The following is a 57,671-nucleotide window of genomic DNA, read 5'->3' on the forward strand; positions in this document are numbered from 1 at the left end:
GAAGCCCCCCTTGAGATGAGATTTCCCTTTGCTTTAAGCAAATAAGATCCCTCAGAGACGATGAGGTTGATAGGTCCGAGGTGGAAGCGTGGTGACACGTGGAGCTGACGGATACTAATGGATCGATGACTTATCTATCCTATAGATAGCTTTCGTGAAAAGATAGTTACTTTTTCATCATAGAATGTTTCCTTATCCAGTTTTGAGGGTTCACCTCAAACTTTATAATGATGTGGTGGTGAAGGCGAAGAGGTCACACCTGTTCCCATGCCGAACACAGCAGTTAAGCTCTTCAGCGCCGATGGTAGTCGGGTTTACCCCCGTGAGAGTAGGACGCCGCCACATTGTTTCTCTTTCCTTATTAATGCTTTAGGAGACTAATATTATTCCAACGTAGCTCAGTGGTAGAGCAATCGGCTGTTAACCGATCGGTCGTAGGTTCGAATCCTACCGTTGGAGCCACTTGCTTCCATAGCTCAGTGGTAGAGCACTTCCATGGTAAGGAAGGGGTCGCCGGTTCAAATCCGGCTGGAAGCTCTGAGAAAACCGATATACCCAAGGCCCGTTGGTCAAGTGGTTAAGACACCGCCCTTTCACGGCGGTAACACGGGTTCGAATCCCGTACGGGTCACCACTTTTCGGAGGATTAGCTCAGCTGGGAGAGCACTTGCCTTACAAGCAAGGGGTCGCAGGTTCGAACCCTGCATCCTCCACCATTAAATCTTATAAATTGCCGGCCTAGCTCAACTGGTAGAGCAACTGATTTGTAATCAGTAGGTTGGGGGTTCAAGTCCTCTGGCCGGCACCACTTGTTTAATTCAGTGGAGGGATAGCGAAGTTGGCCAAACGCGGCGGACTGTAAATCCGCTCCCATCGGGTTCGTAGGTTCGAGTCCTACTCCCTCCACCATTTTAAATGATTATAATGGCTGACATTATCGATCAGCTATTTTTTATGAAATTAAACAAGGTTATTGTATAATAATCTTTATATGGTAAATACTATTTTTGTAATTGTTGGGCCATAGCCAAGCGGTAAGGCAACGGTTTTTGGTACCGTCATGCGCTGGTTCGAATCCAGCTGGCCCAGCCATTTTTTATAAAGATGTTATACTGGGAAGATAAAATTATGAGCCATTAGCTCAGCTGGTAGAGCATCTGACTTTTAATCAGAGGGTCGAAGGTTCGAATCCTTCATGGCTCATCTTTCATAATTTTATATGCGGGAGTAGTTCAGTGGTAGAACACCACCTTGCCAAGGTGGGGGTCGCGGGTTCGAATCCCGTCTCCCGCTCCATATGGGGCCTTAGCTCAGCTGGGAGAGCGCCTGCTTTGCACGCAGGAGGTCAGCGGTTCGATCCCGCTAGGCTCCACTACTCAACCTGACATCTGATTGATGTCAGGTTTTTTGTATTAAATTATTCTTCACTTATATGGCAGTATTCTGGAAGACTCGATTTCGAGATAATGGAAGTGCTTTAGGGGCTGCAGGAAAGCGAGTTGCTTCCAAGACCCCATTCGCACTCTTCATATGTCTCGAAACTGAGTCTTCAAGATAAAGGAGCTTTTATTGAATAAGGAATCAACTGGTGGGGAAGGATAAAACCCTATGATTTTCGATAGAGAAAGTATGACGGAAAACTATATCCATTATATGTAAAAAGAGCGAAGTAACTTGTAAAAATGCATGATTACATACGTTTTCATACTGCTAGTCGTATATATATACACAAAGGTGTCCAGTTGAGTCATCTTCCCAAAAACGGATACAATTATAGTAGAAGATAAAGGAGGAACTTTAATGAATAAACAGCTTTCAGTAATCGGTGTACCTATGGACCTTGGGCAAATGCGCCGTGGTGTAGATATGGGGCCGAGCGCAATCCGTTATGCGGGGATGGTTGAACGTCTGGAACAGTTGAAATATGAGATTGAAGATCTAGGAGACATTGATATTCCTCGTCCGGAACCTAATGCAGATAATAGACAGGATAACTTACGAAATTTAAATGAAATAGCAGAAGGAAGCAGTCGTCTTGCAAAGTCGGTAGATCAAGTAATAGAAAATAAACGTTTCCCTTTAGTTCTGGGGGGAGATCACAGTATCGCTATGGGAACTCTAGCTGGGGTAGCGAAACATTATGATAACCTTGGAGTCATTTGGTACGATGCTCATGGAGATCTTAATACCGCAGACAGTTCTCCATCTGGTAACATCCATGGCATGCCACTAGCAGTAAGTTTGGGTATTGGCCATGAAAAACTGACTGGTATTCATGATTACGAACCGAAAATAAAACCGGAAAATGTGGTGATTATCGGAGCTCGTTCCTTGGATGAGGGAGAGCGGGTCCTTATTAAAGAAAGAGGAATCAAAGTCTATACGATGCACGAAGTGGATCGTATGGGTATGACACAAGTGATAGAGGAAGCGATAGATTATTTGAAGGAACGTACAGATGGGGTACACTTGAGCCTTGATCTTGATGGTTTGGACCCTAGTGATGCACCGGGAGTAGGTACACCGGTCATTGGAGGATTAAGTTACCGTGAAAGTCACTTGGCTATGGAAATGCTTCACCAGTCAGGTATGATCACTTCTGCTGAGTTTGTCGAAGTGAATCCGATTTTAGATGAAAAAAATAAAACCGCTAGCGTAGCGGTAGGGTTGATGGGCTCTCTATTTGGGGAAAGTTTGAAATAAAATGGCGAAGTATTAACAGTAACTTGCCTTTTGAAGGGCAGGTTGCTGTTTTTTATATTTTAAGGTCTCGTATTCATTCAATAAACGATCTAGTTTGACACTGATCCGCACAACTTCTGGTGAACTCAGCTTATGGATGCTGGCTAAACGTGTCATTTCTACACGACAAGCTTCGATTTCTTCCGTCAAAGCAGTGACTCGCTTCATAATAATACTTCCTCCTATGAAATTTTTTACATTTACAGCTTTATAACCGATACTAAAAAAAGTTAAACTTATATTAGTGAAAAAAAGATATTTTTTTGAAACTTTCGGGCGAGGTCATCCGTAAAGGATATCGACCGCACGTATAGCGGAGGTATAGCGAATGGAAACCATGATTAAACAAAAAATTAAAGAGGTCAAAAAGGGAGATCAATCGGCATTTGAGGACATTGTATCTTTTTATCAAAACAAAGTCTATCATATTTGCCTCCGTATGGTCGGTAACTCCTATGAAGCCGAGGATTTGGCTCAAGAGGCTTTTATCCGGGCATATACGAACCTCCATACTTTTGACGAAAAGCGTAAGTTCTCGACATGGCTTTACCGCATTGCTACCAACTTGTCCATTGACCGTATACGAAAGAAGAAGCCTGATTACCATTTGGATGCTGAGGTGAGAGGGACGGAAGGTCTGGATATGTATTCGCAGCTGGCTGCTGATCAAGCTTTGCCTGAGGAGGAAGTGGAAAGCCTTGAGCTTCAAACGTATATTCATAAAGAAATCTTGGCTCTTCCCCCTAAGTATCGCAGTGTTATTGTTCTTCGCTACTTAGACGAGTTAGCTCTTCAGGAGATTGCAGAAGTTCTGGATATTCCTGTAGGGACAGTTAAGACGAGGGTTCACCGGGGGAGAGAGGCATTACGTAAGAGGCTTCGACATGTGTGAAGGAGTTGAGAGGGAATGAATTGCAATAAAGAGGCAATTGCACTCATGCATCAATATTTGGATGGGGAATTATATAAAGATGACGAGAGACGACTGAGAGACCATTTGCAAACGTGTCCATCCTGTCAGGAACATTTTCATGAATTGAAGAGAACAACCACTTTGATTAAAAATACAACATCAGTATCAGCACCACCGAGATTTACAGCGAATGTAATGGCGAATTTACCAAAAGAGAAGAAACGGAAAAACTATTTGCGGCAACTCCAGCGGCATCCGATTTTAACGGCAGCTGCCATCTTCTTCATTTTGATGTTCAGCGGTATATTCACAGCATGGAACCAAGATCAACAGGTAACTGTTTCAAAACAAGAAAACTTGGAGATAAGGGATCATACGGTCATCGTACCTGAAGGGGTTACGGTTCAGGGAGATCTTGTCGTAAGGAATGGTGACTTGAGGATCCATGGGAAAGTGGACGGGGATATTACCATCATCAATGGTGATATTATTGGTGAAAATCCTCAAGGGGGTACAAATGATCAATTAGATCGTAACAACCTCCGTGCCTATTCAGGAGAATTGACAGAAGTGAACCAAGTTTATGAGTGGATATGGTATCACACTAAAAACACCGTGAAAGAAATATTCTCTTTCGAATCTGACGAATAACAGGCAGGGGAACATTCCAGTTCCTCTGCTTTTTTTACTTGTTCCATAAGATATTCACCTAAGAATATGGCAGTTACCCTGAAGATTCCATTCCGATATGTGATGGAGATTTAGGGCGGGGGGATGAGGTGTTTTCCTGACTACCATCTTCCCAAGCAAATGTCTCGAAACTGATTTCTAGAGATTACATTGTTTGTCTGACTAAATGTTCTCATATATTAGGAAACGGTTATGTGATATAATGGTAAATGTGAATTTTTTTAATTGCCCCTCTTTAATTTTATCGTTTGTAGTACTGAAAAATGCCAATAGACTACATAGTTGTGTAAAAACGATTATAAGCGGGAACAATGTCTGAGATTTATTTTATATTAAAAGGAAGTGTAGGCATGCTTGATGGGGGATTGGATGTTTTAGATTACTTTTTGATTACTGTGGATATCGCCCTTGTCTGGTTTGTTGTATATAAATTAATCATGCTGATCCAGGGGACGAAGGCCGTTCAACTTCTGAAAGGGATTTTTGTCATTCTGGGTATATGGTTATTGAGTAATTTATTTGGACTGACCACATTAAGGTGGCTGATGTCACAAGCGATTACGTGGGGTTTTCTCGCCATTATCATTTTGTTCCAGCCGGAGCTGAGAAGAGCTTTGGAACAGCTTGGTCGTGGAAGCTTCTTCGGCAGGAACACCTCAGAGGAAGAAGATACCGAGAAGACTTTGCAAGCCATTATTAAGTCTTGTAACTATATGGCGAAACGTAGGATCGGAGCTTTGATCACGATTGAACGCGATACTGGTATGGGTGACTATGTGGAAACGGGCATTCGAGTCGGAGGACATTTGTCCAGCGAACTTCTCACGAACATATTTATACCTAATACACCACTCCATGATGGGGCGGTTATACTTAAAAATGATGAAATTGTAGCTGCAGCCTGTTATTTACCTTTGTCTGAGAGTCCTTTCATTTCTAAGGAACTTGGTACTAGACACCGGGCGGCGATGGGCATCAGTGAAGTAACAGATGCTTTAACCATTGTAGTATCGGAAGAGACTGGAGCAATTTCCTGTACTAAAAACGGCGAACTCCATCGTGATCTTGACCAAGTGAAACTGGAAGAGATCTTACGTACGGAGTTGGATTACTCCGCCCCTGCGGTAAAAAGCTGGAACTGGAGGGGGAAAAAGAATGGATAATTGGTTCAAAAGTGTCTGGTTTATCCGGATTATTTCTCTCATGCTTGCGGGGTTGCTCTGGGTAACCGTCAATGTTGATGACAATATGGATTCTGATTCCATTTTCTTCAATCAATCTTCGTCCGATATGGAAAGGATGGAGAATATTCCGCTTGAAATCCGATTTGATAGTGAAGAATATGTGGTAAGTGGGATTCCTCAAGAGGTTTCCGTATCTGTTGAGGGGCCGGCTGGCGCTGTTGCTCCTGTAGCAAGGCAGAAGAACTTTACCGTTTTTGTCGATCTGAACGGTTTAGGCCCGGGGACACATGAAGTTTCTTTACAACACTCAGGGATTTCTAATCAGCTTTCCGTTACGCTTGATCCTAAGATTATTGAAGTGACGATTGAGGAAAAAGTCACTCAAGATTATGAAGTGAGTATTGATTATATTAATGAACGCAACCTTGATAGTACGTTAGAGCTTGGAGATCCTGAAGTCAGCCCTTCTGAAGTATCCATAACAGGCGCTTCCTCCGTCGTACAGAAAGTCGCCTCTGTTAGGGCCATCATTGATGTTGGGGGGACGACAGAAACCATTGAGGAACAAGAAGCTCCTGTGAAGGTATATGATAATCAGGGGAACGAACTGAATGTCCTTGTCGATCCGACGGCAGTCGAAGTGACGGTTCCGGTTTCTAGAAGAACCAAAGATGTCCCTATTAGTGTTGTGCCCCGCGGAGGGAATACAGAAGGGGCACTCATCGACTCTGTCTCCACAGAAACAGAAGAAGTAACACTTAGCGGACCTCAAGATGTCCTCGATAATATCGATGAAATTTCGGAAGTACCGGTGGATGTGACAGAAGTGACAGAAGATGAGACCCTGGAAGTGGAAATCCCGCTCCCTGAAGGCGTAACGTCCGCCGACCCAGAAACGATTGATGTGCAAGTAGATGTCGTGGATGAGGAATCAGAAGACGGAGAAGGGCCATAAGCGAGCCAACCGTAATAAAACATCGTAATTAATAAATAACGGAAAGAATAGAAAGAGAGGTAGAATGATTATGGGTAAATATTTCGGTACAGATGGTGTACGTGGTGTTGCCAATAAAGAACTAACACCAGAACTTGCATTCAAATTAGGGCGTTACGGAGGCTATGTGGTCACTAAAGGTGTAGAACGACCGAAAGTATTGATAGGCCGGGACACTAGAATCTCTGGTGAAATGTTAGAAGGAGCTCTAGCTGCTGGTTTGCTATCTATCGGTGCAGAAGTTATGCGTCTCGGAGTTATTTCAACACCAGGCGTCGCCTTTTTGACCAAAGCGATGCAGGCAGAAGCGGGCATTATGATTTCTGCTTCTCATAACCCTGTCGAAGATAACGGTATAAAGTTTTTCGGCCCCGATGGTTTTAAATTATCAGACTCTCAAGAAGAGGAAATTGAAGCTTTGATTGATGCAGAACAGGACGACCTACCGCGTCCTTCAGGTTCTGACCTTGGTCAAATTAATGATTATTTCGAAGGCGGACAAAAGTACTTGCAACACTTGAAGCAAACGGTCGATTATGACTTTGATGGCCTTCACATTGCTCTCGATTGTGCACATGGGGCAACCTCTTCCTTGGCTTCCCATTTGTTTGCAGACCTTGAAGCAGATATTTCTTCCATCGGTTCATCACCGGATGGGTTGAATATTAACGATGGCGTGGGTTCGACACATCCTGAATCTTTACAAGACCTTGTAAAAGAAAAGAGAGCGGATGTCGGCCTGGCGTTTGATGGAGATGGTGATCGCTTAATTGCTGTAGATGAAAAAGGGAAGATCGTAGATGGAGATAAAATCATGTACATATGTGCAAAGCATATGAATGAGAATGGTACATTGAATCACTCTACAGTTGTATCTACAGTCATGAGTAACCTTGGTTTCTACAAAGCTGTCGAAGCGAATGGGATGAAAAGTGATAAGACAGCTGTTGGGGATCGTTATGTCATGGAAGAAATGCGCCGTGGTGGTTTTAACCTTGGCGGGGAACAGTCTGGTCACATCATTTTCCTTGATCATAATACGACAGGGGATGGCATGTTATCAGCACTGCAACTCGTAAATGTCATGAAAGAGACAGGAAAGCCGTTATCAGAACTGGCGGGAGAAATGGAGAAATTCCCACAAGTACTGAAGAATGTCCGTGTCATTGATAAAAATAGAGTGCAGACTCACCCACGTATTCAGGAAGCAATTCAAGCGGTCGAAGAAGAAATGGGTGACCGTGGACGTGTTCTAGTTCGTCCATCAGGTACGGAACCGTTAGTCCGAATTATGGTTGAAGCACCTACGGAGGAACAGTGTGAAGAATATTGCGATAAAGTCGTCCAAGTCGTTGAAGAAGAGCTTGGTTTAGAAGAATAAAAGAAGGAACGGGGCGCAGGTCGCACAGGGTGCAGACCTGCGCATATCCTATTACAGAGTCCTTACATTTATATAACAGTTATAATTTTCATTGACCCCGTAATGAGGGGTAGGTAAAATAATAATGTCCTTGAAAAATTTGTCGAAATGATGTTTAGCAAAACAGGCATCAGGAAATGAGAGAAAAAGGACTTGATTCAGAGATAGCTAAGGAGGGTGGAGGTCACTTGTAATTATAAAGCGCCAGGACTGTGTGAAACGGACATATTCAGCACAGTTGACGAGGTGGAGGTTCATCGAGGTTTCGGCGGATGCCTCCCGGTTGCAACACTTCAACCGTACGTCCAGATGTAAACCGAAGAGGCGACTCTTTGAACAATACATCCTGGACAAAGTGATCAAAGAAAAAGAACGGGAGAGGGGCGACGATTAGCCCCATTAGATTATTCGTTGCCCTTCTCTTCATTTTTTAGGAGGCCAACAAATATGTGTGGAATTGTAGGATATATTGGACAGGATGATACGAAGGATATTTTATTGGATGGCTTACAAAAGCTTGAGTATCGTGGATATGACTCAGCAGGTATTGCCACCCTCAATAATGCAGGCGTCGAAGTGACAAAAGTAAAGGGACGCATAGCAACGTTAAGAAAAGCTGTCGATGAAAACGTAAAAGCGACATTGGGTATTGGACATACGCGCTGGGCTACTCACGGGGCGCCTAGTGAAGAGAATGCGCACCCTCACCAAAGTACTTCCGGTCGCTTTACGATTGTTCATAACGGTGTCATCGAGAACTATGTGGATGTTCGTGATGAATACTTGAACGGTGTGGAATTCAAGAGTGAGACAGATACAGAAATCATCGTTCAACTTATGGAAGTATTGAACAACGAAATGAATGATGTGGCAGCTGCTTTTCGGAAGGCTGTCGAGCTTCTGACTGGTTCTTATGCCATTGCGTTGATCGACAAGGAAAATGAAGATACAATCTATGTTGCAAAAAACAAAAGCCCTCTACTTGTAGGGCTTGGCGATGATTTTAATGTTGTGGCAAGTGATTCAATGGCTGCTCTTCACGTAACGGATCAGTTTCTTGAGCTGATGGATAAGGAAACAGTGATCGTACGTCGTGATGGCGTTGAAATTCAGAAGTTAGACGGTACCACTGTTGAACGTGAGCCATTCAAAGCAGAACTGGACACAACAGACATTGAAAAGGGCACATACCCACATTTCATGTTGAAAGAAATCGATGAGCAACCGTTTGTTATTCGTAAAATTATTCAAGAGTATCAAAATGAGAATGATGATATTAAATTAGAGCCTGAAATCCGTGAAGCAATGAAAGTCTGTGACCGTATTTATATCATTGCGGCGGGAACAAGCTACCACGCAGGATTGCTTGGGAAGCAATTTATCGAAAAATTGGCGAACATCCCTGTTGAAGTTCATGTTGCTAGTGAGTTTTCTTACAATATGCCATTGCTTTCTGAGAAGCCGTTGTTCGTCTATCTTTCTCAAAGTGGTGAAACAGCAGACAGCCGATCTGTTCTTGTTCAAACAAAAGAACTTGGTCACCCAGCATTGACGATTACAAACGTACCTGGTTCCACCCTCTCCCGGGAAGCTGACTATACGATGCACTTGCATGCGGGACCAGAGATTGCGGTAGCATCCACAAAAGCTTATACAGCTCAAATGGCGGTTCTTGCGATTCTTGCTGTAGATACGGCGCGTGCTAAAGGAATCGAGCTTGATTTTGACCCTATGCAAGAATTAGGGATCGTTGCGACAGCGATGGAAGCTCTAACAGATCAGAAAGAACAATTGGAAGAACTCGCTCGTGAGTATCTGCCTACAACACGGAACTGTTTCTTCATCGGCCGTGGCATTGACTTTTATGTTGGATTAGAAGGTGCTCTCAAGTTGAAAGAGATCTCCTACATCCAGGCAGAAGGCTTCGCCGGCGGAGAATTGAAGCATGGTACTATTGCATTGATCGAAGATGGAACTCCTGTTATTGCGCTAGCGACACAGGAGAACGTCAACTATTCTATCCGTGGTAATGTACAGGAAGTAGAAGCGCGTGGAGCGAACAGTATGATCATCAGTATGAAGGGCTTAGATAAAGATGGCGATGCATTCGTCATTCCTCACGTACACGAACTTATGACACCACTTGTGTCTGTGATTCCATTGCAGCTGATTTCTTACTATGCCGCTCTACATCGCGATTGTGATGTAGATAAACCACGAAACTTGGCTAAAAGTGTAACTGTAGAATAAACAAAGAAAGGCTGACACCTAATAGCGGGTGTCAGCCTTTTAATTAGTAACCATAGTCTATTCATATAGAAAATATCAACATACCTTTTTTCAACTAACAGGCACGATCGTTTAAAAGGGGGTTTTCTATTATTTTCTTTCTAAGAAAGACATGTGGTTTCTTATGATCATATGGGGAACTATTTTAATTACTATTTTTATACCTATATGGCTATGGGACCTTTAGATAAACAAGTAAGGATAGCTGATATCAAAAAATTAATAAAAGGAAGAATCTATTGGCCACTCCTGTCTCAGATGGCAGATTGGAGATTATTTATAGAATCTACGATATTCTTTTGATTTCTCCTGAAAATGAACGCGTTTTTTACTAAAAAGCTCTTGAAAGAAATGCTCAAATAAATTATAGATGAAAGAATATCCTCCGGTTAATAGTTTCTCCCTTAACCTTTGGGGGCTGCAGGATAGTATCGAATACCGGATCATTAATTAAAAGAATGTAAAAAGGAACGCCACCATGGACGTCCCTCTTTTGCATTCTTTTTCTATTCGCCGAACATATATGTCTTATGATGATAGGAGATGGAAAAGGCTATTCCTAAAGCCATGAGGTTTCCGATTAATGCACTTCCTCCATAACTGATGAAGGGAAGCGGAATTCCTGTGATTGGAAGTAGCTGCACAGACATTCCGATATTTTGAAAGACGTGGAAGGCAATCATACTGATGATCCCTACCATTACATAAGAACTGTAATTACTATTGGCTTTGAAAGCAATAGTCGTAAAGCGATAGATCAAAAAGAAGAATAGGAAAATGACAACACAAGAACCAAGGAATCCATATTCCTCAGCAATAATACTGAAGATGAAGTCTGTCTGGGCTTCGGGTAAGTACACCTCTCGTTCTCCGAATCCTTTCCCGTAGAGTTGGCCTGATCCAATCGCCCTCATCGCTTTAACGAGGTGATATCCAGACGAATCTTCATACTTCGTCGGCTGGAACCAGGAGTAGATTCGACCAAGTTGATATTCTTTTACTCCTAAGTACCGATCCAGTAGTTCTGGGGCACGAATGGCCAACCAGATTACAGCTGTTCCTAAAGCGGAAATGATTCCGATAATCGGCAAAATGATTCGCCATTGAATGCCTGAAACGAGAATAAACCCACCAAGAATGGCGATAAATACAAGTCCAGTTCCGAGGTCTGGTTGTTGCATGATCAAAAGCAGTGGTACACCTGTGGCCGCCCCTAGTTTCAGAAGCAGTAGCAAGTCCATCTTGAAGGATGATCTATGTTTATCGTTGTGATTCACTGCAATCCTTCCGAGTACGAGGATTGTAAATATCTTTACTAATTCCGATGGTTGAAGGGATAAGCCAGGAAGGGCGAACCAACTTTTTTGCCCTTTGATGACAGGAGCAATAGATGACGGAGCAATTATAAGCCCTACCAATAGAAGGATCCCGAATCCATAAAGATACCAGCTGATTTTTTTGAAATCTTCTGGATCCACAAACATCATGAATCCTATGACTACGCCTCCCACCCCATACCAGACGAGTTGCTTAAGTACAAAGTTATCGTTATATTGAGTGCTTTGCTGTGCACTGTAAAGAGCGACCGAACTGACGGCTATGAAACAACAAATAATAAAAAAGAGCTGCCAATCGAACCTTTCTTCAAATTTCATTTTATAGTTATACATCCTCTCATGTTGGCAAAGCATGCAAAAAAAAGCGTGCTGTTGACTATTATAAGCACATGTACCTCATTTGAAAAGTGCCTCTTTTCCTTATTATTCAATTATAGAACATTCATGTATGTAATCGGGGAAAATAAGTGAAAAAGAAGGTCTATCATTACATGACCTTCTTGTTAGAATGAGCAGGTGAAAAAACGTTGGAATTTCATATATTTGTACAACATCCTTGCATGGCGCCCTTCCATTGTATAGGGGTTTTGCAATCTCTCCAGCTTATTGATGAAGGCGTGGTCACAAGCACAATAGTCTCTGTAATAGCGATAACACTCATCGTGAGCTTTACAAGCGGCATCTACAGCATTGACAGGCTCACCGGGACCACTGCATCCAGGACCGCAATATTTATAACCGGGGAAGATACAAAATCCCGGTCTACGTGCAGGATTGTTTCTATACATTTTGATTCCTCCAAGTATCAAACTTGTTCTTAGTCATTATATGATTAGCAAAACTACCCGTATAGATATTCGCCCCGGGATTTTGACATTCGCCAATTGCAGATAAATATTATTAAAGGAAATGGATTCAAAAGTGGAGATGGAGAGGTTTTTGTGGGAATTATGGTGGAAGGAAGATAGGCTCAATTTCTAGGGAGGCTGCCTCTTAAGAAAGAAGGGTCCGTTTATATTCTTTATTCAAGGGAAGAATTGTAAAAAACGAAAAAGGAGAGGAATAAAGGATGGGGTCTAACTCTAACCATGCATCTTCTGCCCTTGTAAAAAGAAATAAGTGGTCCGGGCTTTTGTTTGGAATCGGTCTTGCAGCTTTTATTGATGAGACAGTGTTTCACCAATTGCTAAGGTGGCATCATTTTTATGATCAATCTACTACAGATGTCGGTCTGATTTCTGATGGTTTTTTCCATGCCTTCAGCTGGTTCGCAACCATAGGGGGGTTATTTTTATTCGCAGACTTACGCAGGAAAAGGGGGTTGTCGTTAAAGAAATGGTGGGGAGGAGTTCTGTTAGGGGCAGGTTTTTTTCAATTATATGATGGAATCATTCAACATAAGTTATTGAGAATACACCAAATCCGCTATGTTGAAAATGTCATTGTTTATGATTTGGTTTGGAATATTGCTGCGGTTGTAATGATTGCGATAGGTCTATTACTGCTTTGGCGCAGAGGGAAAGAAGCATGAAGTTTTTGAGTGTACACAACCATGAGACTGTAATGGATGGCGGATATTTACAACTATTATTAGCTGCCCCTTTCGTGCTTGGCCTTATTATATACCTTCTTATCCTTACAAAAAGAAAGGACCAACAAACTTGGCCTCTCTTTAGAACAGTGTCATGGATCGGTGGTTGTATTCTAGCGATCGGATCGGTAGCGGGGCCTGTAGCGGAGCTAGCTCATCATGATTTTAGAATGCATATGGTCAGCCATTTGCTACTAGGGATGCTTGCTCCATTGCTGTTAGTGCTAGCAGCTCCTATGACATTAGTATTAAGTACGTGGAAGGTGGAGCATGCACGGACCCTATCACGACTGTTAAGAAGCCGGTATTCTCAGTTTGTGACACATCCCGTAGTTGCTACAGCCCTTAACATAGGGGGGCTTGCTATTTTATACCGGACAAATCTTTACTCTTTGATGCATGAACATATGATTCTGTATGTAGTTGTTCATGCTCATGTTTTTTTAGCTGGTTATTTCTTTACTGTCTCCATGATTTACGTCGACCCAACTCCACATCGTGAATCCTATTTATTTCGGGCGATCGTATTAATATGCGCTCTCGCTGGTCATGGGATTCTTTCTAAACACATTTATGCCTACCCGCCTGCAGGGATTCCAGTTCCGCAAGCAGAGCAAGGAGCTATGTTGATGTATTATGGGGGCGATGCAATCGATGCCTTGATTATCTTTTTCTTATGTCTCCAATGGTTTAAAGCTACGAGACCGAAGAGCACTTGTAAGGAAAAGAAATATAGTTTCGTTTAAGAGGTTTAACTTATCGGTATAAGAGATAAACAACTAAAAAAGGAGGAGTTTTGATGGCACACGAAAAATATCAAGACCTTATTGAGAAGCTTCATGAATGTATGGAAGCGTGTAACCATTGTTATGATGCCTGCTTAAAAGAAGATGACATTCAAAAGATGGCAGAATGTATTCGCTTGGATCGTGAATGTGCAGATATTTGCGGATACTTAGAACAAGCGATCTCCAGAAACTCCCCATTCATTTCTGAGTTGGCTGCTGCTTGTGCTAAGATTTGTCAGGCTTGTGGAGATGAGTGCAATAAGCATGATCATCAGCATTGCCAGGATTGCGCGAAAGCTTGTTACGAATGTGCAGAAGCCTGTAAACAAGTTTCTTAAAAATGAAGGAAAAATGACTCTTTCACAAGGAAGAGTCATTTTTTTTCTTGCATATATAAGTATATGCTTATATTATGATGAAGAGGTGGGTGATTCCTATGGAAGAGACAAAAGTGGATTTGGAAAAAGCCGCTCAGACGTTGAAGCTTTTAGGTGATAAAACGCGGCTTACCATTCTTGGATTGGTGAAAAATCATGAGTGTTGTGTTTGTGAGTTTGTAGAGGTCCTGCAAATGAGCCAGCCCTCCATTAGTCAGCATTTGAGGAAACTTAGGGATGCTGGTCTTGTAAAAGAACAAAGAAAGGGGCAATGGATTTTTTACTCTTTGAACACATCTCATGACACGTACCCAATCATACAGCAGGTTTTGGAGCAGATTCCAAACCAGAAAGAGAAACTGAAAGCATTGGAAGAAGCGGGATTACGCATCCAATGCGATAGGTAGGGGGATTGTTTTGAGTTTAGCTATCATTGCTACGATTATTTTTGTACTTACTTTAGTTTTCGTCATATGGCAACCGAAAAATTTAGGGATTGGCTGGTCTGCTTGTGGCGGGGCGATTCTTGCTCTATTATTCGGTGTTGTTGACTTCCAGGACGTGCTTGCGGTTACAGATATTGTTTGGAATGCGACATTGGCATTTGTGGCGATCATCATCATTTCACTGATACTCGATGAAATCGGGTTCTTCGAATGGGCAGCCCTGCATATGGCTCGTGTAGCGAAGGGTGATGGGAAGCGGATGTTTATTTATGTGACCTTGCTCGGGGCTGTGGTTGCTGCCTTATTTGCAAATGACGGGGCAGCATTGATACTGACACCCATTGTCCTTGCGATGGTTCGTAATTTGAACTTTAAAGAGGCGATGATTCTTCCGTTCATCATGGCCAGTGGATTCATTGCAGACACGACCTCATTGCCGCTTATCGTCAGTAACCTTGTGAACATTGTGTCTGCAGACTTTTTTGACATAGGGTTTGTCGAATATGCCACACGGATGATTGTGCCGAACTTATTCTCATTAGCGGCAAGTATTCTTGTACTGTTCCTGTTTTTCCGGAAGAGCATTCCTGAAAATTATGACTTAGCTCAATTGAAAAAGCCTAAAGAAGCGATTCAGGATCGTAAAATGTTCCGTATGTCGTGGGGCGTCCTTGCTGTTCTTTTAGTCGGGTATTTCGCAAGTGAGCCTCTGGATATTCCGGTGTCGATCATCGCAGGAATTATTGCTATCTTCTTTTTATTAATGGCGCGAAGAAGTCCCGCGGTCAAGACGGCAGACGTGATCAAAGGTGCACCATGGGCCATTGTCTTCTTCTCTGTCGGTATGTATGTCGTTGTTTATGGGCTGAGAAATGTAGGTCTGACTGACATACTTGCAAACGTCATACAGTACACGGCTGATCAAGGCTTGTTCGTTGCCACCGTTTCTATGGGATTCATTGCTGCGATTCTTTCCTCCATCATGAACAATATGCCAACCGTGATGATTGACGCGCTTGCGATTGCTGATACGAATACAACTGGAACGATGAGAGAAGCGCTCATTTATGCGAACGTCATCGGCTCTGACCTTGGGCCGAAGATCACACCGATTGGTTCATTGGCGACCTTGCTGTGGCTTCATGTACTATCGATGAAAGGTTTCCGTATCTCATGGGGGTATTACTTTAAAGTAGGGGTTATCTTAACAGTACCGACCCTATTCATTACACTTGTCGGACTATATATATGGTTATTAATTATCTAATTTTACTAGCTAAAGGAGAAATGAAACATGTCTAACAAACCAGTTATTTACTTTCTATGTACAGGAAACTCATGTCGCAGCCAGATGGCAGAAGGATTCGGTAAGAAATATTTAAGTGACAAATATGAGGTTAAATCAGCAGGAATTGAAGCGCACGGCTTGAACCCGAATGCGGTAAAAGCGATGAAGGAAGTGGATGTAGATATCACGGATCAAACATCTGACATCATTGATCCTGCTATTCTTAACAACGCTGAATTCGCCATTACTCTATGTGGGGATGCAAATGATAAATGCCCGATGACCCCTCCGCAAGTGACTCGTTTTCACTGGGGGTTCGATGATCCTGCAAAAGCAGAAGGTACAGAAGAAGAAAAATGGGCTTTCTTCCAGCGTGTACGGGATGAAATTGAAGCACGCATCCAAACGTTTGCTGAAGAAGGTAAGTGAAAACAAAAGGAACAGGACCGAATATAGTGATATAAGCATGACTTTGGCCATATAAGGTTATACCTTTAATGAGGATGCTTTTACAAAGGAGGAGTATTTATGGCTTACAAATCCATTATTTTAGGCACAGGTCCTGCAGGTTTGACTGCAGCTGTCTACTTAGCAAGAGCTGACATGGAACCGCTTGTTATTGAGGGTCCAGAACCAGGCGGGCAGCTGACCCTTACGACGGACGTTGAAAATTTCCCAGGGTTCCCAGACGGTATTATGGGGCCAGAGCTTATGGATAATATGAAAAAACAAGCGGAGCGTTTCGGCGCCACCTTCAAACGCGGTTGGGTAACAGATGTAGAAGTGGAAGATCGTCCATTCAAACTTCACGTGGATGGGTTAGGTGAATTGGAAACAGAAGCGTTGATTATTTCCACAGGGGCGTCTGCCAAATTGCTGGGCATCCCTGGTGAAAAAGAAAACATCGGTAAGGGAGTCAGTACTTGTGCGACATGTGACGGATTCTTTTTCCGTAACAAAAAGGTCGTAATAATCGGAGGGGGAGACTCTGCGATGGAAGAAGCGACATTTCTGACGAAGTTCGCAAGTGAAGTACAGATCATCCACCGCCGTCATGAACTCCGTGCTTCTAAAATCATGCAATCCCGAGCAAAAGATAACGATAAAGTGACATGGGCGCTTAATAAAACTCCTGTAGAAATGGTTTCCGATGGCATGAAAATCAGTGGGATCAAAGTACGTGATAATGATTCTGGTGAGGAAGAAATCATTGAAACCGACGGGATCTTTGTTGCCATCGGGCATAACCCGAACACAGACTTTGTTAATGGGAAGCTCGATATGGATGACAAAGGGTATATACTCGTTGAGCCTGGTACAACAAACACTAACATTCCAGGTATCTTCGCTTGTGGGGATGTCCAGGATCAGAAATATCGTCAAGCCATTACAGCAGCAGGGACAGGATGTATGGCAGCCATGGATACGGAACGTTTTCTTGAAGGAGAAGCGACCATTGATTGGAGCGAGAACTTGTCTTGAATTAGCTAGAGCATCGACACCTGTTTACTGTCGGTGCTTTTTTTTATGTGCAGGGAGTTAATACTGATGCGGTAGGGCACTTTCCATCTTAGTTAAGTCTCTTTCCTCTCCTGGAATGAGAAAAAAGGATGGTACAATGAACTGAAAGGTATCACTTCTGGAAGATTTGATCAGCGGGGGAAATGAGGAGAAAGGGAGGTCGGGGAATGAATAGTGAGCTATTAAAAAAAGTACCATGAGGATCTTAGGGTCAACGCTGTAACGACAGGTTTCCGAAGGGAGGAGACTCCTTATGTCGTCCGCCATGTCTCAGAATACAATGATGGAGGTTTTATTCTCGCATCAAATTTGAATGAGGCAAATGCTCAAGCGGTCATACAGGAGGAGAAGGAGTATTTCAAACAGTTGAAGCAACCATTTGAATGGAAATTGTTCAGCTATGACTCACCAAGTAATCTAAAGTCCATTCTTCTCGATGAAGGATTTGAGGAAGAAGAGGAGGAAGCGTTGCTCGTTTTGGATGTCCGAAATGCTGCATCCTTATTATATATGGAGGAACAGGAACAGTTAGTTGAAGTAGATGATGAACATGGCGTTTCCGATATTATCAGTCTCATGGATGATATTTGGGGAGAAGACCATTCTGCACTTGGAAAAAGGCTCTGGAGAGATAAACAGGCACATCCAGATCACCTTTATCTATATGGAATCTATGATGGAGAAGAATTGATCAGTGGTGCATGGATGTATCTCGAAGAAGGCACATCTTTTGCCTCCTTATGGGGTGGGGCCACAAGACCATCGTACCGCGGGAGAGGGCTTTATAAGGATCTAATAGCAGCCAGAGCAAAGAAAGCAGCAGAGAAAGGGTACATTTTTCTCACCGTCGATGCTCGGCCCATGAGCCGCCCGATCTTAGAAAAGAACGGTTTCCAATGTCTTGCTTACACCTATGCCATGCAATCTCCTAAATAATACCGTACCAGGTCATACAGAAATTGGAAAAAGGGGTGGGAGAATGAAAGAAATGATGATGACGGCAGGAAGAGTCATTCAGCAATACTATTCTTCTTGTGATGCTGCGCTATTAGCGGGAAGTGGTGTCAGAGAAGAAGCAACCACTACATCAGACTTGGACATAGTCATTTTCGACGAAAAAGTGTCCTCCTCCTATCGGGAATCATTTTTCGCGAGTGGTTGGCCGGTCGAAGTTTTTGTACATAATTGGACTTCTTATCTGGAGTTCTTCCGAAGAGACTGTCTGCGCGGAATACCATCAATGCCACGCATGGTGGTGGAAGGGAAGATAGTGAAAAATGACTCCAGGCTGCGGACAATAAAAGAGGAAGCGGAATATTTACTGGATGAGGGGCCATTACCATGGTCAAAATCAACGATTGATGAGAAACGTTATTTTTTAACCGACGCTATCGAAGACTTGATTGGATGCACGGACAGAGGAGAAGAGATTTTCATTGCTGGAAAACTAGCAGAACAAGTGAGCGAGTTTTATTTGCGGGTAAACCGTCAGTGGATCGGCTCATCCAAATGGGCTGCTCGTGCTTTAAGGAACTATGACAGGGTATTGGCGGATCAGTTGATTGGAAGTTTCGATGAGTTATATAAACAGGGAGAGAAGGGAAATGTCATCAGGGTCATTGATGAGGTGCTTGCTCCCTATGGCGGTCGTTTGTTTGAAGGTTTTTCCATAGGGAAATCGTGAGGAGAGATGGGATGAAGAGGGTTATGGTACTCGGCGTGTCATCGGGCGTAGGTAAATCGACGTTTGCCCATCAACTAGGAAGGAAACTGGGGATAGACGTCTATCATCTGGATCGCTTTTATTGGGAGCCTGGTTGGAATGAAGCGACCATTGAGGACTTCAGGTCACGGCAAGAGGAGGTTGTCGGAAATGACGCATGGATTATCGAGGGGAATTATAGTAATACTTATGATATACGAGCGGCTGCAGCGGACACTATCATATATTTAGAACTTCCTCTCCTTGTTTGTCTCTTCCGGGTGATAAAGCGCAGGTGGGAATATCGAGGGGAAAAGAGCCGCCCTGATATGGGAAAAGGGTGCGAAGAGAAGTTGGATTGGGATTTTATCAAATTTATTCTCACAACATATAAGAAACGGAAAAAGAAAATGCAGGAACGGTTCCGCAATTTTCAAAAGGTCGGGCAAGAAAAACGAGTCATTCAATTAAAATCGAAGCAAGATATTCAAAGATTTCTAGATGATTTGTAGGAGGTCTTAGTAGGATATTCCTTATCAATAATTTTGAAAACATGGTGGGGGGTTATACAAATTTTCAGACGTGCCGACCTAAAAACGGACGTCTTTTTTCTTTAAATCATCCACATATTGCAAGTAGTGCGTGGGGTATGAGGTAGACTAGAAAGGGAGACGATGGTATAGAATTGTCATAGAATCATCAGTTTTATTTTTAGAAATTATCAAGATTATGAATTATAATAAAGGTAATGTGAATGTTTTCACAAAAATGATGAATAAGGAGTTTTCCATAGATGAAGCACCTCAGCAGACTAGCTTTCTCCCACCGAAAAATGATTATGCTGTTGATCTTCACGTCTGTGTTGATTGGTGCCACGATTATCGGTCAGTCTTATTTTTTCGTAGCAATTGTCGATCGGATTTTCCTTGATGAACAAAGCTTCCGTGAAATCTTACCACTGCTTGTGGGGTTGTTACTCGTGCTTGCCGGAAGGACGTTGTTCACATGGCTGAATGGACGAACAGGCGTGAAGCTAGCATCAAAAGCTAAGCGTCATTATCGCCAATCCATCATTAAGAAATTTTCTCGCAACCCTGTACAAACTTCTTTGCAGGGACAGTCAGGAAGGAAAGTAAGTGTGCTGATGGATGCGGTAGACGAAGTTGATGGTTATTTCAGCAGCTATGTACCACAAATGATACAAACAATGATCATTCCGGTGATGATTCTCATTGTCGTTTTTACTCAGCATATTTATTCGGGACTGATTATGATCATTACAGCACCTTTTATTCCATTGTTCATGGCGATCATTGGTGTGATGACAAAGAAGAAGTCGGAAGACCAAATGGAGAAGATGAACGCTTTCTCGGGAAAATTTTTAGATACCCTTCAAGGTCTGACGACATTAAAATTATTCGGTCGTTCTAAACAACAACAGAAGGAAATCGAGACAAGCAGTCTGGGGTTCAGAGACGCAACAATGGAAGTGCTGAAGGTCGCTTTTGTATCTTCCTTGATGCTTGAGTTTATCTCGATGCTAAGTATCGGCATCATTGCACTTGAAATTGCCATAAGGCTTGTCGTATTTGAGAGTGTTTCCTTTTTTACTGCCTTCTTTATTCTGATTCTCGCGCCAGAGTTTTATTTGACGTTGAAAGATTTCGGCAGTGCCTTCCACACAGGACGTGGTTCCTCGGGTGCAGCCAATCAATTATCGGGTGAATTGGAAAAAGAAGAGGAAGGATTCGGATGGGGAGAAGCGAAGCTGGGGAGGGAGAAGCCTCCTCTGATACAGCTTAAAGATATGAGCTTTCGTTATGAAAAAGGCTTTTCAATGGAAAACCTTCAAGCTACCATCCTACCACGTTCGCAAGTTGCGATTGTCGGAAAAAGTGGTGCTGGAAAGTCGACGCTTCTTCATCTGTTTGCCGGGCTGATGAAACCTGACTCCGGTGAGATTTTTATCAATGACCGGCCGCTATTTGATTATCAACAGCGGGAATGGTTTTCTCAATTGAGTTATATTTCTCAGAATCCGTATATATTTTCCGGAACGATTGCGGACAACATTGCCATTGGCGATGAGAAGCCATATACAAGAAATGACATTAAGAAGGCTGCGGAAAAAGCGGGGATTGCAGCATTAATGGAGTCTTTGGAGCAAGGTTACGATACGCCAGTCGGAGAGGGTGGTCGTGGGTTGTCAGGGGGAGAGAAACAGCGCCTGGCAATCGCCCGGACTTTTTTGAAACGACCATCCGTTATTCTTTTTGATGAACCGACGACAGGGTTAGATTTGAAAACAGAACATATTTTGCAACGTTCCATTGAGGAGCTCTCCCGATTCGCCACGATCATCACAGTGGCTCACCGTTTGCATACAATCAAAAATGCTGATCAAATTTTATTTTTGGACAATGGAGAATTAAAAGGGCAAGGAACGCATGAAGATTTATTAGAGACCGTAGAAGATTACCGGGCGATGGTATCGGCGCAACAAGGAGGGGACACCACATGAAAGAATTGAATGAAGTCATACGGCTTGTCGTCTTAGAAAAAAGAGATATCGTTCTTTCGGTGGTTTTCGGTTTTCTGGCGGGGATGTCTGCCGTCGGCCTTTTTGCTTCAAGTGGGTATTTGATTTCGAAGGCCGCCTTGATGCCGCCTTTGTATGCCCTTACGGTTCTTATCGCGTTTTTGAAGCTGTTCGGTTTCGCTCGTGCGCTCGGTCGTTATGCTGAGCGATATTTTTCCCACCGTGCAACCTTTACTATTTTGAGCAATTTACGTCTGTCTTTTTATAAAAAGCTGGAACCTCATGCACCAAGGGTTTTTCAAAAGTACCGGAGTGGTGACTTGCTTTCACGTATTGTAGGAGACGTCGAAAGCTTACAAAATTTCTTTTTACGTGTGTACTATCCACCTGTAGTGCTTGTGATTATCTTCCTTGGAACCATCGTGTTCACATCCATTTTCTCCATAGGGGTTGCGACCGTCCTGCTAGTTGGGTTAGTTTTAACAGGTTTGCTTATTCCTGCCTGGTATACAGTGAAACAACGAAAGCTTGGCAATAAAGTAAGACATGCCCGTGGAAATCTCTCTACAGAGGCGACGGAGTTTTTATATGGTTTTCGCGATTTGAAAATTTACCAGCAGTTGGATGCGAAACAAGAAAATCTTCAACATGCAGCAGACGCTTATTTAGAGGAACAAGAAAAAGACAGTATGCAGATGCTTTCCAGTCATTCTTGGAATACCTTCGTCACTCTTTTGGTCTCCTGGGTCGTCACAGGTGTTGGAGCATTGCTCGTTGCTGAAGGAGATCTGAATGGGTTGTTCCTCGCTATGCTTGTCATGGTTTCACTGACAGTATTTGAAAATGCTGTTCCTATGGCTGTTCTACCAAGTCATCTGCAGGATAGTAAGCTAGCCTCAGAGCGACTTTTTTCCATCGTTGATGGGGAAGGCGAAGATAAAGGGACATTATTGCTTGAGCGAGGAAATGCTCCTGAAATAGTATTGTCTCAAGTCCATTATCGATTCCCGGGTGAAACGAGAGATGTTCTAAAAGATGTGACGATTACGATCCCTTCCGGAAGTAAGACAGCAATTGTCGGTGCTAGTGGTTCTGGTAAATCAACGTTACTTCAACTGCTAATGAAATTCCAGACGCCGGTAATGGGGGAAGTAACGGTAAACGGCTATGATATCCAACATGTAACAGAGGAAAGCGTCTGGCAGCACAGCAATGTCGTACTTCAGGAAAACCACTATTTTTATGGCACCATCCGGGAAAATCTTCAACTAGCTAGTGATGATTCTTCTGAAGAAGAAATGATAAGTGCCCTAGAAGAAGTAGGGCTTAGTTTTAAACTGGATCAACCTGTTCTTGAAAAGGGAGAAAACCTTTCAGGTGGGGAGAAACAGCGGCTTTCCATTGCGCGAGCATTTCTGAAGGGAGAACGCTTGTGGTTGCTTGATGAACCGGCATCTTCCGTCGATGCACTGAATGAAAAAGAGATATATAAGCATCTTTATGAACGAGCGAAAGACGATACGCTTGTCCTCATCAGCCATCGCCTGTCCGGACTGGAAAGAATGGACCAAATCGTTGTGATGGATGATGGTTCGGTTGTAGAGCAGGGTTCCTATGATGAACTAATGAAGAGGCAAGGTTACTTTTATGAAATGAAGCAAATCGAAAACAACATATTCAGTTGATTGCGTGCATAAATGGTAATAAAATCCACACCAGGTCACCCATATATTGGAAGTCCTGGTGTGGTTATTTGTTCCATGTAAATTGAGATAAGGGACATGGAATGGGAGACTAGTGCTTAATAGTAGTAAGGATACGGGTACGGATAGGCGTATGGTGGGTAGTACGGATATGGTCGAGCAAAGTACGGGAACAAGGCCAGTGAAGCCAACCCTGCAAGCGGGAACACCTCTCTACGGAAGCGACGGGCACGACGACGTCCGTAACCATATTGGCGGTCCTCTGAGTTATTACCATTTTCATCGACCATGACATCTTCACTTACTAAAATCGTCATATTGTTGTGGTCGACTTCTGTGATGATGCCATCGAAAGTGCGGCCGTCTTTCGTTTGGACCATCACATGGTAATTTTTCATTTTGTTGCACTGGTTGTAGGAAGGATTCATATGACCTTGGTGGTGCATATTTCGTTCTTCTGTCATTTTAATCAACTCCTCAGAATTCATGATATTCACCCAGCCCAAATGTGTGACAGCTCCTCCATACGAAAATCCATCTTCGATTAAAGTTGAACACTCAGTTTCGAGACATCTAGTGAAGTGCGAATGGGGGATGGGAAGCTTCTCGCTTTCCGCGGGGAAGACGGCAAGCCTCCTCGAGCTAAAGCTCTGCGGGGTCTCGCCAGTCTATCCTTTCCCGCAGGAGTCTCGTAGCTTCCCATCCCCCATTACCTTAATGAGTATCTCGAAACTGCTGGACGAACAGGACAGGAAGCTATAATAAAAGGCTGTCCAGCAAGTGTTCTCATCTCTTTTCCCCATTCATCAATAGATAGAATGGAGCGCGATTCCGACAGCTTAATCCGGCAAAGGGGCGGAAGGAAACGGTGAGACTCCTGTGGGATTAGCGTGACAGGTGAGCCCCCGCCCCACGGAAAGCGAGCTATTTCCTGTAGCCCCTAAATACACACAATATCTCGGAATCGAGTCTTCAAGAATACCGCCAGTTTATTGAAGAACTTTTGGGGGATGAACTTAAGAGAGAAAACGTTATCATTATGGTGGGGATTCTAGTAAACTAGAAGTAATTCATAAGGTGAGGTGAGAGGGATGGAGAAAAGAGCGCCGATGGATTTAGGAAATGACGTGTATTTGATTGATGGGTACGATTTAGGATTGGAAGGTCGAACAGGTACATATGTATTGATGGGAGATAAGGTCACCCTGGTGGAAACGGGGCCGAGCCCTTCTGTTCCAAGAGTACTAGCCGGTTTGGAAGAATTGGAAATTCCGAAAGAAAAAATTGAATATATTATTTTGACACATATTCATCTGGATCATGCTGGAGGAGCAGGTTTGCTTTTACAAGATTGTCCGAATGCAGAAGTTATCGTTCATGAAAAAGGCAAACGGCACTTGGCGAATCCATCTCGCTTGATAAAAGGGGCGCGTGCTGTTTATGGGGATGCGTTCGATGGACTTTTTGACCCTATTTTACCTATTCCAGAAGAAAAGTTGCATACAAAGGCAGATGGCGATACACTCCTGATTTCTGAAAATCGAACATTGACGTTCTATGATACGCCAGGTCACGCTAAACATCATCTGGGTATCCATGATTCATGGAGCAACGGCTTATTCACAGGAGATACATCTGGTATCCGCTATCACCAAACAGAAGATGTCGGGCTTACGTTTTATTTGCCGACGACTTCACCGAATCAGTTTGACCCAGAAGCGATGCTCCATTGTCTCGATCGTTTTCAAAATATGAACCCTTCTTGTTTGTATTTTGGGCACTTTGGCAAGGCAGAAAAGCCTAATCAAACGTTTGACCAAGTAAGAAAGCGGATTCCGATTTTCGTCAGTGAGGCAAAAGATGCTCTAGAGGAAAGGGCAGGGTTGCAAGGAATCCAAGACCGTCTTCATGATAGGGTCTCTTCTTATTTGAAAGAAAAGGGTGTCCCGGATGATCATCATGTCTATGAAGTATTGAAGCTCGACTTTGAAGTGTGTGCCATGGGGTTAGCCGATTATTTACAAAAGCAAAGCAGGACATGATTGGTCTGCATATTTCCACTGTTTCAGATTTTTACAAGATTCAATAAGCGAATTCTTGAAGTAGGTTGGGGCTAATCCAGGCATCTACCCCTTCGGATTCTTACGTCAATCCTCGCTGTGGAAAAAATAGTGAGGATTGAGTTGGTTTTTCACATATTAATGAAACAAAAGCACTGTGAGCTTCGTAAAGTATAGAGGAAAAAGGAGGAGGATACATAAATGATTGGTATTTTACTGACGACGGTCTTATCTTTTCTATTATTTTTGACCTTGTCGATCATCGTATATGTAAAGAACACAATGAGAAGAAAGAAAATCATGAAAACAACAATAGGGATATTGATTTTTGGTATTATTCTGATGTTCTTTGTGGTTTATGCCTTTATGCCAACGATTACCGTCCCGAACATGTTAATTCTGAATATAATTGTTGCTGTACTTTTTATCCCTTTAGTGTACGGGGGAGCAAAAGTTCCGGTGCAATATCAGACGATGCACCGCTCGCTTTCGGGTGTGATTGTTCTCGGTGTCGCTATTGCAGTAATAGGAGTTTTCATCTACAGCATTTTGGCGTTGCAAGATTCTTATGACAGCATTTCTAAGACAGAGGAAGAAGAAGCACGCCCTCTGAATGAGGACAATACACCGATTGCAGTTGCCCCAGAATCAGCAAGGAATAAAGTCCAAAAAGCGATGAGTGTCGTGCCGAACACTCAGTTTTATGATTTAGGGAAATTACAGGCCCAGCAGGTGGATGGAGAAATCGTCTATGTTGCTCCTGTTGAATTTTCCAGTTTTTGGAGGTACCTAAGGGGAAAAGAAACGGAAGGGTATTTCACGATTCCGGCGACCAACATCAATGCTCAACCAGAATTTATTGAAAGTAAAATGAGATATACGAATTCAAGCTTTTTCCATCACAATATTCAACGTGTCGTTTATGGAAAACATCCAGGTCATATCCAGAGCGGGGATGCGCAAATTGAAGTGGATGATGAAGGGAAACCCTGGTATGTGCAAACCATTTACAAACCGCTTCTCTTCTCAAACCGACCAGATATGGATGAAATCAAAGTCGCTATCGTCGATCCTGTTTCCGGTGCCATAGAAACTTATGACGCTGCAAAGGCTCCGGAATTCGTAGAAGGTGCTGTGAGTTCAGAGCTAGCCTCTATGGAAAATGAATATTTCGGAAAATATGTAAACGGATGGTTGAACTCAATTTTCGGTAAAAAAGACGTGAAGATTCCGAATGAAGCTGGGACCGAAAGTAGTGTCACACCAATTTTTAATGAAGACGGCGAGATGTTCTACTTTACCGATATGGCTTCACCGAAGGAAAATATTGATTCAGCTCTAGGGTATACGTTGGTTCATGCGAGAACTGGAGCGCTTACGTATTATAATGGCCAACAAAACCAGGGGATCATGGATAGTAAAGGGGCGAATCAAATAGTAAACAAGCAATACCCTGAAAAAAATTGGACAGGGACAATGCCCGTTCTTTACAACGTGGATGGACACCCGACTTGGGTTGTCAATGTACTAGATCCTAATGGTTTATTTAAGCAGTATGCATATATCAAAGCGAATGATTCCGACTTTGCTGTCTTTGGAGACACGGCCAAACAGACGCTGAATGCCTATCGTTTACAAATAGCCCAGGACCCGAGCGGTGTGGAAGGAAGTCAGGGAGTGGATTTAACAGAGAAATCTGGAACTGTTAACCGTGTCCTCGTTACTTCTACCGATTCCAGGCAATCCGTCCAGTTTTTATTGGAGGGGGAGACGACAATCTATACCGTCACTACAAGTAAGGCACCTCACGCAATATTTCTACAAGAGGGAGATCGGATAGAGATCCAGGCCCGCATTCGTGACAATGGAACTGCCACTGTTGAAGAAATGCAAATAGAAGGAATCAATTAAAGGGTAGAAGGTGAACTTCGGGTAGTCACCACTAGAGCCAACCCACTGTGATCATAAGCATGCTGGGGGTAGGCAGAGCGTTTAAGCTTTTGTTGTGATAGAATAAAAGTGAATTTTGTTGGGAGGGATTTATTATGGCTGAAAAGAATTTTGCAACAGCGATCAACTGTATGGATGGACGTGTACAGCTTCCAGTTATTCACTGGATGCAGGAACGTTATGGCACAGAGTACATTGATATGATTACAGAAGCAGGACCGACGAAATTTCTGTTAGAAGGATCAGAAGAACAGCTTAGATCTGTGAAAAAGAAAATTGATATTTCCGTAGATAAGCACGGATCTGGCGTGGTAGCTATTGTCGGTCACTATAACTGTGCAGGAAACCCGGTGGAACGAGAAGAAAAGGAAGGCCAAATCAAACAGTCTGTGGAACTTTTGAAATCCTGGGGCTTCCATGTTGATGTGGTTGGTTTATATGTGAACGACCAATGGGAAGTGGAAGTTGTGACAGGATAAAGGATTTTCCTTTCTTTTAGCGAATCATTCTTTATAGAAGATTCGTAAAGGGGTGGCGGTATGGAACAAGCAAGTTGGTTCGATTTCGTGGAAAAGGAACGGGATCCCGTTTACGTGGAATTAGAAAAATTGACAGAGAAGAACTGTCCAATCAAAATTGCTTCCTATACCGTCACGCTTAACTCTTTTAACTTGATTGAAATTGAAGGGGACGGTGTTCATGACTGTGTCAGTGACATCGATGCCTGTTACGCATACTTTTGTAAATGGAATAAATGATAAAAAGGCTCAGAGCTACCTACAGCGCTGAGTCTTTTTTTCCGCCCACATCCACCTCTACCTTTATCCGAAGTACTTTTTGAGTGGCACTCTCTTGGCGGGAGGGGGTTGAATCTCCTGCGGGATTGGATGGGCACGTAAGACTCCGTAGAGCTTTAGCTGTTTTGCCGCAAGCACCTAGAAGAGTGGCTGGTTCCCTGCAGCCCTAAATCTATTAATGCCTCGGGATCGAGTATTTTATTATCATGCTATTCAGCTGAGGGGAGTTTGTGTGGTGGAGGGGTTTTTATATACAATGAAAGTGCATGAATAAATAATTGATGAAAAGGTGTTTACCTATGAAAAAATATATCGTCGTAGGTGGTGGAGTTCTCGGAGCCTCTACTGCCTACCATTTGTCTAAAGAAGGTGTGGATGTGAAAATCATTGACCGGAAAGATGACGGTCAAGCGACGGAAGCAGCTGCCGGAATTGTATGCCCATGGTTAGCGCAAAGGCGTAATAAGCGCTGGTACCGGCTTGTAAAAGGAGGGGCACGATACTATCCTGAATTGATCCGCCAACTAGAAGAAGCGGGAGAGCATGAAACAGGATATCGCCGCGTCGGAGCGATCAGTTTACAAAGGGATGAAGAGAAACTGGAAAAAACGATGGAACGAGCAAAGAAGCGTCGGGAAGATGGAGCCCCTGAAATTGGTGAATTAACGAGGCTTTCATCAGAAGAAGCGAAAAAGCTTTTTCCACCACTTGCTGATGGATATGAAGCGATTCATGTGAGTGGGGCGGCCCGTGTAAATGGTAGAGAATTAAGAGATGCATTACTCCGTGTCGCTGAAAAAAATGGTGTGGAACGGATTCATGGCGATGCTTCTCTAACTTTTGAAGAAAATAAAGTGACAGGAGTAGAAGTAGATGGTATACACTATACAGCAGATGAAGTAATCGTTACTGCGGGGGCATGGGCAAAGCCGTTTTTGAAGCCATTGGGTATCCATTTTCTTGTTCATCCACAAAAAGCACAAATCGTCCATTTAGATATGGAACGGACAGAGACGAAGGACTGGCCGGTTATAATGCCACCGAACAACCAATATATGCTTTCTTTTGGCGGTGGACGTGTTGTCATAGGAGCTACTCATGAAACCGATGCTGGTTTTGATGGGCGTTCCACTGTTGGTGGTCTTCATTATGTTTTTGATAATGCTTTGGAAGTTGCGCCAGGGTTGTATGACAGTACCTTCGCGGAAACGCGTGTCGGTTTCAGACCTTTTACACCAGGATCCCTCCCGGTTTTCGGGGGGATACCTGAATGGAGCAATCTTTATGTGGCAAATGGCTTGGGCGCATCAGGGCTTACTTCCGGGCCGTTTTTGGGGCTGGAACTTGCCCGTCTAGTGCTTGGTAAAAAAACAGAACTTGATCCTGCTGATTATGATGTAGCGGAAGCGCTGGGATCAGAGTGAAATACTAAAAGAGACTGACTCAAAACCTTTTTAAAATAAATAAAACGCATGAAATCTGATTTGAAAATCTTGATTTCATGCGTTTTTATTGCTAATTGGCTATTTCCACTTATGTCCCTGCGTCTATTTATTTTTCTGGATAATCACAATATTCGATGATGGTCCCTTCCGTATCTGCAGGATTCAAGTAAATAAGACGACGGCCGTGCTTGTTAGTCCGTAAAGACCATTCAAGTGTACGAATACCATGTGCCTCCAGTTCTTCTAAAGCTTCATCGAGGTTCCCGACATCATAAGCGATATGATGAACGCCTTTTCCTTTTTGTTTGATGAAACGGGCAATAGGGGAAGTGGTATTGTTTGTCGGCATTAATAATTCTGTACGGTCTCCTTGTATATCAATGATGGCGATTTCGCTTTCGACGCCTTTTGCCTCACTTCTATAACGATCGATCAAAACTCCACCGAGTACGTTGGTATAAAAAGTGATGCTATCCTCGAGGTTGCGAACAGCAACGCCTATATGGTCTAACTTCTTTTCCACTTGTCATTCTCCTCTGTTACAAAGTTGGCATCATTTTAACATACATGAAGCCTAAGCCTCTCATCAGGTGCCCTGGGTATCCGCCTCTTTTCGCAAAAATCTATCAAAAAGTACAAGCTGATTTTCCCTCTACTACATAAAGTGGAGCAGGAGGTGAACTTTATGCCTGCCTGGATCAGCAATAGTTTCAAAGTCCTTTCTTCTATAGTCATGAATGTTGTTACAATGCTAGCATTGCTTATTGCTGTCATCTACACTTTAGCCACAGGGTTTTCGTTGATGAAAGGGGGACTAGTTCTCGGTCTTTTGGCTGTATGGCTTTTGTCCTTCATTTGTATCGCCCGCAAGGTTTACAGTTATTTGTTCGGTGTATGGAAAGATGACGATGAATAACTGGAAAAAAGGGGCATAGACAAAACTCTATCTGAACGAAATAACGCGGGAAATCAGCATATAAAACCCTGATTTCCCGCGTTATTAATTCGTATTTGGAAGGACTGGCAGTAAAGTTATACTTGAATCCCAGCTTCTTCTTCTTAATTTAATTGTTTGATGACCTCTTTCGCGACAGCTTCTGTGGATTGTGGGTTTTGCCCCGTAATCAAGTTGCCGTCTATTTCATAATACTCGGACCAGTTTGGACCACTTACAAAGGTTGCGCCAAGTTCGTGAAGCTTACTTTCGAGTAAGAAAGGCATGTGGGAATCGAGTGTCGTCTCCACTTCTTCTGCGTCGGTAAATGCATTGACACGCTTTCCTTTGACGAGCGGTTCGCCATTCGAGAGTGTAGCACCAACAAGCCCAGCTGGTCCGTGGCAGACAGCGGCAACGATTTTATCCGCTTCATAAAAGTTTCGAAGCAGCTTTTGTAACTTTTCATTATCCGGAAAATCAAACATCGTTCCGTGACCACCTGGTAAGAAAATAGCATCATAATCTTCAGCTTCCACATCCGCAATCGGTGTCGTATTTTCTAAATATGGTTTGGTGTCGAGGATTTCTTGTGGTTCGTCTTCGCTTACACTACCGGGATCAACAGGTGCCCGTCCACCCTGAGGACTTGCAACGGTTACCTCATATCCATGTTTGTTGAATTCGTTATAAGCCTCCCCGAATTCGGATAACCAAATTCCAGTTGGCAACTCATCTTTAATTTTTTCGTGGTTCGTGACCACCATCAATACTTTTTTAGCCATAATCTTATTCCTCCTCTGATAGTGAATGAATGCCATTTTAATATGTGAATCTTAAGAGTGACAACAAATCTGTTTTGATATAAATTTTTCCCGCTTTGAAATGAATGAAACATAGGTGATGTTTCGTTGACAAAAAAGGTGTAAGAGCATACGATAAATGTATATATGAATATATGCGCATATAAGAAAGGTGTCGATATCGTGAGCAAAGAAAACAATAATAAAAAAGAAGAAATTGATCGCACAGAGGTAGAAGAGCTTGATGAAGAGACGTTATTCGTCGTCTCCCAAACATTCAAAGCATTATCCGATCCTACGCGTATCAGGATTTTACACTTACTATGTGAACAAGAAATGTCTGTGAACCAAATTGCCGATACATTGGAATTGCGCCAATCGACCGTTTCGCACCAATTAAGGTTTCTGAAGAATCTACGCTTGGTCAAATATCGGAGGGCAGGTACAACATTATTTTATTCCCACGATGATGAGCACGTCATCGATCTTTTGCAACAAACAATCAAGCACGCTCTTCACCATTAAAGGGGAGAAAAAGAATGAAAGAATATAAACTGCAGGGCTTATCCTGTGCCAACTGCGCTCAAGAAATCGAAGAAGAAATTAAGAAGCTGCACCACGGGGAAGGGTCTCAGGTCAAATTCTCATCAAGTAAGTTAGTACTGGATGATGAGGTGGATTTAAAAAAGGTACGCCAGATATTGAAAACGGATGGAGCGATGCTTGTAGAGGAAGAATCGGAAGGCGAACAGGAGCATGCCCATACACATGGTTCGAATATGAAGCAACTCGTCATTATCTCATCATTGATTTTCGGGGCTACCTTTCTGCTGCAACATATTGTGCCACCATTTGTATTGATAATGATGTATTTATCCGCTATTGCCATTAGTGGTTATCAGACGTTTTGGAAAGGTTTAAAAAACTTGATTCGCCTGAAATTCAATATTGATACGCTCATGACCATCGCTTTGATTGGTGCAGTAGCGATTGGGGAGTGGAAAGAAGCAACCCTTGTAGCGATATTGTTCGGTTTGAATGAATATTTAGAAGGGCTTGGGATGGAAAAGGCCCGCCGTTCCATGGAAAAGTTGCTGAAAGTAGCTCCAAAACAGGCGACAAGAGTGTTGCCTGACGGGGACGAAGAGGTTGTCGGTATTGAAGATTTACAAACAGGAGACACCGTCCTTGTCAAAGCTGGAGAAAAAATCCCTTCTGATGGTCGCATCGTTTCTGGTTATAGTTCAGTAAACGAAGCTGCTATCACCGGCGAATCATTGCCTGTCGATAAACGCCCCGGAGAAGATTTGTACGGGGGAAGTATTAATAACGAGGGCCTATTGAAAGTAAAAATCACAAAAGTTTACAGCGATTCTTCCCTTGCGAAAATTCTCCGTCTTGTAGAAGAAGCACAAGACAGAAAGACTCCTACAGAATTATTCATTAATCGCTTTGCCAAGTACTATACACCCTTGATTATGGTGGTTGCAGGGCTAGTAATGATCCTGCCTCCACTAATCTTTTCCACTCCATGGGGAGCATCCTTTTATCAAGGGCTTGCCGTACTCATAGTCGGGTGTCCATGCGCCCTAATTTTGTCATCCCCAATTGCGATTCTTTCTGGTATTACGAAAAATGCCCGCAATGGAATTTTAGTAAAAGGTGGGGTCTTCCTCGAACAACTTGGTAAAGTGGAGAGCATAGCCTTTGATAAAACAGGAACCCTCACGAAAGGAGAACCTGAAGTCCAGGCAGTACGGACATATGAGGAAGAGCGCTTTTACACCATTGCTCGTTCGATTGAAAAAAATTCATCCCACCCGATAGCAGCAGCGATTTTAAAAGAGCCGCGCGTGCAAGAAGCACCAATTGCAGAACCATCCTCTGTTGATACAATTCCTGGAAAAGGTGTGGAAGCGGTGGTGGAAGGCCAGACCTACTATGTGGGTAGTGAGCAAACGTTATTCCACCTGGAAATAACTGATTCTGTAAAGGAAGATATCCAAGAGCTGAAGCGCCAGGGATATACGCTTGTCATTGTATCCGATGAAAAGGCTGTACTCGGTGTGTTCGGAGTTGCAGATGAAGTGAGGGAAGAGAGTCGATCTTTAATGGCTCGTCTTCATTCTCTCGGAATCAAGCATACCATCATGCTGACAGGTGATCATGAAAAGACAGCAGAGAAAGTCGCAAGGGAAATTGGCGTGACAGATGTCCACGCACAACTCCTTCCTCATCAGAAGGTGGATAAGGTGAATGAACTGAAACAATCATCACGGCTGGCTATGATTGGTGACGGAATTAACGACGCACCAGCACTTGCTATGGCGGATTTGGGAATTGCGATGGGAAAAGGGACGGATAGCGCAATTGAAACGGCTGATATCGTTCTCATGCAAGATCACCTTGGGAAACTTCCAAATGCGTTCAAAATTGCAAAACGGGTCAATGCAATCGTGAAATGGAACATCTCGATTGCATTAGGATTGAAAGCAATCGCATTATTGCTCACTATTCCAGGTTTGCTAACCCTCTGGTTCGCCATACTTGCAGATATGGGAGCGACGATCTTCGTTACCTTGATCAGCCTGACTGTTTTGCTTATGAAAGACGAGTGAATGGAATTATTTACCACACCAGGTCATCCAAAATATGGATGACCTGGTGTGGTTTTATTTGGAAAATATCATGGTATATAGCCTAGTTTTTCTTATATATATAGTTTTGTGTTTATGAGCTGTGTTTGAGCGGGTAAAACTCAAAAGATTATACTAATTGATTTCGGTAAAAAGTGGCTCTGCTTCCGTAAAAACAAATAGCGGTGAGTACATACTTTTACTGAGAAAAGACGACGCTAAAATATATATTTATAGTGAGGAAAATAGCTATGCAAATACCATATGACCAAATCCGAAAATTTCATATAGAGAAGATTTACGGCCCTTTACAGCAAAAAGTGTCCTCGCTTGCCTTCCATTCAAAAAAAGTAGAGCCACACTCAGCGTTCTTTTGTCTTGAAGGGGAAAACTTCGATGGCCACGAGTATGTAGAAGAAGCGCTCGGACGAGGGGCGACCGTTATTATTGGAACTAATGAGAAGTTGTTCATAGAACTACAGCAAATATATGATCAGACGACTTTTCTCCTGGTGGACAATGTACGCTCTATGATGGCGACATTTTCCAAACATTATTTTGGTGCAGCCGATGAAGAATTGAAAACAATCGGTGTTACAGGCACAAATGGAAAAACAACGGTGGCGGCTTACATCCGATCTCTACTGACATTATTAGGTTTGCCGACAGGATCTGTTGGAACGACTGGAATCTGGTCATCCACACGGAAATTACAGTATAAGAAAAGCACCCCGACGACGCCAGAATCACTTGACTTGCACCGTATCTTTCGTGACCTGCGCAATCTTGGTGATGAGGGAGCGGTTATGGAAGTTTCGTCGATTGCGCTCGATCAGTGCCGTGTAGAAGGCATTCAATTTGATGTAGCTGTGCATACCAATTTTTCCGAAGAGCATCTGGAATATCACAAGACTGTGGAGCATTACCGGGAGTGTAAGCTGAGACTATTCAAGCAGGCTAATCATCGAGTTGTTAACGTGGATGATGATGGGATGGCAGCAGAGTTATTAAAATTAGGCGGGGAAAACCTGATCACATACAGCACCGAAGGACATCCTGATGCCGATTTGAGTGCTGCCAATATTGAGATCATGGAAAAAGGCTCCCTTTTCGATCTGCATTATCAAGGACAAACCGAAACTATTTTCGTACCGGTTTATGGAACATACAATGTCGCGAACGTACTATCTGCTGTAGCTGCAGCGCTCCACCTCGGTTTTATGTGGGCGGACATCCTTACAGTATTACCGAAGTTAACTGGTCCTGAAGGGCGATTCCAAGTGATTGGGACACCACTGAATCAGAAGGTGATTCTTGACTATGCCCATACTCCTGTCGCTTTGAACCGTCTCTTGGAAGAAGTGAAAAAGTTGGAGTATCGTCGATTAATCGTTATGATTGCCGGTGTTGGTATACGTGATTTTAACAAAATGCCGAAGATGGCAGCGGAGATTGAAGGAAAGGCGGATGAAGTGATCGTGACAGTCGATCATCCAGGTCCTCATGATCCACAACTTATTGTCGATCAAGTGGTAACAGGTTTCCGTGAACCATACGCACAGAATATACATCGGACACTGAATAGAGCAGAAGGTGTTCGACAATCCATGAAACTGGGGGGCGAAGGAGATATTATTCTTTTGACCGGGGGTTGTATAAACAATGCTCAAATAGTAAAAGGGGAAGAGATTCCACATTCTGATGAAGAAATTATTGAGAACTTCTTTTCGCAAGTAGCTCAATGAAAAAATCCAGTCTCTTTTAGTAGAGGCTGGATTTATATTTGGAGATATCTCATTATATAAGTCTTTTCCCTTTTATAAGAACAGGGCAAAGAAAAATGTCGCTTCTCTGTCCTGTTGTTCTTAAGCATGTCGAGGCTGTACAAGCCATCTGCACCTTTCATCAGTCCAGTTAGTACGTCCCTAAGCAGTGTGCCTCCACACTTAATATTATCCGGCAGCGAGGGCCAGACACTCGAGGTCATAAGCCAATCCGGTATGGGGGGAAAAACCATCCCCAACACGGCTTTGCTTATGCTTGTCGTGTCTCCCCGGCCCTCTCCACACTTAATATTAATCAAACGTTTGTTTAATTAGTTTTTTGTATTGGTGGAAGTAGTTGGGGATTTGGTCGGGGGTTAGTCCTTGGGTCATGGCTTCTGCGATGGATTGGTTATACCACTTTTGGGATTCACAGCCTGCGTTAAAATTGGACCAGACGGCATCTCCGTGTCTTTCAAGCTCTTTTTGTAAAGATTTTAAGTTATCAAGCTTATCGGCGACAATTAAGGCTTTCACTTCGAAAGAGCCTTGCCGTACTGTTTCAATTGTATGTTGTTTTCTTTCTTGCCAGGGCTTCGTTTTATCTTCGGTATGAGCTGCCACTAGGCTTTTAACGGTTGGGCCGAAATGGTTTTCGATGTCTGTCAATGTATAATCTGTATCTTCTACTACATCGTGTAGATAACCTGCGCAAATGAGTTCCTTGCTATATCCTTCTTTCCGAAGTGTTTCCGCGACACGAATAGGGTGTACAATATAATCTTCTTGGGAATTTTTCCGCTTCTGTCCCTGATGGGCTTTGGTGGCGAAATGTTTTGCTTTCTCAATCATGTTGGGCCCTCCTTTTTGTTTATGATAACAAAAAAAGGGGCAGAATCATTGCAAAAAGCTGGTAAGGTTGATTTAATTAGAATGGATATTATATAATTAATAGGTTTAATCAACAGGTTGAAGGGGATGCTTTGCAGATGGAAATGATTGAAGTACAAGGACAACCGCCTCACAACTCAGAGTCCGTAGTGCTGATTATTGGGAAAATGGATGGTGTCCATTTAGGGCATCAGTCTCTTCTCAAGGAAGCGGAAAGGCTTGCTACCGAGGAAGATAAGATCGCTGTTTATGGTTTTTCGGATCACCCGAAATGGGTGCTCAGAGGCGATGAATCGTTCAAATATTCATTATCGACGATCGAAGATAGACAAGCGCGCTTAGAGCAATTCGGTGTCGACCGATATTATCACGTCCATTTTACAAAAGAATATGCAAAGACATCTCCTGAGGAGTTCGTGCTAAAGCATTTGAACCAGTTGAATGTCCGTCATGTCATCGTCGGCGAAGACTTCCGGTTTGGAAAAGGAAGAGGCTCAGATGCTGAGGGGTTGGCAGAGCTTTGCCGGGAGATCGGAGCGGATGTCTCCATCGTTTCAGGTGTCATGCTTCACGACAGAAAGGTAAGCAGTACCGACATCCGGGATCACGTATCTCAGGGGCGCATGGAAGCGGCACAGGCTATGCTTGGTCGTCCTTTTGAGATTACAGGTGTTGTTGAAAAAGGGGAACAGCTCGGCAGACAGCTCGGTTTCCCGACATTGAACGTTGGTGGGATCGGAGATTATGTCAAAGTAAAACCTGGGGTGTATCTCGGCCTTGTAAAGAAAGTCCAGGAAGCACCTGAATACTATTACACATTGATCAGCGCTGGGTACCGACCGACGGTGAATGGCGATTCGTATAAAGTGGAAGCATATCTTTTAGATTTTTCCGGGGATTTCTATGGCCAGAAAGTAACCGTCCAATTTCTGCGTCACATGAGAGACGAAGAGAATTTTGATGGAATGGATGTGCTAATAGAACAGATGCATCAAGATGAAAAAAACGCCCGTGCGATTTTAGGCTTGTGAAAATTACAGACACCTTAGAAAGGAGTACACACCATGGGGATTGTAGTTGTCGAAGTATGTGATGGTAACTTGATCAATGAATTGGATATTGAAGGTATCATTGAATCCGAATACCCGGAAGTGGCGGTACTTATGAATGAATGTCTGTCTTATTGCGGGATGTGTGCGCTTCGCCCGTATGCCCTCGTTAATAACACTCGTGTGTTTGCTAAAACTCCAGAAGAGGCATTGGAAAAAATACGGGCCAAAATTGAAGAAGAATTAGCTATTTACGCAGAGTAAGGTAGGAGAAGATGATGGGGTTTCTTGATTCACTCATGAACAGTTTGCGCTTGCCGAAAAAAGAGGCGATGTTCCATTTGAACCGGAAAGGGATCACCAACACGATCGGCTATTTGTTCGTGTTGTTACTGTTGCTCTTTTTGCCAGATATGATTACGTCGATCATTCATTTGGAAACGAACGTGACAGAGGTTTCCCGTGGGATGTATATCATCCAGTTTTTAGTTTTTTACCCATTACTGATTGTATTTCTCATTTTGGTTGGGGTTTCGATTTTAGCTGGTGGAGGGCTGTTGATGCGTAAGGTTCTATCACGGAAGCTTACCTATCAGCAATTATGGAAACTGACTGCCTATGCTTCTACTCTCCCGCTTATTCTTAGCGTATTATTAAAATATTTAACGGTGCCTGATGCATTCAGTGCACTGATTTTCATAACGATCTTTTTGTACTATATGTACCGGATGATCACCATTTACCCGAAAGTACCAGTGAAACCTTGAGTTTCTTCTGGTACTTTTTCTTGTTTAGGAAATTAAAATGTATTTTTAACTTAATGGTGTAGACCCCATCCTGCTTTGGCACCCAGTCTCCTCGCGCGATAAGCAATCCGTTCTGTGGAAGGGCAGGCTACCTTTCCGGTCTGTTTTGTTTAAGCGTTTTGTGTCTTTTAGGGCGCCTGTGCTTTTGTTCATTTGCTTTTTTAAGAAGTATTATTTAGAATATTCATTATTTAGTAAAAAAGGAGCGGAAACGATGACAAGAGCTTTAGTCCTGCAATCAGATTTTGGAATTAGTGATGGAGCGGTGAGTGCTATGCATGGTGTGGCTCATTCTGTGGACCATCAATTATCGATCTTTGATTTGACTCACGATATTCCACCTTTCAATATTTGGGAAGGTTCTTATCGGTTGTGGCAAACGATCGCTTATTGGACAAAAGGGACCGTTTTTGTGTCGGTCGTTGACCCAGGTGTCGGTTCCACAAGGAGAAGTATCGGGGTGAAAACAGGTTCCGGCCATTATGTCATCACACCTGATAACGGAACATTGACCCATGTTTCTCGGACAGAGGGGATTGTAGAAGTGAGGGAAATCGATGAAAAAGTGAACCGCCTGCCGCGCTCTGGGGAATCCTACACTTTTCATGGGCGTGATATCTATGCTTACACAGGGGCGCGGTTAGCTGCTGGGGTCATTAATTTTGAAGAAATCGGCCCTGCGCTCGATCCTGCTTCATTAGAACGTATTCCGGTAAAAGACCCCGAGGTAGGAGAAACCTCAGCATCTGGAATTATTGATATCCTCGATATTCGCTTTGGCAATTTGTGGACGAACATCCCACGCGACTTTTTCAACATGATAGATGTTCGGTATGGAGACACCCTCAAGGTGACAATCACTCATAACGGAGACGAAGTATACCGCAATTCGATGACGTTTGGTCGTTCATTTGCCGATACTCATAAAGGAGAGCCGCTCGTCTATGTGAATTCATTAGATAATCTGGCGGTTGCGATTAATCAGGGGTCGTTTGCCCGTGCCTATAATATACGCACAGGATCGAATTGGACAATTGATTTTGAAAAATGAGCCATGAGCAAAATAAAAGCCAGCACCTGGGCTGTTATGCTACACTGTTTTTGAGAAACCTTTACAAGAAAAGGAGAATGATCAATGAAAACAGTTACGCTACATAGCACCATTGAAATGCCTCAACTAGGTTTTGGTGTTTGGCAAGTAGAAGAAAAAGATGCGGTGCCTGCTGTTACAAAAGCTATTGAAACAGGATATCGTTCGATTGATACAGCTGCGATTTACGGCAATGAAAAACAAGTCGGTGAAGCAATCCGCCAGAGTGGTGTAGCTCGTGACGAATTGTTCATTACGACGAAGGTCTGGAATACGGACCAGGGCTATGAAAACACATTGAAGGCTTTAGAAACAAGTCTTGATAAGCTGGGTCTCGACTATGTGGATCTTTATTTGATCCATTGGCCGACGCCAGAATACGATGAATATGTAGAAACCTATAAAGCGCTTGAACAGTTGCAAAAAGATGGAAAAGTGAAGGCGATTGGCGTTTGTAATTTTGATATCGACCACTTGCAGCGTTTGTTGGACGAGTGTGAAGTGAAGCCTGCAGTCAACCAGGTGGAGTGCCATCCATATCTCGCTCAAAATGAACTGAAAGACTTCTGCCGCGACAATGGGATTCTTCTTGAAGCATGGAGTCCATTGATGCAAGGTGGGGAAGTGCTGAAGGATGATGTCGTGCAGTCCATTGCGGAAAAACACGGCAAGACTTCCGCTCAAGTCATTATTCGTTGGCACCTGCAGAACGACACTGTCGTTATTCCGAAATCTATCACACCTGCACGTATCGAAGAGAACTTCGACGTATTTGATTTCCAATTGACAGCGGACGATATGGCTGCCATCAATCAATTGGATCGTGGCGAACGTAAAGGCCCGAAACCATCTGAAATGAACGTAAGATAAACAAAAAAGGCTGCCGGCTTCGGCAGTCTTTTTTTAATGAAAACACATCCACACCTATCCCCATGTTATTCCCAGAGTAAATGGGGAATATAAAAAGGTCTATCTTTTTATTGATAAAGGGGTCTTTTTATGATTATTCGGTTCGGTTATGTTTCACACGCATTAAATTTATGGGAAGCGACACCTGCCAAAACGATGACATTTTCTCGTTATCAAAAATTGGGGCATGAAGCAGCGATCGATCAACTTCATCGGATTGCGGAGATGAATCTGGAGAGAACGCTAAGGATTATACACTACAATATCGCTCATGAGATTAAGCTTTATCGCTTTTCATCTTCCATTATTCCACTCGCCACCCATCGTGAAGTGGAGTGGGATTACATCAAACCTTTTCGTCATCTCTATGAGAAGATTGGTCGGCTTGTCCAGAAACATAAGATGAGAACCAGCTTTCATCCGAACCAGTTTACCTTGTTCACCAGCGACCGCTCCCATGTGACAGATAATGCGGTTCAAGATATGGAATACCATTATGCGGTGTTGAAAGCAATGGGCCTTCACCTTGAGTCACACATCAACTTGCATGTAGGAGGGGCTTATGGAGATAAAAAGGCTGCAGTCGGAAGATTTCATGAGAATTTAAAAAAACTCCCTAAACGGATTAAAAAGCAGATGACTCTTGAAAACGATGATAAGACATACACAGCATCGGAAACATTGGATGTATGTGAAAAAGAAGACATTCCCATGATGCTTGACTATCATCATTATATGGCCAATCATTCAGAAGAAGAGTCATTGGGAGCAATACTGCCCCGCTTTTATCGCACGTGGGATCAACTTGGAATGCCGCCTAAAATGCATATATCCTCACCAAAGTCAGACAAAGCCTACAGAAGTCATGCAGACTATGTAGACCCTCAATTCATTCGTCCACTACTAAAAAAGCTGAAGGAGTTAGAAACCCCCGTTGACTTCATGATAGAGGCGAAAGAGAAAGACCGTGCGCTTTTGAAGCTTGTAGAAGATTTCGCTAAAATCCGAGGGGTTAAAAGAGTGGGGGAAGCAACATTAGAACTATAAGAAATAAAGAGGGAAGTGGGGCACCACATCTGTAAGGTGCTCCACTTCCTCTTTCAAGAGAAGAAAATTCCTATTGGAGGATTCGTTTGGCTTCCATAAAGCGCTGAACCCCTGTGAAAGTCTCGACCACAAAGAATAACAATGTTGTCCAGAAAAGATAGCTCGGTAACAGTAACATGATGCTGAAAAGCACAAATCCCTCTGTCCGCTCAGCAAGACCGGCCTGATAATAAAAAGATTTGATTCCTGCTTTTTCAGAAACAGCTCCGACCACTAAAAAAATCGTCATAGAAAAAATAATTGATACACTGAGGAGAAGCAATGGCCATAAAACTTCGGGATGAACGTAACCAATGGCGATAATTATCCCAATTTCTACAATGCGATCGAACGTTATATCCATCACCGTTCCGAAGGGCGATGTTTTTGTGTTCCGCGCCATCGTCCCATCTACCGCATCCAAGAAGCCAGATAGCCATAAAAAAGTGACTGCAAGGGTGGGGTATCCAAGTACATACAGAAAACTTGTAGCAACTCCTACAAATAATGCAACAACAGTGATTTCATTTGCTGTACGTCCTTTTTTCAAAAAGTAAGAGGCTGTTTGATTTATGGAAGGTTGAATGAACTTCCTTGCGTGCGTATCAAGCATAAAGTACACCTGCTTTTTCAAAATATAACAGTGGACTGAAAAATAAAATACCTTAATCGTCCTCCCCTTAGACAATAGCACAGGATTGATAGGGAAAGAACCATTAAATGTGTAAGCTGGACTCCATGTTATGCACTGCACTGGATATTTGTCAGTACCTCGATGATGTATAGTCTCCCTTTAGTCAATACATTGAACCCAAAACCTGATAAAGGAGAATAGAATATCCATGACTTGAAAGGGGTGCGGCAGATGTATGGAAAGAATGGAAAGAATTAATAATGAATCCCTTCCCCCTCCTATGTTACTTTATTAGAGATTAAAGATTAGGAGGTAAATTTCTAATGTTCAAAAAAATCCCGCTGGCTGGAATAGCTGCAGCATGTATGCTTGCTTTTGCTTTCCCTGCCGCTATATCTGCTCAAGCCAATACGCATACCGTCCAAAAGGGCGAATCTATTTATAAAATCGCAAAGGAATATGGAGTGTCTACTCACCAGGTCCAGGCAATGAACAATAAATCTAATGCTAGCATTTTTCCTGGAGAAGAACTGAAACTTCCGGTCATTCCAAGTAAATCAGAAAAAGACCTTCTTTCCCGTCTTGTAGAGGCGGAGGCTAAGGGTGAAAGTTACGCAGGAAAAGTCGCTGTTGCTACCGTTGTTTTGAATCGTGTAGAAAGTGATCTATTCCCTAATTCCTTATATGGTGTTATTCATGATGGTATCCAGTTTTCACCAGTTCTTAATGGCACCATCAACCAACCGGCAAGTGCTGAATCAAAGCAGGCCGTAGATGAAGCCCTCGCATATCAAGGGTATGGCCGGGAATCATTATTCTTTTACAATCCTGATAAAGCTCAAAGCAGTTATTTGAGTAGTAAAGAAGTAACCACTGTTATAGGGGATCATGTTTTCTTAAGATAAATAGATATCGTTAAAAAAGAGATTTCCAACTGGAAATCTCTTTTTTTCCCTTTGCTTTTCAATAAGGAAGCATCAAGACTTTCTAAAATCCTAATTAACTTGCATCCTCTTTTTCATCAAATAGTTGAACGTTTTGTTCTTTCGTCCGCTTCTTATAAACACGATTCACATAATCATCCGTTAAGGCGGCGATATCCTTATGCAGGAATAGCAATGGTATGATGTTTGCCAACAGAACAAAGGCCAGAAGTAAATCCAGGAATTGCCAGATGAATTGAAGTCCTCCGAGCGCCCCGACGAACACCGAGACAATGTATACGATTCGCATAATTTTAGCTGCTCGTAAGCTGAATAAGTATTCCGCTTGTTTTTCTCCATAAAATACGAGGATACCGATCGTCGTTATGACGAAAAATAATAAAAATACAGTGATGAAACTGCTCCCGAAAGCGTCTCCGAATTCTGTCCCGATCGCGACATTAATCATGTTGGATGCATCGCTGCCTCCGACTTCTCGCCAAGCCCCTGTAACAAGGACAGTTAAACCAGAAATAGTGCAAATGACGATGGTATCGATGAAGACACTGAAAATTCCCCACATAGCTTGTCGTGATGGGTGATCTGTTTTTGCTGCGGCATGAGCAATGGATGCTGTCCCTAGACCTGCTTCGTTTGAGTACAGACCACGGGCAATCCCCCAGCGCAACCCTTGAGTAACTGCTGCTCCTGCAAAACCACCGGTCGCAGAAATCGGTGTGAATGCATGGGTGAAGATTAAGCTGAATACATTAGGAATTTGGTCGATATTCGCAAAGATGATGTATAAACAAACGGAAAGGTAGATGAGTACCATCCCTGGCACCATTTTGTCTGTGACTCTAGCGATTCTTTTAATTCCCCCGAAAACCACGAGGGCAATAGCTAGGCACATGACTGCACCGGTGACTTCTACTGGCCAACCGAAGGCCCCTTCTGTTTGTGTCGCTATGGAGTTTGATTGAACCATCGTACTCGGAATCAGTTCAATCATTAAGAAAAAGGCGAACGCAGTGGAGACCCACTTCCAACCGAGGGCCTTTTTTATGTAATATTGCGGCCCGCCGACCCAAATACCGTTCTCGTTCTTCTCTCTATACTTCATTCCGAGCAAAATTTCACTATATTTGGTGGCCATCCCGATCAAAGCAACAAGCCACATCCAGAATAATGCGCCTGGTCCCCCCAGAGAAATGGCGACAGGAACACCGACAATATTTGTGGCTCCGGCTGTCGAGGCTAGGGCAGAGGTGAAAGCCTGAAATGGTGTGATAGTTCCCTTCTTTTTTGTCTTTTTAAAGATTTGACCAATCGTTTGGTGAAGAACATGTCCGAAAAAGCGGAATTGAAAGAACTTGATCCTGAAAGTAAGGAAGATCCCGCCAAGAATCAAGATGATTGCTAGTGGATATGTCCATAGAAAATTAGATATTGTTGTAAGTCCTTCTTTAATAGTATTCCACAAATTTCCCAATGAAAGTGCCCCTTTCAACTACTTTTGATATCCACCTATTCCCTTTTTATGGGATTTAAAACTGGTGATTTGAGCACAGTAGGTGAGAGAATAGAGGAAATAGCGTATCCTTTATAGTAGAAAAGCCCAAACAGGAGGGATGAAGTTGATTATCAGTGAAAAGGAATTTCATGATCACTCGATGAGTAAATTGATAAAAGGAGCTGTTGTCCCCAGGCCGATTGCGTGGGTGTCTACCATCAGTTCAAATGGGACACGTAACCTGGCTCCATTTAGTTTTTTTACTGTGGCATCGATGAACCCGATCACCCTTTGCTTTTCCGTAGGTAGTGGACAAAGGGAAAAAGATACGTTGGTGAATATAAAACAATCGAAGGAATTCATCATTAATATCGTTTCAGAATCCTTAGCGAATCAAATGCATGAAAGTAGTAAAGGTTATGGGGCTGATGTTGATGAATTCGAAGTGGCAGGTACAGAGTTCGAGGATGGCGACTTTGTTCAAGTTCCACGAGTGAAACGGTCTCCAGTTCATATGGAATGCGAACTGGATCAAGTTATTGAAATAGGAGAAGGGAATCTAGTGTTAGGTAAATTGATCGGTTATCACATCCAGGATGAAGTGTATGAGGAGACAGATAAAGTGGATCCCCAAAAGTTGAAACCCGTGGGTCGAATGGCAGGCGATTACAGTTATATCCGTGATTTCTATACACTCCCAAATGACGATTTACCAAAATGAGAAAAAGCCGTGGTTGCCTATAAGGAACCATGGCTTCTTTTTTTGCGAGCCTTCATTCACCTCCCATCGTCTTCCGCTTTCCATTATTTTCTGTACCAGGTCATACATATTTTCCCAATTACTCCAAACGTGGATTGGTTGGGTCGCATGCTGGATATTCCCCTTGGGTTGTTTCAGCTAATTTATAGAGGTAATAGCATTCCTCCCTGGCCATATGGTCCGCCATCAAAGGGGAAAAGGTGCTGAGGACGGTTTCATTCAGCTCCATCTCTTCTAATTCTTCCAAAAAGGTCCTGAAAATTTTCATTTCCAGCTCTACTTCATCATTGAAACGAGTCAAGGCTGGGAATGAATGTTTATTAGTGCGAAGATATCCCTTCATTTCGACCGCTTTTATGTAAAACTGGTTGAAATGCTGCCGAAACGTGTCGCTTTTCTCCTTCAGCCGTCTCTCCACAGCGTCCATCTCATCATTGATCGCCCCTGCATGCCCTGAAGCATCCATTAACCAGAGCATATGGTGATGAAGTTCGTGGAACAGAGGAGGCACATCACCTTTACTTAAGAAACCGAGAACGAGTAAATATTCTTCTAATTCATTCACCATATGATTCAGGAATGTCGGGCTCAAATGAATTTTCACCTTGCCGAACAGAGAGCGCTCAATCAGATTCAGTTTAAACTTATGGAATTCGCGTGCTTTTTCCCCGACTTTTTTGGAAAAAGAAATCATATCTTTCACTTCTTCATCACGGACCTGTTTCAGCAGCCGATCCCATAAAGCCACATACTCTTTCGCTTTCTTCCCTGATTCTTCTTCCGAAGGATAGAGAGAATCGCGGATGAAGCGGGCGTGATCGCCCAGAATTTGCAGCCAAAATAAGTGTTCGAATTTTGCTTCTTCCCAATAGTTTTTCACGTTTATCACCCTCTTTTTATCATTCCTCATCCATGTATATTCACGGCTATGTACCTTCATGAAAATAATGTAGGTCCTTTTCTTACCGGTTGCCTTTGTGAAGAGTTTCCTTTTAAAACTAAAAGAAATTAAAAAGGGGGCTTCTCAAATGCCAGATTCTCCTATATACTACTGTATTAGTAGTAATAATACAGTTAATACAGATAGAACACACCTATGGAGGTGGCTGGATGTTTGAGTTGGACTTCAGAAGCCGAAAGCCCATCTATGAACAGCTTGTAGAGAAGCTGAAGCAACTGATTATTAATGACGTTCTGAAGGAAGATGAAAAATTGCCTTCCGTGAGGGAGCTGGCCCAACAGTTGACAATCAACCCGAACACGATTCAAAAAGCGTATCGTGAGTTGGAGTCGCAAGGCTATATTTACTCATTAAAAGGGAAAGGAAGTTTCGTTCATCCTTCTGGAAAAGTAGATAACGATGAGGAGTTGAAAAAAGTGAGGGAAGAGTTGAAAAAGTTGTTTGCTGAAGCGATTTATTTAGGGATGACATCAGAAGAGATCGCCGCTCTTCTCCACGAAGTGGAAGGAGGTCAGCAGGATGATTGAAGTTCAAGGGCTACATAAATCTATTGATAGGACGAAAATTTTGAAAGATGTCTCTTTTTATGTCCAAAAGGGTTCGATTTATGGGTTGCTTGGATCCAATGGGGCTGGAAAGACGACATTGATGAGAATTTTAGCAGGGATTTTAAAACAAAATGATGGAATAGTGCGTGTCCTGGAGGAAGACATCTTTGAAAACGACAAGGTCAAACAAAATGTCGTCTTTTTGCCGGACAATCTGTATTTCCTCCCTCAGTATACAACGAAGCAGATGGCAGATTACTACCGTTCTATGTATGACGGCTGGAGTGAAGAGCGTTATGAAAATTTAAAGCGTGTTTTCCATCTGGATGAAAAAAAGAAAATCAGCCAGTTCTCCAAAGGCATGCAGAGACAGGTTGCGTTTTGGCTTGCGATGTCAGCGAAGCCGGATGTCTTGATCATTGATGAACCTTTCGACGGACTCGATGCCGTGATGAGACAAAAAGTGAGGAGCTTAATCATCCAGGATGTAGCCGAACGTGAGATGACCGTTTTGATTTCTTCTCACAATTTAAGAGAGGTGGAAGATATTTGCGACCATGTCGGTATTTTACATAAAGGTGAAATACTGCTTGAGCGAGACCTGGATGATTTGAAAGCAGATGTCCATAAAATCCAGGTTGCCTTTCAGGAGGAAGACTTTGATCCTGAAACCTCAAATCTGGATGTACTACATCAGGAGAAGCGAGGGAGTGTCTTCTTGTTGATTGTAAGAGGAAATGAAACTGCTATTTCAGCAGAAATGGAAAAATACCGCCCGCTTGTCTATGATAGACTTCCGCTCACCTTAGAGGAGATATTCATTTATGAAATGGGGGGTGCAGGGTATGCGTTCGAAAACATCATCGTTTAATAAAGAAATTATCAAGCAGGATTTCCGCAATGTCGGCTGGATCAGTATCGTTTATTTTCTAGGTTTATTCTTCATTGTCCCGATGCAATTGTTTATGGAGATGAGCAAAGAAGAACCTAGCATTCCTGATGATCGTGGTTTGTTTGGTTCTATTTTCGCTTATGAACTGCAGTTATTTTTCCTTTTCATTATGCCACTGTTGATGGCTGTCTTTTTATTCCGTTATTTGCACGTCAAAGGGGCCTCAGACTTTGCGCACAGTTTCCCGATGAAAAGGGGGAAATTGTACCAACATCATATAGTTTCGGGTGTCATTCTATTAATTCTACCGATTTTACTGAATTATTTGATCCTCATTATTACCGCAGGGGCAGTGGATGTGCAAGATTACTATACGGTGACTAATTTGGGTTATTGGTTATGGTTGTTCAGTACAATGACGCTTCTGATCTTTATGGTAGGGGTTTTTGTGGGCACTTTGACAGGGCTGTCTGCCGTACAGGGAATTCTCACGTACATTTTATTGTTTTTACCCGCAGGTTTATATGTCTTGATTGCTTTTCACTTAAGTTCATATATTAAAGGGTATTCCGGTGATGTTGTCCTGGAACGATCGATTCAATATTTTTCTCCTTTGGTCGACTTAGTAGAGTTTCAACGTTACGCCCCGGATCCAGCAGAAGTACCTGTTGAGAAGCTTCCATTAATCATTTATGGCTTAGTTGCAGCTGCTTTTTACGTTTTGTCCTTATTTCTGTATAAAAAGCGGTCGCTTGAATCGGCTGGCCGCGCATTGGCCGTGACTGCACTTAATCCAGTGTTTAAAGTGGGAGTGACATTCTGTTTCGCGCTGTTTGGTGGAATGTATTTTACGGTTTCTCAGAATGAATACAGTTGGATGATTATGGGGTATTTCATCGGCGGAACATTCGGTTATGCGGCAGCTTCCATGCTTCTTGAGAAAACATGGCGGGTTTTCAATTGGAGGCACCTGAAAGGATGGTTCGGTTATGGTGCCGTCACGTGTGCTTTAATTGCCATCATTCCGTTCCTTTGGCAAAACTATGAATCGTACGTTCCCAAAAGTAGTGAAGTAGAAAAAGTCTTTGTGAGCAATGGTTATTGGCAGTATCAGAGGATGGTAGATGAAGAGATGGAGATTCCTTTTATCACCTCCGTTGAATCTATACAGTCGACAATTGATCTACATGAACAGCTGATCGAAGTCAGTAATCCTTTGGAAGATGGTCGGGATTCCTTCTTCTTTGTTTATAGAATGGAAGATGGCAGCGAAATTTACCGTCAATACAGAGTCGATGAGCAAGAGGTGGCTGAAGCAAAAAAAGCTGTTTATGAAACAGAAGAATACAAGAAGATCGAATATCCTGTGTTAGGCCTCGACCCTGATAAAGTGAACCGGCTTCACATAGGCTCTTATTCAGGGCAAGGTGGAAAAGAGTTTTATGATCCTGAGCTAATTGCTGGTTTTGTAGAAGTATTGAAAGAAGATATTGAAGGAATATCCTATGAAGACATGGTTACACCGCGCGGGTTGTACTCCAATGTCCACTTTACCGTTAATGGAAATCCTGATAATCCTTTTCATGTTCAACTTCATCCATCTTTTGAAAGGACTATGGGTTGGTTGAAGGAAAAAGGTTTTTATGAAGAAGCAATGACTCTGCCTGCGGATATCCACCGGGCAGACGTGTACCGTTGGCCAGAGAACCGTGACTTTTCAAATAATCATGTAAGGCTCATTGTAGAGCGGTTGAAAGAAGAGGGGATAGAACCGCTTGAATTCACAAGTGATGAGAAAATAGGCTCTCTAATGAAAGGACAACAAAATCAGGAAGACGGTGCTTATATTGTTGCTTTTTATTTCGATGAGCGTAATTCGGATCATTATGAAGTACTAAGCTTCGGTAAAGAGGATGCTCCAGATTTTATTAAGGAACACTTTGAATAAGGGAGAGAAAAAGGAAGATGGACTTTTGCGACATGTATGAACAATATTACCATCGCGTCTATTATACAGCCTTGAAAGTGACGAAGAATCCTTGTTCAGCGGAAGATATCCTTCAGGAAACATTCCTTAAAGCTTACGGGAAGTTTGAGGAGGTCAGAGATGAAGGGAAGGTAGGTTCGTGGTTATCTACTATTGCTCACAGGAAAGCGATTGACCTGTTACGCAAGGAGAAAAAAGCTGTACTTTTACCTATAGAAGAAATTCCTTTGTCACAACCTATAGCTGTTAACCCTGAATCTGATGTCGAGCGTATTTGCGAGCATCATCATTTGGAAGAAGATGTGAAAAAACGGATGAGTACCTTGTCTCCCAAGCTCCGAGCCGTTTTTCAATTAAGTTATTATAAAGAGCTGCAAGAAAAAGAGATAGCTTCTTACCTCCGTATTACGCCGGCTGCCGTCAAATCCCGCCTTCACCGGGCGAGACAGGCGATGAAAGAGAAGCTAGAGAAAGAAATCTCTCATTATTCCACAGCATAAATGAAAGCAGGGCTCCAAAAAAAGGAGCCCTGCTTTTTTAGTAGATAGCTATAAAACTAAATGCCAGTATTCCGGAGACCCGATTTCGAGACTTTATTGCGAATAAGGATCGGTGGGGGATAAGTCGCTTTCCGCGGGGAAGACGGCAAGCCTCCTCGGTCACTTCATGACCTTTGGTGTCTCGCCAGTCTATCCTTTCCCGTTCTTACACCTGGATGACCCCACATTCCAATGGATTACATAGGTCCTACGTGTGCTATCCAGCTCTAGTGCCTAGCGGCTAGTGAGACTTCCCTCGCTTCTGTACGATAAGTCAACATCGAAACACTACGCTCTTCGTGTTTCCTTTATCTCCTCCAGCTCTAGGCTAGTTCCGGTGTCTAGCCTCTCGAGGAGGCTCAGCGCCCGCCCCACGGAAAGCAAACCTTTTCCCGCAGCCCCAAACTCTCATTAAAGTCTCGAAACTGAGTCTTACAGAATAGGGAGCGTATATTTAAGGAAACTCAGTCGTAATTATTTTCCGAATGAAGATAAAAATTTGACGCGGTCACCCATCGGGGGCACTTGCTCATCGACGAGAGCGACTTCTAAGACTGCTGGACCGTTTGTATTCAGAACGGAAGCGAGGTTCTTGTCATGGATATCTTCCATAGAATCAATGCGGGCATTCGGAACGCCGAGTGATGCAGCCATTCGGGAGATGTCGATTGCTTCTTGACCGAATCGTTCATGGGCACGTTTATATTGAAGCGAATGTCCATGGTGGACCATCCCAAGACGGGCATTATTCATAACGATAAACAAAACGGGAATCTCATACTCTTTTGCTGTCAAAAGCTCCATACCATGCATGAAGAAACAACCGTCACCGGTGATGCTGACGGTCTGGCGCTCTGGGTCAGCCAACTTCGCACCGATTGCACTACCGATGCCACTTCCCATTGCTCCAAAATGGACATTGATATCGAAGGAATCGGAACTCTTCACGCCCATGTGGTGAACGACATAAGCCATAAATTCCCCGATATCGATGGTGTAACGGGTGTCCTCCGGCAACTTTTCCTGCAAGGCCCATAAAACATTCTGCGTTCTATATTCTTCTGTTATGTGTGGTGGCATGTGCTCGATTTCAGGCAGTGTTTGATGCTTGATTCCCATACCATTGAGAGCGGTAATAATGGATGAAACAGTGACATTGATATCCCCATGAACGGGAATGTCCACCAGGTATTTCCGGTTGAAGACAGCCGCATCATAATCCACTTGGATCATTGTACGATTCTTAGCGATGTTTGGATTCCAATTGTTTGTCGCTGTTTCTCCGAGACTTGAACCTAGTACAAGGACTGTCTCTGCTTTGCCTTCATTGATAAGTTGTGATGCTTCTTCATGACCTGCAAAGCCGAAAATTCCTTTAAGAAGGGGATGGGTATCTGGTATATATCCTTTGGCTTGCGGACTCGTAACGATTGGCCAATTTAAGGTTTCGGCAAGTTCTAACACATCTTCAACAGACCCTCGGATTCCTTGTCCGGCGAATATATAGCCACTCTTACTGCCTGCAAGTTGCTCAGCTGCCTTTGTAATGTGTTCATCTTCAGGGAGAAGTGGGCGGCGTTGTGGGAATTCAGGGATAGACGGTTCTATAATATTTGTAAGCTGAACGTCAATAGGCATGGCGATGTGGACAGGGCCCGGGACACCAGTCATCGCAATCTCAACCGCTTTATGAATCTCCGGTAAAAGGTCTTCCGCCCGGTCCACTCTCTGGCTGTATTTAGTTACCGGTTGATAGAGAGGGTCTGCGTGCAATTCTTGAGAAGCGTTCAATCCGACAGTGTCGACAGGGACAGCACCTGTCAAAAATAACACAGGGAGATGTTCACGCATGGCATTCGCGGCACCTGTAATTAAGTTCGTTCCGCCTGGACCGCTGCTTCCGATACATACGCCGAGCGAATCCGAATATTTGGCATAGGAAGCTGCCATATAAGATGCCGCTCCTTCGTGTTTAGTCACAATCGGTGTGATAGAGGGAGTATCGTAAAGTTCATCGAAAAAAGCATTGACGGACCCGGCTGGAATTCCAAAAATGTAAGAAACGTTACCGGAGACGAGGTAATCTAATACAGCACGAACTGATTTCATTTGCTTAGCTCCTTTGGGAATAAGATTTTAAAAAATGTCGTTCAAATGTTTTGGTCGGCAAAGGTTGGCTATAATAAAAACCTTGGATCCAATGACAACCATGTTGAGCTAGGAAAACGGCTTGTTCTGCTTGTTCCACACCTTCTGCTATGACATTCACCCCTAAACTGTCTGCTAAGGTGATGATGGTTTTGGTAATGGCAGCATTTTTTTTATTAGTTGTGACATCGTCGATGAAAGATTTGTCGATTTTCAGTGTATCGACAGGGAAGTCTTTTAAATAACCAAGGGAGGAATATCCTGTTCCAAAATCATCAATCGAAATTTGGATGCCTAGACCCTTCAACTCTCCAATGGTCTTCAACGTTTGTTCGGTATTATGGATAATCAGGTTCTCTGTCAGTTCGAGCTCCAGGTGGTATGGCGGCAGGTCTGTCTCGTGTAAAATGTCAGCAACCACTTGGACAATCTCCTTCTGGTTGAATTGTTGTGGTGATAAATTAGCAGATATGATCAGTTCTGTGTAACCTGCTTCTTCCCATATTTTCATCTGTTTGCATGCTTGCCGGATCACCCATTCTCCTAGCAGAGTAATTAATCCTGTTTCTTCTGCGAGAGGGATGAAGTGTCCTGGAGAGAGAGTTCCAAGTTCAGGATGGTTCCAACGAATCAATGATTCCATTCCAATCAAATCATTTGTTCGGGCATCAAACTTCGGCTGGTAATAGAGTTCGAATTCATTTCCTTTTTGCAGTGCTTTGAAGAGGTCGTTTTCAAGTTGGATTTGTTCTACAGCCTGGTTTTCAATGTCTGAGGAAAACAACTGATAACAGTTGCCGGCAAACTCCTTCGCTTTATACATCGCGACATCCGCCTGTTTAATTAATGTTTCCGCATTATCCCCGCTTTCCGGGAAAATGCTGACCCCGATACTTGTTTTCATAGCTATCTCTTGACCAGAAATCACGAACGGGTCATCAAATACTTGGAGGATTTTTTTCGCGCAACTGATTGCTTCTTCTTTTTTTTCAATAGTAGGAAGGAGGATGATGAATTCATCACCGCCCTGCCTCGAGACAGTCGCTTCTTTCGGAATAGCTTTTTGTAGCCGTTTGGCCACTTTCCGTAATACTTGATCGCCAAAACTATGACCAAAAGTATCGTTGATTTTTTTGAAGCGATCGAGGTCTAGAAATAAAATCGCTAACGGTTTATTTGTTAAAGCAGCATATGTTAATGCTTGACTGAGCCGGTCTTCAAACAAAACACGGTTTGGTACGTTAGTGACACTGTCGTAATAAGCATGATATTTGATTTTTTCTTCCATTTGTTTACGTGCGGTCACATCTTTAAAAGTGACGACATAACCAATCGTCCATTCGCCTTCTTTTTTTGGTGTGATTACATACTCCACAGGAATCGTATCTCCGTCTTTTTTATAGAAGAGATGGTCATGATCACTGAGGTTTTTCTGTTCCTCGTATTGCTCAATAAACGACCCTGTATGAACGCTCTCCCATTGAAACACGGCAGAGTAGGGGGCACCGATAATATCCTCTTCATTCTCATAGCCTAAAAGAGAGGTGGCGGAAGGGTTTGCGAATGTGATGCGGCCATTTAAGTCGAGGCCGAAAATCCCTTCCCCTGCGGATTGGAGAATCAACTCTTTTTCACGGCTGATTTTCTTCAATTCTGTAATGGCACCTTCTAATTCCTCATTTTTCTTTGTGAGTTCTGAGGTGCGGTCATGGATGATCATTTCTTGTTTTTCCATATAGAGAAGGTTGAATAGGACGGGAGCGGTAGTATCGACAATGGACTCAGCCAATTGTTTTACTGAATCTGGATACACTTTGTTGGGTTCATTCAAATTTACGATAGCTATGGCTCCGAGCACTTCCCCGAGGGAAACGAGCGGAATCATATAAAGCCCTTTCATTCCAAATTTCTCACAAATGTCCTTGTTGGTTCGTGGGTCATCGAACACATCTGGAATCATGATCGATGTCTTTGTCTGAACAACTTCCTGGAAGAGAAGATCTTCATTATGGTTGAAATCCATCTGCTTGTGGGTAGCTTTCCAATCCTCTTCCGACCAGTCACTGTTTTTGCTGAGACTGGCTGGGCTCAAGTGATATTCAGCAACAGGATCAACAAAGTGGGCTCCGATATTCGGATTTTCCAGCACTTCCCCTAAATAGTGAAAACATTTGTCGAGCGCTTCTTGTAAGGAAGAGCATAAGGAAAGGTCTCGCGTCACATTCAGTAACAGTTGTTTTTCAGAGATTAGTTTTTCTTTTCTCGTCAAATTGTTAGCATTACGGATCGCTACTGCAGCCATGTTCACATACGCTTTGACAGATTCTATTTCAGACTCCGACAAGTTCATCGGTGTACCATAATCAAATAGGAAAACAAGTCCGTACAGTTCGTTTTCATAAGAGATCGGCGCAACGAGCAGGGAATTGATTTTGAAAGCTTGTACTGCTCGTTGATCAGGACGATTATCTTTGGATGTATCAGGTATGTAAATGGCTTCATGGGTGTCAATGACTTCTTTTGCCAGGGAGTCGTAGGCAGGATCGACGATATGCATATCGAGTGTCATCCCATTGATTAAGGCTGGTTTTCCCACATAACCTTGGTATGTACCATCTTCCCGAGGCAGGTAGATACCTACCGAATCGCACCGCATGATTTCTTCAGATATGGCTGTGACCACGTGTTCTAAGACTTCGCGCAAATCAAGCTCCGTATTAATCAGCTTAGTGATCTGTGCAAGTCGAGAATATCTAGTTTGTTCTTCAGCCATTTGAAAAACCTCCATAGTTGTCATGTTTTGATAAAGTTCGACTATTATAATGAACTTCCTGCAAAAGTTCGGGATTTTTTACAAAAAAACAATGAAAAAGACACAAAAGTAAGCCTCTTCTGTGTCTTTTTCCAATAATATTAAGATGCCGTCTTCCCTGTGGAAAGCGATTAGCTTCCTAAGCCCGCTTTGCACCCATGAGATGTATCGAATCTAATTCCTTCCGATAAAGGGTGCTTTGATGGTGGGAGATGCTGATTATTTAAGGGTTTCTACGATTTTATTAATCGACATTTCATGAGCAAGGACACCATCGATCGTCCAGTGGCTCGGATCATTCATTGTATAAACTTGGTCATTTTGCACAGCAGGAGTGTTCTGCCAAACCGAACTGTTTTCTAAAACCTCAAAACCTGCCTCTCCTTCATTTCCAATAAGGAACACGTGCTCCGCGTCTATTTGCCCGAGTTTTTCTAAAGCGACCGGATTCCACTCTGCGCCTTCTTCGGGAAGGTTCTCAACGAATTCCGGCTTTGTGATTCCCATGTCGTTATAAAAGATTTCTGCACCGTAGCGGTTTTCATCAAATACGTAAAATTGTTCGCCCATTGTCCAGACGAAAGCAACAGACTCGTCGCCGATACTTTCTTCTATGGTGTTGGAAGCTTCTTCGACTTTTTTGTCGAAATCAGTGAGCACTTCTTCCGCTTTTTCTTGCTTATCCAGAATTTCTCCCATTGTAGTCAGTTGTTCTCTCCAATTCGCACTGGTTTCTTGCTCAAACACGTAAGTAGGAGCGATGTTGGAATAATCTTCGTAGCTTCCGTTTTGGAGCGCGGAAGGACCGCTGAAAATAATCAAATCGGGATTTTGTTCAATCGTTTGTTCAATTGGAAGATCATAACCGATTTTAGGCACACCTTCAAGCTGTGGCTGCAAATAGTCAAGCACTGTATCACCAATGGACCATTGTGCAACTGGCTCTACTCCCAGGGCTAAAAGGGAATCTTCTAAGTAGGGGGCAATTATGCGTTCAGGTTGTTCAGATAATGTGATTTCACCTGATGCATGGGTCAATGTACGTTCCGTCGTTTCCTCTGTACCTTCATCATTCGCACTCTCATTTGATTCTGTTTCATCTGAACCGTCGCTGCTACATCCAGTTGCCAGTAAGGCAATCAGCAACAGGCCTGTTATGTAAAGGGTTACTTTTTTACTCATTTGTTTGTTCCTCCTAAAAGTTTATGGTAAGATAATGATAATCATTATCAATGATAGTGTCAACTAGATTGATACATATTCGGAGAGGGTCGCTGGCAGTGGAGGATAAGAAACAGACAGAACGAACAGAATTGGATGGACTAGCTGGTAAGCAATGGCGAGCAGGGATGATTTTTATTGGGACGAGTGTACTGTTGGTGATAGCCATGGCACTGTCGATTTCTGTTGGCGTTACAGATATCGATTTCAAAACAGTGTGGGAATCGGTTTTTGCTTTCGTTCCCGAATCGACCAATCACCAGGTGATCCGGGAGCTCCGCCTCCCGCGTGCTTTGGCAGCCGCTCTTGTCGGAGCTTTCCTGGCTGTTTCTGGGGCAATCATGCAAGGATTGACGAGAAACCCGCTCGCTTCTCCATCTATTATGGGTGTGACACATGGGGCGGCTTTTGCTTTAATTCTGGCGATTGTTTTTTTCCCGGCAATAAGTAACATCGGTATGACTTTCGCTGCTTTTATCGGAGCGGGGCTTGGGGTCATTCTTGTCTTTGCTGTCGGTTCGTTTTCGAAGGGAGGTTTGACCCCGGCAAAGCTGGCGCTAGCTGGGGTAGCGATCGGAGGAATGCTCAGTTCCTTATCCTCCGCAATTTCTTTGCACTTTCAAGTCGCCAAACAGATGAGTTTCTGGTATGCAGGCGGGCTTACGGCGACGGATTGGTTATCAGTGGAGATTTTGCTGGTTGCTGGAGCAATCGGATTGACGCTTGCTTTATTTATCTCACGTTCTGTGACCATATTAAGTCTCGGTGATGAGGTGTCCAAAGGGCTTGGACAAAATACATTAGTCGTCAAAGCCTTAGGCGTCATCGTCGTTTTTATTTTGACAGGGGCAGCTGTCTCTATGGCAGGTACTGTCGGATTTATCGGACTTGTTATTCCCCATGTGGCAAGATATTTCGTAGGAACCGATTACCGATTGATCATTCCTGTCTCTGCTGTGTTCGGGAGTTTGCTTCTTGTCATTTCAGATA

General features: G+C 43.1%; 55 protein-coding genes, 10 tRNA genes and 2 rRNA genes (1 of these 67 running past the window's edge). 54 read left to right on the top strand and 13 right to left on the bottom strand.

The genetic code is table 11. The features are described from left to right. The 13 genes from BMZ58_RS18250 to rocF form a co-directional block, all read left to right on the top strand. Positions 1-138: ribosomal RNA gene (locus tag BMZ58_RS18250) — 23S ribosomal RNA — on the top strand; the annotation flags it as partial. Between the two features lie 93 nt (positions 139-231). Then, positions 232-345: ribosomal RNA gene (gene rrf / locus BMZ58_RS18255) — 5S ribosomal RNA — on the top strand. A 42-nt stretch (positions 346-387) separates the two neighbouring features. Beyond that, positions 388-462: transfer RNA gene (locus tag BMZ58_RS18260), tRNA-Asn, on the top strand. Between the two features lie 3 nt (positions 463-465). Next, positions 466-537: transfer RNA gene (locus tag BMZ58_RS18265), tRNA-Thr, on the top strand. A gap of 22 nt (positions 538-559) precedes the next feature. Then, positions 560-634: transfer RNA gene (locus BMZ58_RS18270), tRNA-Glu, on the top strand. Positions 635-640: 6 nt separating this feature from the next. Then, a tRNA-Val gene (locus tag BMZ58_RS18275) sits at positions 641-716 on the top strand. A 16-nt stretch (positions 717-732) separates the two neighbouring features. After that, positions 733-808 (top strand) — tRNA-Thr (locus tag BMZ58_RS18280). Positions 809-823: 15 nt separating this feature from the next. Beyond that, a tRNA-Tyr gene (locus BMZ58_RS18285) sits at positions 824-909 on the top strand. A gap of 108 nt (positions 910-1,017) precedes the next feature. Further along, positions 1,018-1,092: transfer RNA gene (locus BMZ58_RS18290), tRNA-Gln, on the top strand. A 38-nt stretch (positions 1,093-1,130) separates the two neighbouring features. Continuing rightward, positions 1,131-1,203 (top strand) — tRNA-Lys (locus tag BMZ58_RS18295). 18 nt (positions 1,204-1,221) lie between these two features. After that, positions 1,222-1,296: transfer RNA gene (locus tag BMZ58_RS18300), tRNA-Gly, on the top strand. 3 nt (positions 1,297-1,299) lie between these two features. Then, positions 1,300-1,372: transfer RNA gene (locus tag BMZ58_RS18305), tRNA-Ala, on the top strand. A 428-nt stretch (positions 1,373-1,800) separates the two neighbouring features. Next, positions 1,801-2,703, top strand: a complete 903-nt coding sequence (gene rocF / locus BMZ58_RS18310; protein WP_075037987.1) for an arginase — start codon at positions 1,801-1,803, stop codon at positions 2,701-2,703. A 12-nt stretch (positions 2,704-2,715) separates the two neighbouring features. Here the strand turns inward: rocF and BMZ58_RS18315 are convergent, their stop codons facing one another. Further along, entirely contained in the window at positions 2,716-2,910 is a 195-nt protein-coding gene (locus tag BMZ58_RS18315; protein ID WP_075037988.1) for an aspartyl-phosphate phosphatase Spo0E family protein, read from the bottom strand. A 160-nt stretch (positions 2,911-3,070) separates the two neighbouring features. Here BMZ58_RS18315 and sigW point away from each other — a divergent pair, with 160 nt between their 5' ends. From sigW to glmS, 7 genes are all read left to right on the top strand, one after another. After that, positions 3,071-3,634 (top strand): RNA polymerase sigma factor SigW, encoded by a 564-nt coding sequence (gene sigW / locus BMZ58_RS18320; protein ID WP_075037989.1) that lies wholly within the window; start codon positions 3,071-3,073, stop codon positions 3,632-3,634. A 15-nt stretch (positions 3,635-3,649) separates the two neighbouring features. Beyond that, complete coding sequence (locus BMZ58_RS18325) at positions 3,650-4,306, top strand: anti-sigma factor family protein (RefSeq protein ID WP_075037990.1); 657 nt, start codon at positions 3,650-3,652, stop codon at positions 4,304-4,306. A 389-nt stretch (positions 4,307-4,695) separates the two neighbouring features. Then, positions 4,696-5,508 carry a diadenylate cyclase CdaA gene (gene cdaA / locus BMZ58_RS18330; RefSeq protein WP_083412899.1) on the top strand — a complete coding sequence of 271 codons (813 nt, stop codon included), beginning with the start codon at positions 4,696-4,698 and terminating at the stop codon, positions 5,506-5,508. Next, positions 5,501-6,484: a CdaR family protein gene (locus BMZ58_RS18335; RefSeq protein ID WP_075037992.1), complete on the top strand. Its 984-nt coding sequence runs from the start codon at positions 5,501-5,503 to the stop codon at positions 6,482-6,484. Before cdaA ends, BMZ58_RS18335 begins: the two co-directional genes overlap by 8 nt. Positions 6,485-6,554: 70 nt before the next feature. After that, the gene (gene glmM / locus BMZ58_RS18340; RefSeq protein WP_075038071.1) at positions 6,555-7,904 is read left to right on the top strand and encodes a phosphoglucosamine mutase; all 1,350 of its coding nucleotides are present in this window, start codon (positions 6,555-6,557) and stop codon (positions 7,902-7,904) included. A 253-nt stretch (positions 7,905-8,157) separates the two neighbouring features. Next, positions 8,158-8,337: a hypothetical protein gene (locus BMZ58_RS21260; RefSeq protein WP_167360116.1), complete on the top strand. Its 180-nt coding sequence runs from the start codon at positions 8,158-8,160 to the stop codon at positions 8,335-8,337. A gap of 53 nt (positions 8,338-8,390) precedes the next feature. After that, the gene (glmS, locus tag BMZ58_RS18345) at positions 8,391-10,193 is read left to right on the top strand and encodes a glutamine--fructose-6-phosphate transaminase (isomerizing) (RefSeq protein ID WP_075037993.1); all 1,803 of its coding nucleotides are present in this window, start codon (positions 8,391-8,393) and stop codon (positions 10,191-10,193) included. Between the two features lie 545 nt (positions 10,194-10,738). On the opposite strand, the gene BMZ58_RS18355 is transcribed toward glmS, so the two are convergent. Together BMZ58_RS18355 and BMZ58_RS18360 are read right to left on the bottom strand one after the other, a co-directional pair. Continuing rightward, complete coding sequence (locus BMZ58_RS18355; RefSeq protein ID WP_075037995.1) at positions 10,739-11,887, bottom strand: FtsW/RodA/SpoVE family cell cycle protein; 1,149 nt, start codon at positions 11,885-11,887, stop codon at positions 10,739-10,741. A gap of 185 nt (positions 11,888-12,072) precedes the next feature. Beyond that, positions 12,073-12,357: a phospholipase gene (locus BMZ58_RS18360; RefSeq protein ID WP_075037996.1), complete on the bottom strand. Its 285-nt coding sequence runs from the start codon at positions 12,355-12,357 to the stop codon at positions 12,073-12,075. A gap of 281 nt (positions 12,358-12,638) precedes the next feature. Here BMZ58_RS18360 and BMZ58_RS18365 point away from each other — a divergent pair, with 281 nt between their 5' ends. The 12 genes from BMZ58_RS18365 (at position 12,639) to cydC (ending at position 23,506) form a co-directional block, all read left to right on the top strand. Further along, entirely contained in the window at positions 12,639-13,100 is a 462-nt protein-coding gene (locus tag BMZ58_RS18365; protein WP_075037997.1) for a DUF2243 domain-containing protein, read from the top strand. After that, positions 13,097-13,906, top strand: coding sequence for a cytochrome c oxidase assembly protein (locus BMZ58_RS18370; RefSeq protein ID WP_075037998.1), 810 nt, complete (start codon positions 13,097-13,099; stop codon positions 13,904-13,906). The genes BMZ58_RS18365 and BMZ58_RS18370 overlap by 4 nt, the downstream gene beginning before the upstream one ends. Before the next feature lie 53 nt (positions 13,907-13,959). Continuing rightward, complete coding sequence (locus BMZ58_RS18375; RefSeq protein ID WP_075037999.1) at positions 13,960-14,286, top strand: four-helix bundle copper-binding protein; 327 nt, start codon at positions 13,960-13,962, stop codon at positions 14,284-14,286. A gap of 98 nt (positions 14,287-14,384) precedes the next feature. Next, complete coding sequence (locus tag BMZ58_RS18380; protein ID WP_075038000.1) at positions 14,385-14,732, top strand: ArsR/SmtB family transcription factor; 348 nt, start codon at positions 14,385-14,387, stop codon at positions 14,730-14,732. A gap of 10 nt (positions 14,733-14,742) precedes the next feature. Continuing rightward, complete coding sequence (locus BMZ58_RS18385; RefSeq protein WP_075038001.1) at positions 14,743-16,038, top strand: arsenic transporter; 1,296 nt, start codon at positions 14,743-14,745, stop codon at positions 16,036-16,038. 27 nt (positions 16,039-16,065) lie between these two features. Continuing rightward, a complete protein-coding gene (gene arsC / locus BMZ58_RS18390) occupies positions 16,066-16,488 on the top strand; it encodes an arsenate reductase (thioredoxin) (RefSeq protein ID WP_075038002.1) in 423 nt (140 codons plus the stop codon). Between the two features lie 99 nt (positions 16,489-16,587). Continuing rightward, positions 16,588-17,541 carry a thioredoxin-disulfide reductase gene (gene trxB, locus BMZ58_RS18395; protein WP_075038003.1) on the top strand — a complete coding sequence of 318 codons (954 nt, stop codon included), beginning with the start codon at positions 16,588-16,590 and terminating at the stop codon, positions 17,539-17,541. Positions 17,542-17,889: 348 nt separating this feature from the next. Then, positions 17,890-18,516, top strand: coding sequence for a GNAT family N-acetyltransferase (locus BMZ58_RS18400; RefSeq protein ID WP_244151660.1), 627 nt, complete (start codon positions 17,890-17,892; stop codon positions 18,514-18,516). Between the two features lie 52 nt (positions 18,517-18,568). Next, the gene (locus BMZ58_RS18405) at positions 18,569-19,264 is read left to right on the top strand and encodes a nucleotidyltransferase domain-containing protein (RefSeq protein WP_425268674.1); all 696 of its coding nucleotides are present in this window, start codon (positions 18,569-18,571) and stop codon (positions 19,262-19,264) included. Between the two features lie 11 nt (positions 19,265-19,275). Continuing rightward, positions 19,276-19,794 carry a P-loop NTPase family protein gene (locus BMZ58_RS18410; protein WP_075038005.1) on the top strand — a complete coding sequence of 173 codons (519 nt, stop codon included), beginning with the start codon at positions 19,276-19,278 and terminating at the stop codon, positions 19,792-19,794. Positions 19,795-20,075: 281 nt separating this feature from the next. Continuing rightward, positions 20,076-21,803, top strand: coding sequence for a thiol reductant ABC exporter subunit CydD (gene cydD, locus BMZ58_RS18415; protein ID WP_075038006.1), 1,728 nt, complete (start codon positions 20,076-20,078; stop codon positions 21,801-21,803). Continuing rightward, entirely contained in the window at positions 21,800-23,506 is a 1,707-nt protein-coding gene (gene cydC, locus BMZ58_RS18420; protein WP_075038007.1) for a thiol reductant ABC exporter subunit CydC, read from the top strand. Before cydD ends, cydC begins: the two co-directional genes overlap by 4 nt. A gap of 116 nt (positions 23,507-23,622) precedes the next feature. On the opposite strand, the gene BMZ58_RS18425 is transcribed toward cydC, so the two are convergent. Further along, on the bottom strand, positions 23,623-23,988 hold the full coding sequence (locus BMZ58_RS18425; RefSeq protein ID WP_075038072.1) for a hypothetical protein: 366 nt from the start codon (positions 23,986-23,988) through the stop codon (positions 23,623-23,625). A 627-nt stretch (positions 23,989-24,615) separates the two neighbouring features. Here BMZ58_RS18425 and BMZ58_RS18430 point away from each other — a divergent pair. The 5 genes from BMZ58_RS18430 (at position 24,616) to BMZ58_RS18450 (ending at position 29,755) form a co-directional block, all read left to right on the top strand. Beyond that, on the top strand, positions 24,616-25,566 hold the full coding sequence (locus BMZ58_RS18430; protein ID WP_075038008.1) for an MBL fold metallo-hydrolase: 951 nt from the start codon (positions 24,616-24,618) through the stop codon (positions 25,564-25,566). Positions 25,567-25,785: 219 nt separating this feature from the next. Then, positions 25,786-27,495 (top strand): DNA-binding protein, encoded by a 1,710-nt coding sequence (locus BMZ58_RS18435; protein ID WP_075038009.1) that lies wholly within the window; start codon positions 25,786-25,788, stop codon positions 27,493-27,495. A gap of 134 nt (positions 27,496-27,629) precedes the next feature. Further along, positions 27,630-28,013, top strand: coding sequence for a carbonic anhydrase (locus tag BMZ58_RS18440; protein ID WP_075038010.1), 384 nt, complete (start codon positions 27,630-27,632; stop codon positions 28,011-28,013). A 60-nt stretch (positions 28,014-28,073) separates the two neighbouring features. Further along, entirely contained in the window at positions 28,074-28,292 is a 219-nt protein-coding gene (locus BMZ58_RS18445) for a hypothetical protein (protein WP_075038011.1), read from the top strand. A 338-nt stretch (positions 28,293-28,630) separates the two neighbouring features. Beyond that, entirely contained in the window at positions 28,631-29,755 is a 1,125-nt protein-coding gene (locus BMZ58_RS18450) for an NAD(P)/FAD-dependent oxidoreductase (RefSeq protein WP_075038012.1), read from the top strand. 127 nt (positions 29,756-29,882) lie between these two features. On the opposite strand, the gene BMZ58_RS18455 is transcribed toward BMZ58_RS18450, so the two are convergent. Beyond that, on the bottom strand, positions 29,883-30,299 hold the full coding sequence (locus BMZ58_RS18455; RefSeq protein WP_075038013.1) for a VOC family protein: 417 nt from the start codon (positions 30,297-30,299) through the stop codon (positions 29,883-29,885). Positions 30,300-30,461: 162 nt separating this feature from the next. On the opposite strand from BMZ58_RS18455, the gene BMZ58_RS18460 reads away from it, so the two are divergent. Next, the gene (locus tag BMZ58_RS18460; protein WP_075038014.1) at positions 30,462-30,692 is read left to right on the top strand and encodes a hypothetical protein; all 231 of its coding nucleotides are present in this window, start codon (positions 30,462-30,464) and stop codon (positions 30,690-30,692) included. Positions 30,693-30,835: 143 nt separating this feature from the next. On the opposite strand, the gene BMZ58_RS18465 is transcribed toward BMZ58_RS18460, so the two are convergent. Further along, entirely contained in the window at positions 30,836-31,495 is a 660-nt protein-coding gene (locus tag BMZ58_RS18465) for a type 1 glutamine amidotransferase domain-containing protein (protein ID WP_075038015.1), read from the bottom strand. Between the two features lie 201 nt (positions 31,496-31,696). On the opposite strand from BMZ58_RS18465, the gene BMZ58_RS18470 reads away from it, so the two are divergent. The 3 genes from BMZ58_RS18470 (at position 31,697) to BMZ58_RS18480 (ending at position 35,894) form a co-directional block, all read left to right on the top strand. Beyond that, entirely contained in the window at positions 31,697-32,038 is a 342-nt protein-coding gene (locus tag BMZ58_RS18470) for an ArsR/SmtB family transcription factor (RefSeq protein WP_075038016.1), read from the top strand. Positions 32,039-32,052: 14 nt separating this feature from the next. Beyond that, positions 32,053-34,131, top strand: coding sequence for a heavy metal translocating P-type ATPase (locus BMZ58_RS18475; protein ID WP_075038017.1), 2,079 nt, complete (start codon positions 32,053-32,055; stop codon positions 34,129-34,131). A 269-nt stretch (positions 34,132-34,400) separates the two neighbouring features. After that, on the top strand, positions 34,401-35,894 hold the full coding sequence (locus tag BMZ58_RS18480; RefSeq protein WP_075038018.1) for a UDP-N-acetylmuramoyl-L-alanyl-D-glutamate--2,6-diaminopimelate ligase: 1,494 nt from the start codon (positions 34,401-34,403) through the stop codon (positions 35,892-35,894). Between the two features lie 330 nt (positions 35,895-36,224). On the opposite strand, the gene BMZ58_RS18485 is transcribed toward BMZ58_RS18480, so the two are convergent. Then, a complete protein-coding gene (locus BMZ58_RS18485; protein ID WP_075038019.1) occupies positions 36,225-36,764 on the bottom strand; it encodes an HD domain-containing protein in 540 nt (179 codons plus the stop codon). 137 nt (positions 36,765-36,901) lie between these two features. Between BMZ58_RS18485 and BMZ58_RS18490 the strand changes: the two genes are divergently transcribed. From BMZ58_RS18490 to uvsE, 6 genes are all read left to right on the top strand, one after another. After that, positions 36,902-37,834 carry a bifunctional riboflavin kinase/FAD synthetase gene (locus BMZ58_RS18490; protein WP_075038020.1) on the top strand — a complete coding sequence of 311 codons (933 nt, stop codon included), beginning with the start codon at positions 36,902-36,904 and terminating at the stop codon, positions 37,832-37,834. A gap of 33 nt (positions 37,835-37,867) precedes the next feature. Next, positions 37,868-38,116, top strand: coding sequence for a YuzB family protein (locus BMZ58_RS18495; RefSeq protein WP_075038021.1), 249 nt, complete (start codon positions 37,868-37,870; stop codon positions 38,114-38,116). Between the two features lie 14 nt (positions 38,117-38,130). After that, positions 38,131-38,619: a DUF1189 family protein gene (locus tag BMZ58_RS18500; protein ID WP_075038022.1), complete on the top strand. Its 489-nt coding sequence runs from the start codon at positions 38,131-38,133 to the stop codon at positions 38,617-38,619. Between the two features lie 253 nt (positions 38,620-38,872). Then, positions 38,873-39,709 carry an SAM hydrolase/SAM-dependent halogenase family protein gene (locus BMZ58_RS18505; RefSeq protein WP_075038023.1) on the top strand — a complete coding sequence of 279 codons (837 nt, stop codon included), beginning with the start codon at positions 38,873-38,875 and terminating at the stop codon, positions 39,707-39,709. 84 nt (positions 39,710-39,793) lie between these two features. Beyond that, on the top strand, positions 39,794-40,618 hold the full coding sequence (locus BMZ58_RS18510; RefSeq protein ID WP_075038024.1) for an aldo/keto reductase: 825 nt from the start codon (positions 39,794-39,796) through the stop codon (positions 40,616-40,618). Between the two features lie 129 nt (positions 40,619-40,747). Further along, on the top strand, positions 40,748-41,704 hold the full coding sequence (gene uvsE, locus BMZ58_RS18515; protein WP_075038025.1) for a UV DNA damage repair endonuclease UvsE: 957 nt from the start codon (positions 40,748-40,750) through the stop codon (positions 41,702-41,704). Positions 41,705-41,774: 70 nt separating this feature from the next. On the opposite strand, the gene BMZ58_RS18520 is transcribed toward uvsE, so the two are convergent. After that, positions 41,775-42,356, bottom strand: a complete 582-nt coding sequence (locus tag BMZ58_RS18520; RefSeq protein WP_075038026.1) for a CDP-alcohol phosphatidyltransferase family protein — start codon at positions 42,354-42,356, stop codon at positions 41,775-41,777. A 344-nt stretch (positions 42,357-42,700) separates the two neighbouring features. Here BMZ58_RS18520 and BMZ58_RS18525 point away from each other — a divergent pair, with 344 nt between their 5' ends. Beyond that, positions 42,701-43,282: a cell wall hydrolase gene (locus tag BMZ58_RS18525; RefSeq protein ID WP_075038027.1), complete on the top strand. Its 582-nt coding sequence runs from the start codon at positions 42,701-42,703 to the stop codon at positions 43,280-43,282. Between the two features lie 94 nt (positions 43,283-43,376). Here BMZ58_RS18525 and BMZ58_RS18530 read toward each other — a convergent pair whose 3' ends face one another. Further along, positions 43,377-44,792, bottom strand: a complete 1,416-nt coding sequence (locus BMZ58_RS18530) for an alanine/glycine:cation symporter family protein (RefSeq protein WP_075038073.1) — start codon at positions 44,790-44,792, stop codon at positions 43,377-43,379. Positions 44,793-44,931: 139 nt separating this feature from the next. Between BMZ58_RS18530 and BMZ58_RS18535 the strand changes: the two genes are divergently transcribed. After that, a complete protein-coding gene (locus BMZ58_RS18535) occupies positions 44,932-45,534 on the top strand; it encodes a flavin reductase (RefSeq protein WP_075038028.1) in 603 nt (200 codons plus the stop codon). Between the two features lie 118 nt (positions 45,535-45,652). Here BMZ58_RS18535 and BMZ58_RS18540 read toward each other — a convergent pair whose 3' ends face one another. After that, entirely contained in the window at positions 45,653-46,453 is an 801-nt protein-coding gene (locus BMZ58_RS18540) for a DUF2935 domain-containing protein (protein ID WP_075038029.1), read from the bottom strand. Between the two features lie 230 nt (positions 46,454-46,683). On the opposite strand from BMZ58_RS18540, the gene BMZ58_RS18545 reads away from it, so the two are divergent. The 4 genes from BMZ58_RS18545 to BMZ58_RS18560 are packed head-to-tail and all read left to right on the top strand — an operon-like array spanning position 46,684 to position 50,461. Beyond that, positions 46,684-47,061, top strand: coding sequence for a GntR family transcriptional regulator (locus BMZ58_RS18545; RefSeq protein WP_075038030.1), 378 nt, complete (start codon positions 46,684-46,686; stop codon positions 47,059-47,061). Continuing rightward, the gene (locus tag BMZ58_RS18550; protein ID WP_075038031.1) at positions 47,054-47,953 is read left to right on the top strand and encodes an ABC transporter ATP-binding protein; all 900 of its coding nucleotides are present in this window, start codon (positions 47,054-47,056) and stop codon (positions 47,951-47,953) included. The genes BMZ58_RS18545 and BMZ58_RS18550 overlap by 8 nt, the downstream gene beginning before the upstream one ends. Further along, the gene (locus tag BMZ58_RS18555) at positions 47,928-49,922 is read left to right on the top strand and encodes a DUF6449 domain-containing protein (protein WP_075038032.1); all 1,995 of its coding nucleotides are present in this window, start codon (positions 47,928-47,930) and stop codon (positions 49,920-49,922) included. The genes BMZ58_RS18550 and BMZ58_RS18555 overlap by 26 nt, the downstream gene beginning before the upstream one ends. A gap of 32 nt (positions 49,923-49,954) precedes the next feature. Further along, complete coding sequence (locus BMZ58_RS18560) at positions 49,955-50,461, top strand: RNA polymerase sigma factor (protein WP_167360117.1); 507 nt, start codon at positions 49,955-49,957, stop codon at positions 50,459-50,461. Positions 50,462-50,974: 513 nt separating this feature from the next. Here the strand turns inward: BMZ58_RS18560 and BMZ58_RS18565 are convergent. From BMZ58_RS18565 to BMZ58_RS18575, 3 genes are all read right to left on the bottom strand, one after another. After that, on the bottom strand, positions 50,975-52,609 hold the full coding sequence (locus BMZ58_RS18565) for a thiamine pyrophosphate-binding protein (protein ID WP_075038034.1): 1,635 nt from the start codon (positions 52,607-52,609) through the stop codon (positions 50,975-50,977). A gap of 4 nt (positions 52,610-52,613) precedes the next feature. Next, positions 52,614-55,421 (bottom strand): bifunctional diguanylate cyclase/phosphodiesterase, encoded by a 2,808-nt coding sequence (locus BMZ58_RS18570; protein WP_075038035.1) that lies wholly within the window; start codon positions 55,419-55,421, stop codon positions 52,614-52,616. A gap of 258 nt (positions 55,422-55,679) precedes the next feature. After that, positions 55,680-56,642, bottom strand: a complete 963-nt coding sequence (locus BMZ58_RS18575) for an iron-hydroxamate ABC transporter substrate-binding protein (RefSeq protein ID WP_075038036.1) — start codon at positions 56,640-56,642, stop codon at positions 55,680-55,682. A gap of 167 nt (positions 56,643-56,809) precedes the next feature. On the opposite strand from BMZ58_RS18575, the gene BMZ58_RS18580 reads away from it, so the two are divergent. Further along, positions 56,810-57,671 carry the 5' portion of a FecCD family ABC transporter permease gene (locus tag BMZ58_RS18580; RefSeq protein WP_075038074.1) on the top strand. The gene runs 116 nt beyond the window's last position, so only the first 862 of its 978 coding nucleotides appear in the window; it begins with the start codon at positions 56,810-56,812; its stop codon lies off the right edge, out of view.

Source organism: Halobacillus dabanensis (assembly GCF_900114165.1).
In the GTDB taxonomy this organism is placed as follows: domain Bacteria; phylum Bacillota; class Bacilli; order Bacillales; family Halobacillaceae; genus Halobacillus; species Halobacillus dabanensis.

Coding starts and splice junctions, on each gene's coding strand:
- BMZ58_RS18475 (WP_075038017.1), top strand. CDS start 32,053: ATGAAAGAATATAAACTGCAGGGCTTATCCTGTGCCAACTGCGCTCAA.
- BMZ58_RS18355 (WP_075037995.1), bottom strand. CDS start 11,887: ATGAAATTTGAAGAAAGGTTCGATTGGCAGCTCTTTTTTATTATTTGT.
- BMZ58_RS18435 (WP_075038009.1), top strand. CDS start 25,786: ATGATTGGTATTTTACTGACGACGGTCTTATCTTTTCTATTATTTTTG.
- BMZ58_RS18555 (WP_075038032.1), top strand. CDS start 47,928: ATGCGTTCGAAAACATCATCGTTTAATAAAGAAATTATCAAGCAGGAT.
- BMZ58_RS18440 (WP_075038010.1), top strand. CDS start 27,630: ATGGCTGAAAAGAATTTTGCAACAGCGATCAACTGTATGGATGGACGT.
- BMZ58_RS18510 (WP_075038024.1), top strand. CDS start 39,794: ATGAAAACAGTTACGCTACATAGCACCATTGAAATGCCTCAACTAGGT.
- BMZ58_RS18545 (WP_075038030.1), top strand. CDS start 46,684: ATGTTTGAGTTGGACTTCAGAAGCCGAAAGCCCATCTATGAACAGCTT.
- BMZ58_RS18325 (WP_075037990.1), top strand. CDS start 3,650: ATGAATTGCAATAAAGAGGCAATTGCACTCATGCATCAATATTTGGAT.
- BMZ58_RS18445 (WP_075038011.1), top strand. CDS start 28,074: ATGGAACAAGCAAGTTGGTTCGATTTCGTGGAAAAGGAACGGGATCCC.
- BMZ58_RS18380 (WP_075038000.1), top strand. CDS start 14,385: ATGGAAGAGACAAAAGTGGATTTGGAAAAAGCCGCTCAGACGTTGAAG.
- BMZ58_RS18565 (WP_075038034.1), bottom strand. CDS start 52,609: ATGAAATCAGTTCGTGCTGTATTAGATTACCTCGTCTCCGGTAACGTT.
- BMZ58_RS18560 (WP_167360117.1), top strand. CDS start 49,955: ATGTATGAACAATATTACCATCGCGTCTATTATACAGCCTTGAAAGTG.
- BMZ58_RS18550 (WP_075038031.1), top strand. CDS start 47,054: ATGATTGAAGTTCAAGGGCTACATAAATCTATTGATAGGACGAAAATT.
- cdaA (WP_083412899.1), top strand. CDS start 4,696: ATGCTTGATGGGGGATTGGATGTTTTAGATTACTTTTTGATTACTGTG.
- trxB (WP_075038003.1), top strand. CDS start 16,588: ATGGCTTACAAATCCATTATTTTAGGCACAGGTCCTGCAGGTTTGACT.
- BMZ58_RS18315 (WP_075037988.1), bottom strand. CDS start 2,910: ATGAAGCGAGTCACTGCTTTGACGGAAGAAATCGAAGCTTGTCGTGTA.
- BMZ58_RS18520 (WP_075038026.1), bottom strand. CDS start 42,356: ATGCTTGATACGCACGCAAGGAAGTTCATTCAACCTTCCATAAATCAA.
- sigW (WP_075037989.1), top strand. CDS start 3,071: ATGGAAACCATGATTAAACAAAAAATTAAAGAGGTCAAAAAGGGAGAT.
- BMZ58_RS18410 (WP_075038005.1), top strand. CDS start 19,276: ATGAAGAGGGTTATGGTACTCGGCGTGTCATCGGGCGTAGGTAAATCG.
- glmS (WP_075037993.1), top strand. CDS start 8,391: ATGTGTGGAATTGTAGGATATATTGGACAGGATGATACGAAGGATATT.
- BMZ58_RS18570 (WP_075038035.1), bottom strand. CDS start 55,421: ATGGCTGAAGAACAAACTAGATATTCTCGACTTGCACAGATCACTAAG.
- BMZ58_RS18495 (WP_075038021.1), top strand. CDS start 37,868: ATGGGGATTGTAGTTGTCGAAGTATGTGATGGTAACTTGATCAATGAA.
- uvsE (WP_075038025.1), top strand. CDS start 40,748: ATGATTATTCGGTTCGGTTATGTTTCACACGCATTAAATTTATGGGAA.
- cydC (WP_075038007.1), top strand. CDS start 21,800: ATGAAAGAATTGAATGAAGTCATACGGCTTGTCGTCTTAGAAAAAAGA.
- BMZ58_RS18525 (WP_075038027.1), top strand. CDS start 42,701: ATGTTCAAAAAAATCCCGCTGGCTGGAATAGCTGCAGCATGTATGCTT.
- BMZ58_RS18460 (WP_075038014.1), top strand. CDS start 30,462: ATGCCTGCCTGGATCAGCAATAGTTTCAAAGTCCTTTCTTCTATAGTC.
- glmM (WP_075038071.1), top strand. CDS start 6,555: ATGGGTAAATATTTCGGTACAGATGGTGTACGTGGTGTTGCCAATAAA.
- BMZ58_RS18465 (WP_075038015.1), bottom strand. CDS start 31,495: ATGGCTAAAAAAGTATTGATGGTGGTCACGAACCACGAAAAAATTAAA.
- cydD (WP_075038006.1), top strand. CDS start 20,076: ATGAAGCACCTCAGCAGACTAGCTTTCTCCCACCGAAAAATGATTATG.
- BMZ58_RS18575 (WP_075038036.1), bottom strand. CDS start 56,642: ATGAGTAAAAAAGTAACCCTTTACATAACAGGCCTGTTGCTGATTGCC.
- BMZ58_RS18480 (WP_075038018.1), top strand. CDS start 34,401: ATGCAAATACCATATGACCAAATCCGAAAATTTCATATAGAGAAGATT.
- BMZ58_RS18490 (WP_075038020.1), top strand. CDS start 36,902: ATGGAAATGATTGAAGTACAAGGACAACCGCCTCACAACTCAGAGTCC.
- BMZ58_RS18425 (WP_075038072.1), bottom strand. CDS start 23,988: ATGACAGAAGAACGAAATATGCACCACCAAGGTCATATGAATCCTTCC.
- BMZ58_RS18365 (WP_075037997.1), top strand. CDS start 12,639: ATGGGGTCTAACTCTAACCATGCATCTTCTGCCCTTGTAAAAAGAAAT.
- BMZ58_RS18430 (WP_075038008.1), top strand. CDS start 24,616: ATGGAGAAAAGAGCGCCGATGGATTTAGGAAATGACGTGTATTTGATT.
- BMZ58_RS18375 (WP_075037999.1), top strand. CDS start 13,960: ATGGCACACGAAAAATATCAAGACCTTATTGAGAAGCTTCATGAATGT.
- BMZ58_RS18405 (WP_425268674.1), top strand. CDS start 18,569: ATGATGATGACGGCAGGAAGAGTCATTCAGCAATACTATTCTTCTTGT.
- BMZ58_RS18335 (WP_075037992.1), top strand. CDS start 5,501: ATGGATAATTGGTTCAAAAGTGTCTGGTTTATCCGGATTATTTCTCTC.
- BMZ58_RS18360 (WP_075037996.1), bottom strand. CDS start 12,357: ATGTATAGAAACAATCCTGCACGTAGACCGGGATTTTGTATCTTCCCC.
- BMZ58_RS18370 (WP_075037998.1), top strand. CDS start 13,097: ATGAAGTTTTTGAGTGTACACAACCATGAGACTGTAATGGATGGCGGA.
- arsC (WP_075038002.1), top strand. CDS start 16,066: ATGTCTAACAAACCAGTTATTTACTTTCTATGTACAGGAAACTCATGT.
- BMZ58_RS18485 (WP_075038019.1), bottom strand. CDS start 36,764: ATGATTGAGAAAGCAAAACATTTCGCCACCAAAGCCCATCAGGGACAG.
- BMZ58_RS18450 (WP_075038012.1), top strand. CDS start 28,631: ATGAAAAAATATATCGTCGTAGGTGGTGGAGTTCTCGGAGCCTCTACT.
- rocF (WP_075037987.1), top strand. CDS start 1,801: ATGAATAAACAGCTTTCAGTAATCGGTGTACCTATGGACCTTGGGCAA.
- BMZ58_RS18505 (WP_075038023.1), top strand. CDS start 38,873: ATGACAAGAGCTTTAGTCCTGCAATCAGATTTTGGAATTAGTGATGGA.
- BMZ58_RS18535 (WP_075038028.1), top strand. CDS start 44,932: ATGAAGTTGATTATCAGTGAAAAGGAATTTCATGATCACTCGATGAGT.
- BMZ58_RS18500 (WP_075038022.1), top strand. CDS start 38,131: ATGGGGTTTCTTGATTCACTCATGAACAGTTTGCGCTTGCCGAAAAAA.